Annotated in this window: 46 protein-coding genes and 1 riboswitch (1 of these 47 only partly in view); of the genes, 15 read left to right on the forward strand and 31 right to left on the reverse strand. The window is 68.2% G+C overall.

Going from position 1 to position 56,929, the window contains the following annotated elements; genetic code table 11:
• Positions 1–220: 220 nt before the first annotated feature.
• The gene (locus KGQ91_RS08695; RefSeq protein WP_224420782.1) at positions 221–1,180 is read left to right on the forward strand and encodes an ATP-dependent nuclease; all 960 of its coding nucleotides are present in this window, start codon (positions 221–223) and stop codon (positions 1,178–1,180) included.
• Positions 1,181–1,356: 176 nt separating this feature from the next.
• Here the strand turns inward: KGQ91_RS08695 and KGQ91_RS08700 are convergent, their stop codons facing one another.
• Positions 1,357–3,213, reverse strand: coding sequence for a PHA/PHB synthase family protein (locus KGQ91_RS08700; protein WP_224415456.1), 1,857 nt, complete (start codon positions 3,211–3,213; stop codon positions 1,357–1,359).
• 329 nt (positions 3,214–3,542) lie between these two features.
• Here KGQ91_RS08700 and KGQ91_RS08705 point away from each other — a divergent pair, with 329 nt between their 5' ends.
• On the forward strand, positions 3,543–3,905 hold the full coding sequence (locus KGQ91_RS08705) for a SpoIIAA family protein (RefSeq protein WP_224415455.1): 363 nt from the start codon (positions 3,543–3,545) through the stop codon (positions 3,903–3,905).
• Between the two features lie 127 nt (positions 3,906–4,032).
• On the opposite strand, the gene KGQ91_RS08710 is transcribed toward KGQ91_RS08705, so the two are convergent.
• The 12 genes from KGQ91_RS08710 to dctP form a co-directional block, all read right to left on the reverse strand.
• Positions 4,033–5,046 carry a TauD/TfdA dioxygenase family protein gene (locus KGQ91_RS08710; protein WP_224415454.1) on the reverse strand — a complete coding sequence of 338 codons (1,014 nt, stop codon included), beginning with the start codon at positions 5,044–5,046 and terminating at the stop codon, positions 4,033–4,035.
• 179 nt (positions 5,047–5,225) lie between these two features.
• Positions 5,226–7,508, reverse strand: a complete 2,283-nt coding sequence (gene recD, locus KGQ91_RS08715) for an exodeoxyribonuclease V subunit alpha (RefSeq protein ID WP_224415453.1) — start codon at positions 7,506–7,508, stop codon at positions 5,226–5,228.
• Positions 7,505–11,257 (reverse strand): exodeoxyribonuclease V subunit beta, encoded by a 3,753-nt coding sequence (gene recB / locus KGQ91_RS08720; RefSeq protein ID WP_224415452.1) that lies wholly within the window; start codon positions 11,255–11,257, stop codon positions 7,505–7,507. Before recB ends, recD begins: the two co-directional genes overlap by 4 nt.
• Positions 11,254–14,928, reverse strand: a complete 3,675-nt coding sequence (recC, locus tag KGQ91_RS08725; protein WP_224420783.1) for an exodeoxyribonuclease V subunit gamma — start codon at positions 14,926–14,928, stop codon at positions 11,254–11,256. Before recC ends, recB begins: the two co-directional genes overlap by 4 nt.
• An 85-nt stretch (positions 14,929–15,013) precedes the next feature.
• Positions 15,014–15,901, reverse strand: a complete 888-nt coding sequence (locus tag KGQ91_RS08730) for a complex I NDUFA9 subunit family protein (protein WP_224420784.1) — start codon at positions 15,899–15,901, stop codon at positions 15,014–15,016.
• 22 nt (positions 15,902–15,923) lie between these two features.
• Positions 15,924–16,145, reverse strand: coding sequence for a hypothetical protein (locus tag KGQ91_RS08735; RefSeq protein ID WP_224420785.1), 222 nt, complete (start codon positions 16,143–16,145; stop codon positions 15,924–15,926).
• Between the two features lie 30 nt (positions 16,146–16,175).
• Entirely contained in the window at positions 16,176–16,793 is a 618-nt protein-coding gene (locus KGQ91_RS08740; RefSeq protein ID WP_224420786.1) for a hypothetical protein, read from the reverse strand.
• Positions 16,794–16,884: 91 nt separating this feature from the next.
• Positions 16,885–18,402 carry a malonate--CoA ligase gene (locus KGQ91_RS08745; RefSeq protein ID WP_224420787.1) on the reverse strand — a complete coding sequence of 506 codons (1,518 nt, stop codon included), beginning with the start codon at positions 18,400–18,402 and terminating at the stop codon, positions 16,885–16,887.
• Positions 18,399–19,760 carry a malonyl-CoA decarboxylase gene (locus KGQ91_RS08750; RefSeq protein WP_224420788.1) on the reverse strand — a complete coding sequence of 454 codons (1,362 nt, stop codon included), beginning with the start codon at positions 19,758–19,760 and terminating at the stop codon, positions 18,399–18,401. Before KGQ91_RS08750 ends, KGQ91_RS08745 begins: the two co-directional genes overlap by 4 nt.
• Positions 19,761–19,785: 25 nt before the next feature.
• Positions 19,786–21,108, reverse strand: a complete 1,323-nt coding sequence (locus KGQ91_RS08755) for a TRAP transporter large permease (RefSeq protein WP_224420789.1) — start codon at positions 21,106–21,108, stop codon at positions 19,786–19,788.
• On the reverse strand, positions 21,092–21,727 hold the full coding sequence (locus KGQ91_RS08760; RefSeq protein WP_318010270.1) for a TRAP transporter small permease: 636 nt from the start codon (positions 21,725–21,727) through the stop codon (positions 21,092–21,094). The genes KGQ91_RS08755 and KGQ91_RS08760 overlap by 17 nt, the downstream gene beginning before the upstream one ends.
• Positions 21,728–21,739: 12 nt before the next feature.
• Positions 21,740–22,732, reverse strand: a complete 993-nt coding sequence (dctP, locus tag KGQ91_RS08765) for a TRAP transporter substrate-binding protein DctP (RefSeq protein WP_224420790.1) — start codon at positions 22,730–22,732, stop codon at positions 21,740–21,742.
• A gap of 154 nt (positions 22,733–22,886) precedes the next feature.
• Between dctP and KGQ91_RS08770 the strand changes: the two genes are divergently transcribed.
• The 3 genes from KGQ91_RS08770 (at position 22,887) to KGQ91_RS08780 (ending at position 28,641) form a co-directional block, all read left to right on the forward strand.
• Positions 22,887–23,561, forward strand: a complete 675-nt coding sequence (locus KGQ91_RS08770) for a GntR family transcriptional regulator (protein ID WP_224420791.1) — start codon at positions 22,887–22,889, stop codon at positions 23,559–23,561.
• 156 nt (positions 23,562–23,717) lie between these two features.
• Positions 23,718–25,217 (forward strand): CoA-acylating methylmalonate-semialdehyde dehydrogenase, encoded by a 1,500-nt coding sequence (locus KGQ91_RS08775; protein ID WP_224420792.1) that lies wholly within the window; start codon positions 23,718–23,720, stop codon positions 25,215–25,217.
• A 307-nt stretch (positions 25,218–25,524) separates the two neighbouring features.
• Complete coding sequence (locus KGQ91_RS08780; protein WP_224420793.1) at positions 25,525–28,641, forward strand: DEAD/DEAH box helicase; 3,117 nt, start codon at positions 25,525–25,527, stop codon at positions 28,639–28,641.
• Positions 28,642–28,752: 111 nt separating this feature from the next.
• On the opposite strand, the gene KGQ91_RS08785 is transcribed toward KGQ91_RS08780, so the two are convergent.
• A complete protein-coding gene (locus KGQ91_RS08785; protein ID WP_163647679.1) occupies positions 28,753–29,442 on the reverse strand; it encodes a hypothetical protein in 690 nt (229 codons plus the stop codon).
• Positions 29,443–29,596: 154 nt separating this feature from the next.
• Positions 29,597–29,710, forward strand: a riboswitch (TPP riboswitch).
• Here KGQ91_RS08785 and KGQ91_RS08790 point away from each other — a divergent pair.
• Entirely contained in the window at positions 29,700–31,097 is a 1,398-nt protein-coding gene (locus KGQ91_RS08790) for an SLC5/6 family protein (RefSeq protein ID WP_224420794.1), read from the forward strand. Its footprint overlaps the riboswitch before it by 11 nt.
• Before the next feature lie 128 nt (positions 31,098–31,225).
• Positions 31,226–32,920 (forward strand): dihydroxy-acid dehydratase, encoded by a 1,695-nt coding sequence (ilvD, locus tag KGQ91_RS08795; protein WP_224420795.1) that lies wholly within the window; start codon positions 31,226–31,228, stop codon positions 32,918–32,920.
• A gap of 87 nt (positions 32,921–33,007) precedes the next feature.
• Here ilvD and KGQ91_RS08800 read toward each other — a convergent pair whose 3' ends face one another.
• From KGQ91_RS08800 to KGQ91_RS08810, 3 genes are all read right to left on the reverse strand, one after another.
• Positions 33,008–33,235, reverse strand: a complete 228-nt coding sequence (locus KGQ91_RS08800; protein WP_240464645.1) for an XRE family transcriptional regulator — start codon at positions 33,233–33,235, stop codon at positions 33,008–33,010.
• Positions 33,236–33,435: 200 nt separating this feature from the next.
• Positions 33,436–34,122, reverse strand: a complete 687-nt coding sequence (locus KGQ91_RS08805) for an SDR family oxidoreductase (RefSeq protein WP_163647675.1) — start codon at positions 34,120–34,122, stop codon at positions 33,436–33,438.
• Positions 34,123–34,206: 84 nt separating this feature from the next.
• Positions 34,207–35,310 carry a malate dehydrogenase gene (locus KGQ91_RS08810; RefSeq protein WP_224420796.1) on the reverse strand — a complete coding sequence of 368 codons (1,104 nt, stop codon included), beginning with the start codon at positions 35,308–35,310 and terminating at the stop codon, positions 34,207–34,209.
• Between the two features lie 458 nt (positions 35,311–35,768).
• Between KGQ91_RS08810 and KGQ91_RS08815 the strand changes: the two genes are divergently transcribed.
• The 3 genes from KGQ91_RS08815 (at position 35,769) to cadR (ending at position 39,590) form a co-directional block, all read left to right on the forward strand.
• Positions 35,769–38,024, forward strand: a complete 2,256-nt coding sequence (locus tag KGQ91_RS08815) for a putative bifunctional diguanylate cyclase/phosphodiesterase (protein ID WP_224420797.1) — start codon at positions 35,769–35,771, stop codon at positions 38,022–38,024.
• Positions 38,025–38,175: 151 nt separating this feature from the next.
• The gene (locus tag KGQ91_RS08820) at positions 38,176–38,904 is read left to right on the forward strand and encodes a glutamine amidotransferase-related protein (RefSeq protein WP_224420798.1); all 729 of its coding nucleotides are present in this window, start codon (positions 38,176–38,178) and stop codon (positions 38,902–38,904) included.
• Positions 38,905–39,131: 227 nt separating this feature from the next.
• Positions 39,132–39,590, forward strand: coding sequence for a Cd(II)/Pb(II)-responsive transcriptional regulator (cadR, locus tag KGQ91_RS08825; protein WP_224420799.1), 459 nt, complete (start codon positions 39,132–39,134; stop codon positions 39,588–39,590).
• 39 nt (positions 39,591–39,629) lie between these two features.
• Here cadR and corA read toward each other — a convergent pair whose 3' ends face one another.
• From corA to KGQ91_RS08860, 7 genes are all read right to left on the reverse strand, one after another.
• Positions 39,630–40,583: a magnesium/cobalt transporter CorA gene (corA, locus tag KGQ91_RS08830; protein WP_163647667.1), complete on the reverse strand. Its 954-nt coding sequence runs from the start codon at positions 40,581–40,583 to the stop codon at positions 39,630–39,632.
• Positions 40,584–40,699: 116 nt separating this feature from the next.
• Positions 40,700–41,470 carry a transporter substrate-binding domain-containing protein gene (locus KGQ91_RS08835; RefSeq protein WP_163647666.1) on the reverse strand — a complete coding sequence of 257 codons (771 nt, stop codon included), beginning with the start codon at positions 41,468–41,470 and terminating at the stop codon, positions 40,700–40,702.
• A gap of 133 nt (positions 41,471–41,603) precedes the next feature.
• Positions 41,604–42,332, reverse strand: a complete 729-nt coding sequence (locus tag KGQ91_RS08840; RefSeq protein WP_163647665.1) for an ABC transporter permease — start codon at positions 42,330–42,332, stop codon at positions 41,604–41,606.
• Between the two features lie 2 nt (positions 42,333–42,334).
• On the reverse strand, positions 42,335–43,036 hold the full coding sequence (locus KGQ91_RS08845) for an ABC transporter permease (RefSeq protein ID WP_163647664.1): 702 nt from the start codon (positions 43,034–43,036) through the stop codon (positions 42,335–42,337).
• 19 nt (positions 43,037–43,055) lie between these two features.
• Positions 43,056–43,826 carry an ABC transporter ATP-binding protein gene (locus KGQ91_RS08850; RefSeq protein ID WP_224420800.1) on the reverse strand — a complete coding sequence of 257 codons (771 nt, stop codon included), beginning with the start codon at positions 43,824–43,826 and terminating at the stop codon, positions 43,056–43,058.
• A gap of 240 nt (positions 43,827–44,066) precedes the next feature.
• The gene (locus tag KGQ91_RS08855) at positions 44,067–45,059 is read right to left on the reverse strand and encodes a succinylglutamate desuccinylase (RefSeq protein WP_224415427.1); all 993 of its coding nucleotides are present in this window, start codon (positions 45,057–45,059) and stop codon (positions 44,067–44,069) included.
• Positions 45,049–45,876, reverse strand: a complete 828-nt coding sequence (locus tag KGQ91_RS08860; protein ID WP_224415426.1) for a DUF1338 domain-containing protein — start codon at positions 45,874–45,876, stop codon at positions 45,049–45,051. Before KGQ91_RS08860 ends, KGQ91_RS08855 begins: the two co-directional genes overlap by 11 nt.
• A gap of 285 nt (positions 45,877–46,161) precedes the next feature.
• Here KGQ91_RS08860 and wrbA point away from each other — a divergent pair, with 285 nt between their 5' ends.
• Positions 46,162–46,773 (forward strand): NAD(P)H:quinone oxidoreductase, encoded by a 612-nt coding sequence (wrbA, locus tag KGQ91_RS08865; RefSeq protein WP_163647661.1) that lies wholly within the window; start codon positions 46,162–46,164, stop codon positions 46,771–46,773.
• A gap of 46 nt (positions 46,774–46,819) precedes the next feature.
• Here wrbA and KGQ91_RS08870 read toward each other — a convergent pair whose 3' ends face one another.
• The 3 genes from KGQ91_RS08870 to KGQ91_RS08880 all read right to left on the reverse strand — a co-directional run bounded on the left by KGQ91_RS08870 (position 46,820) and on the right by KGQ91_RS08880 (position 49,220).
• A complete protein-coding gene (locus KGQ91_RS08870; protein WP_163647660.1) occupies positions 46,820–47,386 on the reverse strand; it encodes a lipocalin family protein in 567 nt (188 codons plus the stop codon).
• A gap of 207 nt (positions 47,387–47,593) precedes the next feature.
• Positions 47,594–48,034, reverse strand: coding sequence for a hemerythrin domain-containing protein (locus KGQ91_RS08875; protein WP_224420801.1), 441 nt, complete (start codon positions 48,032–48,034; stop codon positions 47,594–47,596).
• A gap of 109 nt (positions 48,035–48,143) precedes the next feature.
• Positions 48,144–49,220, reverse strand: coding sequence for a tartrate dehydrogenase (locus KGQ91_RS08880; protein ID WP_163647658.1), 1,077 nt, complete (start codon positions 49,218–49,220; stop codon positions 48,144–48,146).
• Positions 49,221–49,340: 120 nt separating this feature from the next.
• Here KGQ91_RS08880 and KGQ91_RS08885 point away from each other — a divergent pair, with 120 nt between their 5' ends.
• Together KGQ91_RS08885 and KGQ91_RS08890 are read left to right on the forward strand one after the other, a co-directional pair.
• Complete coding sequence (locus tag KGQ91_RS08885; protein ID WP_163647657.1) at positions 49,341–50,246, forward strand: LysR family transcriptional regulator; 906 nt, start codon at positions 49,341–49,343, stop codon at positions 50,244–50,246.
• An 85-nt stretch (positions 50,247–50,331) separates the two neighbouring features.
• Entirely contained in the window at positions 50,332–51,645 is a 1,314-nt protein-coding gene (locus tag KGQ91_RS08890; RefSeq protein ID WP_224415424.1) for a glycosyltransferase, read from the forward strand.
• A gap of 15 nt (positions 51,646–51,660) precedes the next feature.
• On the opposite strand, the gene KGQ91_RS08895 is transcribed toward KGQ91_RS08890, so the two are convergent.
• The 3 genes from KGQ91_RS08895 to KGQ91_RS08905 all read right to left on the reverse strand — a co-directional run bounded on the left by KGQ91_RS08895 (position 51,661) and on the right by KGQ91_RS08905 (position 54,643).
• The gene (locus KGQ91_RS08895) at positions 51,661–52,347 is read right to left on the reverse strand and encodes a TVP38/TMEM64 family protein (protein WP_224415423.1); all 687 of its coding nucleotides are present in this window, start codon (positions 52,345–52,347) and stop codon (positions 51,661–51,663) included.
• A gap of 125 nt (positions 52,348–52,472) precedes the next feature.
• Positions 52,473–53,402, reverse strand: a complete 930-nt coding sequence (locus tag KGQ91_RS08900; protein ID WP_163647655.1) for an ABC transporter substrate-binding protein — start codon at positions 53,400–53,402, stop codon at positions 52,473–52,475.
• 68 nt (positions 53,403–53,470) lie between these two features.
• Entirely contained in the window at positions 53,471–54,643 is a 1,173-nt protein-coding gene (locus KGQ91_RS08905) for a TauD/TfdA family dioxygenase (RefSeq protein ID WP_224415422.1), read from the reverse strand.
• A 117-nt stretch (positions 54,644–54,760) separates the two neighbouring features.
• Between KGQ91_RS08905 and KGQ91_RS08910 the strand changes: the two genes are divergently transcribed.
• The gene (locus tag KGQ91_RS08910) at positions 54,761–55,648 is read left to right on the forward strand and encodes a LysR family transcriptional regulator (RefSeq protein WP_224415421.1); all 888 of its coding nucleotides are present in this window, start codon (positions 54,761–54,763) and stop codon (positions 55,646–55,648) included.
• Between the two features lie 210 nt (positions 55,649–55,858).
• Complete coding sequence (locus KGQ91_RS08915; RefSeq protein WP_224415420.1) at positions 55,859–56,437, forward strand: hypothetical protein; 579 nt, start codon at positions 55,859–55,861, stop codon at positions 56,435–56,437.
• Between the two features lie 6 nt (positions 56,438–56,443).
• Here KGQ91_RS08915 and KGQ91_RS08920 read toward each other — a convergent pair whose 3' ends face one another.
• On the reverse strand, positions 56,444–56,929 hold the 3' portion of the coding sequence (locus KGQ91_RS08920; protein ID WP_224420802.1) for an ArnT family glycosyltransferase. It continues 1,245 nt past the right edge of the window; only the last 486 of its 1,731 coding nucleotides appear in the window; its start codon lies off the right edge, out of view; the stop codon is at positions 56,444–56,446.

Here is a 56,929-nt window from a genome sequence, read left to right on the forward strand (position 1 = left end):
ATGCATTCGGCGGTTGAGACGGAATCGGAGGTCAAAAAATGCTCGCTGACGGCGATAGGGAAAGTGTCGACGCCGGCATCACGGATTCAGGAGGAAGTCCAGGCCTGTAAAGTATCTTGATCTCAGGCGTATTCAGCCCATCGCTGCAAGGACCGGGTATGCCCGCCTGGCTAAGCCCGCACTCAACGAGGCTGATGCCCAGGCCTTTGAGCAAGAAGCCTTGCAACGATTCTCTTCCATCATCGGCAAAACCTACTCGTCAGCAAGACAGGCAACGACTAACTTTGATCCCAACCGTATGGTTCCGGTTGTTTCTCATGATGGAGAAGAATATTCGGGTTTTCACCAAGGAGCAGGCGAGGCGACTATCGCAGATTTGATCTCAATCAATATGCCTAGATATAGCATTGTACTCATTGATGAGATAGAAACTTCCTTGCATCCCCGGGCCCAACGAAGATTGATTAGAGATCTCGCCGAGATTGCTCGCACTAAACTTGTCCAATTTATTCTTACCACTCATTCACCCTACGTTTTGGAAGAATTACCTCCCTCCGCTCGGGTATATGTTTTTAAAGAGGGAGACCAAAAGGCGGTTGTTCCTGGCGTGAGTCCTGAGTTCGCTCTTTCAAAGATGGATGAAGACGTCCATCCAGAAGTTGATGTCTACGTCGAGGATGAGACGGCCAGAATACTTTTGGAAGAAATCATGGCAAAAAAGGCTCTCGATAAGCTTGCAAGATGCTCTATATCAGCATTTGGTGCAGCCTCTGTCGGAAAAGCTCTAGGACAGATGGTAGATGGCAATCGATTCCAGCGGCCAACCATTGTAGCACTAGACGGGGACCAAGATCCTTCGCCAGGCTGCCATATTCTTCCCGGCGGTGATGCGCCTGAACGGGTAGTTTTTGCAGATCTTGAACAGATTGGATGGCAGGGTATCGCGCCATTAATTAACCGCTCTCATGCGGATTTCGTAAGCGCAGCTAGCAACGCACTAACGTTACCGGAGCACCATGAATGGATTAAATCCGTAGCTGATAGGATGGTTATCGGTAAGGAGGAGGTTTGGCGAGCGATGAGTAGAGTTTGGCTTAATGAATGCGCGGAACCAGACGTGGCCGAGGATATTATTGAATCTTTGTCTGACTTCTTGGATCACAACGTTGAGGTGGTTTAACCAGTGAATCAAGCCGACCGTTTTTCGCTGGCGCTCCAAACGGCGGCTTATTCTGGCGTTATATTAGGATGCTCTAAACGTCCACTCTTGGCCGACTCCTGACCTTCAGTCAACCATGAAACGCATGCGCGGTCTGCGGGTAGTGCCTTGCGCTACCCTTGCGTGCCACTGGGCCTTCACCCGCCCATACTTGCGTCGTCGACCCGTACCCGAACATAGGATCCCGGCGCTTCCTCGAGGGGTGGGTAGCGGCGGCTGCCGGGGTCGCGGGCCGCCACCTGGCCGCCGGCGTGGCGCTGGAGCCAGTGGCGCCATTCCGGCCACCAGGAGCCGGGGTGGTGGGTGGCCGAGGCCAGCCAGCGCTCGGGATCTTTCGGCAGGCGGCCATAGCTCCAGTAGCCGTACTTGGAGGAGCCGGCCGGGTTGATGACTCCGGCGATATGCCCTGACCCGCCGAGCAGGAAGCGGGGCTGCTTGCCCAGCAGGTGCGCGCCGCGGTAACTGGACTGCCAGGGGGCGATGTGATCCTTCTCGGTCGCCACGAAGAACGTCGGGATGCGCACCCGACTCAGGTCGATGGCCTGCCCCGCCAGGGAGATCCCCCCGGGCTCGGCGAGGCGGTTCTCCAGGTACATGTTGCGCAGGTAGAAGCTCTGCATGCGCCGCGGCATGCGGGTGGAGTCGGAGTTCCAATAGAGCAGGTCGAAGGCCTGCGGGGTGCGACCAAGCAGGTAATTGTTGATCACGAACCCCCAGATCAGGTCGGCGGACTGCAGCAGGTTGAAGGCATTGGCCAGGTGCGTGCCCTCCAGGTAGCCGCGCTGGGCCATGTGCTGCTCGATGTGGCGGATCTGCTCCTCGTCGATGAACACCTCCAGCGGCCCCACCTCGCTGAAGTCGAGCAGGGTGGTGAAGAAGGTGGCACTGTGTACCCGCTCGTCCCCTCGAGCGGCCTGATGCGCCAGGGTGCAGGCCAGCAGGGTGCCACCGATGCAGTAGCCGATGGTGTTGAGCGTCGCCTCGCCGGTGACCTCCGCCACCACGTCCATGGCCTTGAGGGTGCCCCGGGTCAGGTAGTCGTCGAAGGCCACCTCGGCATAGCGTTCGTCCGGGTTGACCCAGGAAATCACGAAGACGGTGATGCCCTGCGCCACGGCCCAGCGGATGAAGGAGCGCTGCGGGGTCAGGTCCAGGATGTAGAACTTGTTGATCCAGGGCGGCACGATCAGCAGCGGCCGGCGATCGACCGTCTCGGTGGTCGGCGCGTACTGGATGAGCTGCATCAGCTCGTTCTGGAAGATGACCTCGCCCGGGGTCACCGCGAGGTTCCTGCCCAGTTCCAGCTCGGCCGAATCGCTCTGCCTGATGCGCAACAGGCCCTCGCCCCGGGCCAGGTCCTCCATCAGGTTGGCCAGGCCCTGCAGCAGGTTGGCGCCGCCGGTGTGCACCGTGGCCTCGATCACCTCCGGATTGGTGAGGGCATAATTGCCGGGAGCGAGGGCGTCCATCAGCTGCTGGGCATAGAACTCGACCCGCACCTGCTCGTCGTGGTCCAGTTCCTCGGTGACCTCATGCACGCCCTTCAACCATTGCTCGGCGGTCAGCTGGTAGGCCTGGCGGAGCGCGTCGAAGAACAGGTTCTCCTCCCAGCCCTTGCCCTTGAAGCGCCGGTCCCGCGGGCCGGGCGCGGCGACCGGGGAGGGCGCCTCGCCAGCCAGGCGCCGGGCGGTGTTCTGCCAGAGTGTCGTATAGCCCTGCCACAGCTGCTGCTGGAGCTCCAGGGCACGTTGCGGATGAAGCATGAACTGCTGGCTCAGGCGGGTCAGTGCCCGGGCCGCGACCGCCGGGTCGGGCAGGGAGAAGAAGTCCCCGCGCGCCTGGCGCTCGAACCAGCCCTGCCAGGCCCGGGAGGACCCGTCGGACAATCGCGCGAGGGCCTCGGCATAGCGCTGTGCCAACGCGTCGGATGGCGTCTCCCGGGGTGGTGTCGCCGGATCGCCAGGTGTCGCTGACGACGGTTTCCGGTCACTCATGGCCTGGTCCCCCTTGGTGAACACGGGTCGATGGCGGCATCGTCCGCCGCGTGCCGCAAGCAGGGCCGCTGTGCTGCCCCCTCTGCGGCAACCCACGGTTTCAGTATCGTCGGGACCGGCCGAGACGCAACTGCCTGGCGTGGCGGCGCCCGGCCGGCTGGACGCTATATTGAGAGTACTAGGCCACATCCGGCGACTCACCACGGCCAGGTTCCGGCTCGGCTGACGTTGGGCGCTCGCACAGGGTTTTGCGGGATTCACCGTCCGGCACCCGCTGAACGGGATAACCACGCCGCGGCAATCCGCATGGGGACAGGAGGAGCACTGCCATGATTGAAACATTGGCCGACTTTCCCGGTAGCGTACTGGCGTTCGTTTGCCATGGGCAGGTCACGAAGCAGGATTACGAGTCGGTCCTGACGCCTGCTGTCGAGAGGGCACTCCAGAACCATGACAAGGTGCGCCTCTACTATGAAACCGCCCCTGATTTCGCCGGCATCGATCCCGGCGCCGTCTGGGAAGACACCAAGGTGGGGCTAGGTCATCTCGCGCGTTGGGAAAAGTTCGCCGTCGTCACCGATGTCGAGTGGATCCGGCACACCATTCGGCTTTTCAGCTTCCTGATGCCCGGTGAAATGCGCATATTCTCGACGGACGAGGCAGCGCAGGCCCGGGAGTGGATCGTGCAGTAGCTGCGAAGCACCGGGTGGCTGCCGCTGCTCGGATGGCGGGCGTGGGGGATGCCGGGGTAGACCACTGCCCGCGTCAGGCTCTGTCATGCCGCCCGCTGTCAGCAGTTTCAGGCCAGTCGAGCGGCGATCAGTTCTGCATGGGCACGTGCGCATCCCACCGAAAGCCGATGCCGCCGCCTTGCCAGACCCCCTGGCCCTGGGGATTGGGGCCGTGGATATCGACATGGAGCGGCAGCCCGAAGCCGGGCGCCAGATCCTGAACACCGCGCACGGTGCTGCGGTGCAAAATGCGCAGGCCCTGCTGCTCGGCGGGCAGATGGGCTTCGGGGGCGGCACGATGCGCCACGGCGAGGTTGTCGATGAACACGCAGTCGTTTTCCCGATACTCGTAGGCGGCGGCGTAGCCGTTCTCCAGCCCGGCATTCAGGATGTCGTTGTACTCATGGCAGAGCCGCGTGAGTTCGTCGGCGTTCAACAGGCGGAAGGCCTCCGCGTCGGGCAGCTTCTCGATTATCGCGCCCGTCATGCCCAGGTGCAGCCAGATGCACCGGCGGCCGGAGATGGGGTGCTGGTGCACCACGGGATGCACGGCGCCGGAACTGGAGTTCACCGAGGCAAGGCGGCTCCAGTAGGCCTTGCGATCCTCCGGGAGGGCATCGTGCGCGGCGGCCTGATGGGCGAAGTAGGTGCCGCCGCCGTTCTCGGCGGGCCGGACGATGTGGTAGCCCGAGTGCGAGAAGGTGTCGGTGTTGAAGCTGCCGTCGTTGTGCCACTGCGGCCCGACGTCCGGGATACCGTGACGGCGGTCGTTCGAGAGGCGGAAGATATGCGGGTTGCCCTCGGGCGTGGCCGGATGCACGCCATGGGTGCTGTGCAGTTCCTTGCCACCCCACCAGCAGCTGGCACGGAGAAAGTCGTCGGCCGAGAGCGGCGCGTCGTTCTTGAAGATCAGGAACCCGCGGTTGGCCATCTCGCGCTCCAGGGCGTCGAGCACCTCGGGCGGTGGCGCCTGTTCGGAGGACAGGTCGATGCCCTGCACCTGCGCACCCAGCGGGTCCAGTGGCGTGATGGTAGCGCCGAAGGCCTCGATGGTGGCGACGCGTGACGGGTCGAGGGGCGGGAGGGTGGATTGGCGAGACATCGATGCGGGCCTCCTGTGTTTGAGCGCGATGCCAGCAAGGAGAAGGGCGCCGCTGTCATCCGCGCACAGGCTGTATGTGCCGGGCATGCTGACAGAGGCGCTGCGGTTTTCCAAACGCGGGCCAGTGGGGGCTGCTGCGCCCGTTGCAGGCCCGCAGCGCGTTCCGTCGCTCGGCCGCGTCAGCCTTTCGACACCTTCCCCAGCCCACTCACCCGGGTCACCTCCCGCAATATCGCCTCGTCCAGTATTCCGCGACCGCTTTCCACTAGCGTGAACCAGTCCCTGGCGCGTGTTATGCCCGTGTAGACCAGCTCTCGAGTCAGGATCGGGTTGGGCGCGTCAGGCAGCACCAGGGCGGTGTGGGTGAATTCCGAGCCCTGGGACTTGTGCACGGTCATGGCGTAGACGGTCTCCACCGCCTGCAGGCGGCTGGGCAGCACCCACTTGATGCGCCCGCTGCCGTCGTTGGCGGGGAAGGCCACGCGGGGCAGCCAGCGCGCGCCGGGGCGGCGGGCGTTGGGCAGGGCAAGGGTGATGCCGATGTCGCCGTTCATCAGCCCCAGCCGGTAGTCGTTGCGGGTGACCAGCACCGGGCGGCCGATGTACCAGCCGTGCTGGAGTTCGGCGTCGCCGGCCTCGATCAGCCCGGCACGGCGCAGGGCGAGGGCGATGCGCTCGTTGAGTCCGGCCACGCCCCAGGGGCCGCGGCGCAGCGCGCACAGCAACTGGAAGCGGCCGTGGGCGTCGAGCACGGCGCGTGCCCAGGCGTCGAAGGCGTCCTTGTCAGCTTCCAGCGTGGCGGACTCGGGCGGGCGCCGGTCGGCGAGCGCCTCGAGGTAATGGCGGTAGCCGGTGGGCGGCGGCAGCGGCTCGCCCCGGCGGTCGCGGCGGCCCTGTCCGTCGTTGGCGAAGCCGCCGGGGTGGCCGTCGATCGCCAGCCGCTCGAGGGCGTTGTCGTGCTCATCGCGGAGGCGCAGCCGGGCGATGTCGGTGTAGTTGGGCGGCTCTCCGGGATCGAACAGCACCTGTACCCGGCGGCGCTTGTCATGGGGCTGGTGGTCGGTGCCCAGCGGGGTATTCACCGCCTGGGCGAGCTGGCCGATGCCGCTGTGAGCGTCGAAGCGGTGGCTCACCCGCAGCATGGCGATCGCCTGATCGAGCGCATGGCCCTCGTCGTCGAGGAAGTTGCCGGGCACGGCGGCGCCGGTGACGGCGTTCAGCCACTCGGCGGTGGCCGGCGTGTAGTGGCCGCCCTCGGCACGCTGGCACAGGTCGCCGAGCACCGCGCCGGCCTCCACCGAGGCGAGCTGGTCCTTGTCGCCGAGCAGCACCAGGCGGGCGCGGCGTGGCAGGGCGGCGAGCAGCGCGGCCATCATCTCGATGTCGACCATCGAGGCCTCGTCGACCACCAGCACGTCGAGCGGCAGCGGATTGTCGGCGTGGTGGCGGAAGTGACGGGTGTCGGGTCGCGAGCCGAGCAGGCGGTGCAGCGTGGTGACTTCCGTGGGGATCGACTCGCGCAGCGTGGTCAGGTCGATGCCGCCGCCGAGCTGGCAGAGTTCGACCAGCGAGAGGCCGGCGACCTGCCTGGCGATCGATTCGTTGAGGCGTGCGGCGGCCTTGCCGGTGGGGGCGGCGAGGCGGATGCGCAGCGCGCGGGGTTGATCCGTGTCGCTATCGCCGAGTTGCAGCGCCTGAAGCAACGCCAGCAGCTTGACCACGGTGGTGGTCTTGCCGGTGCCGGGGCCGCCGGTAATCACCGCGAAGGGCGAGCGCACCGCCAGCGCACAGGCGAGCTTCTGCCAGTCGGGCGCGGCGCCCTCGCCGGGGCCGAACAGGGCATCCAGCGCCTGTCGCAGGCCGGCGGGATCGGTGTTGTCGGTCGCGTCGGCGCTCATGTGCAGGCGGGCATCCAGCGCCCGGCGGATGTCGCGCTCGTACTGCCAGTAGCGGCGCAGATAGAGCCGGGTGCGGCCGTCGCGATGTTCGATCACCAGCGGCGTGGTGCCGGAGGCGCCGCTGGCGGCGTCGGCGACCAGCGCGGGGTGGTCGAGGGCGGTCCGCCAGGTCGCGAGGTCGAGTCCGGCGAGCACCTGGCTGGGCAGCGGCGGCGGATCGCTGAGGTCATCACCCTCCGGTGGCAGCGAGAGTGCCAGGTCCGGGGCATTCAGCGTCAGGCCGAGATCGAGGCAGACGTGGCCGCGGCCCAGCTGGTGGCTGGTCAGTGCCACGCCGAGCAGCAGCAGTGGCGGGGCGTCCGGCGCCTCGCGGTGGAGAAAGCGCGCCAGCGCGCGGTCGAGGGCGCGCAGCCAGCCGCGTGCCACCCAGGCGCCGGTGAGATCGAGCACGGCGTCGGCGTCCATGGCGGTGGCGGGGGCCACCGCCGGGCCCGCCTGAGCCTGTTCCTCAGCGTCGCTGGCGGCATCGCCGGTCGGGTCGAGATCCGAGAACAGGTCCTTCATGCCGTGGCCTCCGTGGCGGCGGGGCGGGCGTCGCCCTGGAACAGCGCGTCGAGCGCCTCGATCAGTTCGCGCGGCGGGCGCTCGGCGTGCACGCCGCGGCCGGGGGCGTTGGCGCCGCGCAGGAACACGGTCAGCGAGCCGCCGATGTGGCGGTCGTAGTCGTAGTCCGGCAGGCGCGAGGTGAGCAGGCGATGCAGCGCCAGCAGGTAGAGCGCGTACTGCAGGTCGTAGCGCTTGCCGGCGATCGCCACGGCCAGCGCCTCGGGGGTGTAGGCGGCATCGTCCGGGCCCAGGTGGTTGGACTTCCAGTCGGCGACGTAATAGCGCCCGTCGCGTTCGAACACCAGGTCGATGAAGCCCTTGAGCATGCCGTTGAGCATGTCGCGGTCGGCGCGCGGGCGCGTCAGCCCGCCCAGGGTGTGGCGGCGCACGGCGTCGTCGAGGGCACGGGTGTCGACGCGGTGGGCGGCGAACCAGAACTCCAGCTCGACCTGATAGACGTTGAGCGCATCGAGGCGCAGCGTGTCGCCGTCGGGCAGCGGCAACGGCGTGGCCAGCAGCCGGGTCAGCCATTCGTGGAGGGTGGGAACCCACGCCGTCCAGCCGCGCACGTTGCAGCGCCGCGCCAGGGTGTCCTCGAGTGCGGCGGGGTTGGCGAGCACCCAGCCGAAGCCCTGCTGGCCGGCCCATTCCAGCAGGCCGTGCAAGAACGTCCCGGGGCCGGGGCCGCGCGGGAAGCGGTGCAGGCTGGGGGCGGTTTCCGTGGTGGTGGCGCTGTCGCGGGGCTCCTCGATCACCTCGATGGCGGTGGCCTCGAGCGGGGTGGCCGGCTCCGGCAGCGGCGCCTGCGGGGCGGCGATCGTGTCGTCGTTCGGGGCGGAGGCGGCCATTTCGGGGCGGGCGTCGGCGTGCGTCGAGAAGGTCAGCGCCGAGTAGCTGGCGATCCACCAGTGCTCGCGGGCCGCCCGCGCGGGAATCCTCGCCTCGCCGGGCGTACCGGCGGCATCGTCGAGGGCGATGGCGCGTTCCTCGACGGCCGGGGCCGGCTCCAGCGCGATCGCCTCGCAGTCGCCGCGCAGGGTGGCCAGCGCCTTGCCGAACGCCTCGGGAGCCAGCTCGGTGCCGCCGGTAAGCAGGTGGCCGACGGCGCTGGCTTCCAGCCCCTTGAGGGGGGCCATGCCTAGCCAGGTGGCGTGGCGGGCGCGGGTCAGGGCAACGTAAAGCTTGCGCAGGTCCTCGCCCAGGCGCTCGCGGTCGGCGGCGGCCAGGGTGGCCTCGTCGCCCTCCAGGGCGATGCGCAGTCGGCCGCGGTCATCGTGCCAGCGCAGCGGTGCGTCGTCGGGCTTGAGCGGGCGGTGGCTGCAGATGAAGGGCAGAAACACCAGCGGGTATTCCAGGCCCTTGGACTTGTGGATGGTGATCACCTGCACCAGATCGGCGTCGCTCTCCAGGCGCAGGCGGTGGGTGTCGGCGCCACCGGCGTTCGGGTCCGCACGCGACTCGGCGAGGAAGCGGATCAGCGCGTGCTCGCCGTCGAGTTCCTGGCTGGCGTGCTGAAGGACTTCACCGAGGTGCAGGAGGTCGGTGAGGGCGCGTTCCCCCTCATGGCCGTGGGCGGCGTCGAGCAGCCGGGCGGGCACGTCGAAGTCGTTCATCAGCCGGCGCAGCAGCGCCAGCACGCCCTGGTCCCGCCACTGGCGGTGGTAGTCGCGGAACTGCACGACGCGATCTTCCCAGGCCAGCTCGTCCTCGTTGAGGGCATCCAGCTCGGCGAGGCCGAGGCCCAGCGACGGTGTGGCCAGGGCAGCGCGCAGCGCGGCGTCGTCGTCCGGGTCGGCGCAGGCGCGCAGCCAGCTTTCCAGCTCACCGGCGACGGCGGCGGCGAACACCTGGTCGCGGTCCGAGAGGTAGACGCTCTTGATGCCGCGGCGGGCCAGCGCGCGGCGGATCGCCCGCGCCTCGCTCAGCCCGTTGACCAGTACCGCCATATCCCCCGGCCGCAACGGCCGAAGGTCGCCGCCGTCGCCCCCTTCCCTGAACCCGGCGCGGCCGCGCTGTCCCTGCTCGAGCAGCGCGGCCATTCGCGAGGCACAGCGCTCGGCCATGCCGAGGCGGTAGGTGGTCCTGGCCAGCGGCTCGTCGGCGTCGAGCTGCCAGAGGGTCAGCGCCGGCTGCGGTTCGCCGTCGACCACCAGTCGCTCCTTTCTGCCTTTCGCCTTCACGGGCTGGAAGGGCACCGGGTCTTCGTTTCGGCTGCGGAACAGGAAGGCGCCCGGCGGATGCTGCTCGGCGACGTCGAAGCAGCGGTTGACCGCCGCGACCATCGGCGCGCTGGAGCGGTAGTTGGTGCCCAGGGTGACGTGGCGCCCGGCGGTGTCGCGGCGCGCCTGCAGGTAGGTGTGAATGTCGGCGCCGCGGAAGGCGTAGATCGCCTGCTTGGGGTCGCCGATCAGGAACACGCCGGTCTCGGGGCGGTTCTCGGCGATGCGGTAGACGCAGTCGAAGATGCGGTACTGCACCGGGTCGGTGTCCTGGAACTCGTCGACCAGCGCGACCGGGAACTGGCGGCGGATCTGTGCGCCCAGCGCCTCGCAGTTGGCGCCGCGCAGGGCGCGGTCGAGGTGCGTCATCAGCTCGTTGGGGCCCATCTCGGCGCGGCGCTGCTGCTCGCGTTCCAGCCGCTCGCGGCACCAGTGCGCGGCGTGGGTCAGCAGGTCGGCGCGCGGCTCGGGCAGGGCGGCGAGTTCCGACGGCAGCGCTGCGATGGCGTCGAAGGCCGGATGCGCGGGCGGGGCATCCTTCCAGATCTCGGCGATGCCCTCGGGCGTCAGGCGTTGCCAGGCGGCGTCGCTGAGCCCCGGCCGGCGGGCGTCGGACTGGCTCCACTCCCTGAGCGCGGCCAGCCAGTTGCCGCGGTTGCGCGTGTTGAGCTTCTGGGCGTTGAAGGCCTTGCGCTTCTGGCCCTCGTCGAACAGCGCGGCGAGCTCGTCAGCCCAGGTCGGCCACGGGGCCTTGAGCTCGGCGAGGCGTTCGCGGATCGCGGTCTCGGTGCGGGCGATGGTCTCGGCGGGCGGGGCGATGCCCTGGGGCAGCGCCTCGGTCAGCGGCAGCAGGGCGCGCAGGTCGTCGTGCAGGTCCTCGGGCTTCTCCCAGTGGCGGTCGACGACGTCCAGCGCCGCGCCGGGCAGCGGATAGTAGAAGCTGCGCCAGTAGTCGCGCACCACCTCGAGCTCCAGCTCGGTCTGGTCGGGCTCCAGGTCGAGCGAGAACAGGCTGCCGCTGTCGAAGGCGTGCTCGCGCAGCATGCGGTAGCACCAGCTGTGGATGGTCGATACCGCGGCCTCGTCCATCCATTCGGCGGCGAGTTGCAGGCGCCGCGCGCCGGCCGGCCAGCTCGCCGGGTCGTATTCGTCGCGTAGGGTGATCAGCAGTGGATCGGCGGTGTCGTCGCTTTGGAGGAAAACCTCGGCGGCCTCGACCAGCCGGGCGCGGATGCGCTCGCGAAGCTCCTGGGTGGCGGCGTTGGTGAAGGTCACCACCAGGATCTCGGGCGGCGTCAGCGGGCGGTGAAAGGCGGCCGCATCCTCGGCGTGGCGTGCGCCGAGCACCAGGCGCACGTAGAGCAGCGCGATGGTGAAGGTCTTGCCGGTGCCGGCGCTGGCCTCGATCAGGCGGCTGCCGTGCAGGGGAAAACCCAGCGGGTCGAGCTCGGCGGGCGGTGCGGCACCATCAGTCACGGTCGTCGTCATCGGGCGTCTCCCTTCACGGCGCGGTACAGCGGCGCCAGCAGGCGCTCGGTGAGTTCGGTGAAGCGCGTTCCGGGCAGGGGCTCGGCCTCGAACAGCGCGGCGAAGCTGGGCCAGCGGTGGGCCAGGTAGGGGTTGCGGCCGGCCTCGCCGGCGTTGAAGTCGTCGCCGAGGTAGGCACGGGCGGCTGCCCTGGCGGCGTCGCTGTCGAGCGCGGCCTGCGGCGTGCCCTGCTTGCCCAGCCAGGCGAAGCCGGTGGTCACGGCGAGCGGCAGCGGCGCGCGCATGCCGGCCTGCCAGGCACGAATCAGCTCGAGCAGGTGCGTGCGGGCGGTGTCGGGATCGAGCGGTGCCAGGGTGACATGCCCGGCCTTGGAGAGAATCTGCGTGGTCAGCGGCCGGCCGTCGAGATGTCCGGCCAGGTGCGCCACCCAGGGGCGGATCAGGTGCTGCCAGCGGTACTGGCGGCCCTTGATCAGGCTGCTGCTGGTGAGCAGCAACCGGCAGCGCTCGCCGGCGGCGTCCTCGCGCAGTTCGTCCAGCCAGTCTTCCAGCAGCGGCACGCCGATCAGCTCGCGTTCGTGATGCACGCGGCGCACGGCGACCGGCTCGTCGACGGCATGGGGCCAGGTGTCGAGGGCCGCCTCATAGGCCTCGAACAGCGCCTCCATGGGCTCGACGAGGGCGTCGCGCATGCGCTCGCCGAAGGCACCCAGCGCCAGCACGCCCTGGCCAGTGAGGCGATCGAGGGTGTCGCCGAGCGCGACGACGCGGGACTCGCCGGCGTCCACCGCGCGGCGCTGGGCGCGGATCAACTGATCCTGCAGCTGCCAGTTGGCCAGGCCGTCGAGGGCGAAGGGCTCGTGGTCGAGCCGGGTGAGGTCGGGCTGCTCGAGGAACACCTTGAGCCGGGTGTGGAAGAACGCCCTGACCGGGTCGCGCAGGAAGCCGCCGAGCTGATGAAGCGTGAGCGGTAGTTCCTGCTCGAACGCCGGCAACAGGACGTCGCCGAGCGAGTCGGCGCTAACGTCCTCCGTAGCGGCTCGGGGCTGGCCATGCACCGCGCGCCACTCGTGGGCGAAGGTGAACAGTCGTTGCCGGGCCACGTCGCGCAGGGCCTGCTCGTCGTCGGCCGCGAAGTAGGCGCGGCTGAACGGCTGCAGCGGATGTTCGGTGGTCAGTTCGGCGAGCAGGCGGCGGCCGCCGGCCGGGGTGTAGGCATCGTCGCCGGGGTCGGCGTCGTGGCCGACGGCACGCCAGCCGGCGGCGAGATGGTCGCGCAGCTGGCCGACCAGCACCGAGGGTGGCTTCTCGCCGTTGTCGATCACGCTGCGCCCCACCCAGCTGATGTGCAGGCCATCGCGCGCCGAGAGCAGCGCCTCGAGGAACAGGTAGCGGTCGTCCTCGCGACGCGAGCGGTCGCCGGGACGGTAGTCGCTGCCCATCAGGTCGAAGTCGAGCGGCGGGTGGCTGCGCGGGTAGTCGCCGTCGTTCATGCCCAGCAGGCAGACCCGCTTGAAGGGGATGGCGCGCATCGGCATCAGCGTGGCGAAGTTGACCGCGCCGGCCAGGAAGCGCTGCGACAGGGCGTGCTCGTCGATCTGCCCCAGCCAGTGCTCGCGGACGATCGACAGCGGCAGCTCGCGGGTCAGCCCGGCCTCGTCGGCGCTCTCCTGCCAGGCCTCCAGCGCCAGGTCGAGCTGGGCGATCATCAGGGTGTCGCGGGTGTCCTCGGCGAGGAAGAAGGCGTCCAGCAGTTCGCGCAGCCGCGTGCCCCAGGTGGCCACCGTGGCGTCCCGCGAGAGGAGGCGCCAGTGGCGCTCCAGGGTCTCGAGCAGGTCGCTCAGCGCCCCGGCGAGCCGGGCTTCCAGGCCGCCGATGTCGTCGAACGGCTCGATGTCGCGCCACGGGCCGTCGCCGGCGCTGCCCACGCTGTAGCCGAGCAGCAGCCGGCGCAGACCGAAGCGCCAGGTGTTCTGTTCCAGGCCGTCGGGCAAATCGAGGCTGCGGCGCTGGGCGGCATGCAGCCCCCAGCGGATGCCGGCGCCCTCGATCCAGCGGCGCAGGGTGGGCAGGCCGTCGTCGTCGATGCCGAAGCGTGCACGCAGCGCCGGCACTTCCAGCAGATCGAGCAGGTCGCTCACCGACAGGCGCAGCTCGGGCAGGCGCAACAGCGTCTCCAGGGCGATCAGCAGCGGCAGGCGGTGGCGGTTGCCCTGGTCGGAGAGGGTGTAGGGGATGTGGCGCGGGTCGTCGCGCTCGAGGCGGCCGAAGACGGCCTGGATGTGCGGCGCGTAGCGATCGATATCCGGCACCATGACGATGACGTCGCGCGGGCGCAGCTCGGGGTCGGCGCTGAAGGCGGCGAGCAGCTGGTCGTGAAGGATCTCGACCTCGCGCTGCGGGCTGTGGGCGACGTGGAAGACCAGCGAGTCGTCGGCTGCTGCATTCACCGCCGGCCATCTCTCGCGGGTCTCGGCGAGCGGGCGCAGCGCGCGGATGTCGTCCTGCAGCTGGTTGAGCAGGCGCTGCCCGCCGCGCGAATCGACGCACGGCTCGAACAGGTCGATGCGCAGTGCCTCGGCGGCGAACAGCGGCGCGTAGGCCTGGGCGTCGTCATGCTCGTCGAGCAGGCGCAGGTAGTCGCGGCCCTGCTTGCCCCAGGCGGCGAGCAGCGGGTGAGCGTGCAGGTGCAGGTCGGCCTCGCCGTCGCCGTCGCCGAGCACGTCGAGGCGCTCGGGCATGCCGGGCTTGCGCGACTGGCGGTAGCGGTTGGCGCGCAACAGGTCGCGGTGTTCGATGATGTCCGCCCAGTAGTGCTCGCAGGGGTTGTGAACGCAGAGCACCACCTGGCTGACCCGGGCGATCGCCGCCAGCGCCTCCAGCGCCTGCTGGGGCAGCGAGGAGATGCCGAAGACGATGACGCGGCGCGGTAGGCCGGGCGGGCGGGCCTCGGGGTCGAGCGTGGCGGCGGCGTCGAGAAAGCGCCGGTGGATCATCGCCCGGCTGGTGTCGAGGCCGTCACCGCCCGCGTGCTCCTGACGGGCCACGTCATCTCGCAGGGCGCGCCACAGGGCCGGTTGCCAGCGCAGCGATTCGTCCAGCGGGCGCGCCTCGCCGCGGGCGGTGATCAGCACGTCCTCGCCGCGGCCCCAGGCGTCCAGCCAGTCGGCGCGATAGACCTGATACTGGTCGAACAGGTCGGCGAGGCGCTCGGCGAGCTGGTGGTGCTTGCGCAGGTCGCCGTCGCCGGCGAGGAACTGCTCGAGCGGGGCGAAGGCGGGGTCTTCCAGCAGCTCCGGCAGCAGGCGCAGTAGCCGCCAGATCAGCCGCGACTTGTCGAACGGCGAGGTCGCCGGTACCGCCCGCGGGTCGGCCTCGACGTGGGTGAGCACCGCTCGGTAGGCCTGCCACAGGAAGCGCGCCGGCAGCGTCACGTCGAGGGCGGCGGCGATGCCGCTGCCACCGCGGCCGTCGCCCTCGGGGTCGGCGGCCAGCGCCAGCTTCATCCACTGGCTGATGCCATTGCTCTGCACCAGGATCGTCTCGTTCTCCAGCGGCGACAGCGGGTGGCGCTTCATCCACTCGATGGCCACGCCGCGCAGGTCTTCCAGGCGGTTGCCGTGGATCACCATGAAACCGGGTTGCAGGGAGGAGGGCGAGTGAGCGGGCATGGCGATCCTGCGTGACTGGATAAATGAGCAGGGGGTATGGTGCCCCAGCGAGCGGCGGGAGCAAAGGGGAGGAGTACCCCGCCGGTCAACGCCGTTGCGTCAAAAAGCGCAGCAGGTCCTGCGGCTCGATGCCCAGTGTCGCGAAGGTGTTCGCCCCTTCGCCGACGATGTTGTCCGTTTCCAGCAGGATCACCTGGTCGCGGGTCAGCGGCGGGCTGGGCAGCACCGCCAGCAGTGCGCTCAGGGCGCGCCACAGGGCGAAGGGCACGGGCACCAGCGGCGGGTGCCGGCCCGCGGCGTCCAGCACGGCCTCGACCAGTTCGCGATAGCGGTGGACGCCGCGCCCGCCCAGCTCGAATATCGCGCCGGTGATGCCCCGCTCCAGGAGGCGCGCCACGGCCTCGGCGACGTCGTCGACATGCACCGGCTGCAGGCGGGTGTCGCCGCGACCGAACAGCGGCACGAGCGGCAGCCGGGCGAGCATCCGCAGGCTGCCGGCGAAGGCGTCGTCGGGGCCGAACAGCACACTGGGACGCACCACCACCGCATCGGGAAACGCCTCGCGCACCGCGCGCTCGCCGCGGGCCCGGGCGCGCACGTAGGCCGAGTCGGAGCGGGTGTCGACGCCGATGCCCGAGACGTGGACGAGGCGGAGGCCGGCGTCGGCGGCCTGGCGGGCGATCCGGACGGCGGCGTCGACGTGGATCGCCTCGAAACTCAGGCCGCCGCGTTCGACGTAGAGGCTGACGGCGTTGACCGCAGCGTCGGCGCCCGCGAGGGCCGCGGCCACGTCATCGCCGTTGCGCACGTCGGTACGGCGGAAGATGACCGTGCCCGGGGCGTCGGGCATGGCGACCTCGCCTGCATGACGGGCGGCGACGATCACGTCGCTGTCCGCGCGGGCGAGGCGTTCGACGAGACGCCGGCCGAGGAAGCCGGTACCGCCGAACACGGTGACTCGCGGGTACGTCATCGTCTGGCCTCCCTGTTGCGGATCACTCTCCCGGGTTGTGCGTCTTCCCGTAGGGTAGTCGGCAGCGGTCGAGCCACCCCGTGACCCGATCGCGGCCGAACAACTGGCTACCCAGCCGGTAGAGCAGGTAGAGGAAGCCCAGCGGGAAGAGCATCGTCTGGGTGATGAAGATCATCGTCAGGTCGATGACCTTGTCGGTGATCGCGTTGAAGCCGTCGACCACGCTCTCCACCGGATTGCCCACCAGGTTGCCGAAACTGTCCTTGAGCCGGTCTCACCAGTTCTCGGCGTCGTCCCGGCCGCTGATCTGTTCATCGGCGATGGCCGCCAGCCGGGTCTGGGTGGTTTCCAGCTGCTGCATGGTGGCGGTTCTGGGGTCGTCGAGAAAGGCCTGGCCGGCGAGGCCGCTGGCCAGTGCTACCACGAGCACGGCAAAGCGCAGGAACAGCGCCGCCATGGCCAGCTTGAGCGCAGCCGACTGGCCGATGCGCGTCTTCAGCGCCACCAGGCCGGCGGCGAGCAGGCAGGCGCCGGTGGCCAGCGCCTTGATCAGGGCGCTGCCGGAAATCGTCAGCAGCAGCTTCTGCAGTGCCAGCGAGCCGGTGGCGGCGAACATCACCCACGAGAAGCGCTCGATCATGTCGTTGGCCGGGTCGAGTGCCTCACCCGGGGCGATCTGGAACACCTGCAGGTCGACGGTGGAGGATTGCAGCACCGAGATGGTGGCATTCAGGCCCTTGGCGATGGCGAAGGCGGCGAAGGCCTGGTCCAGCGACTGGTCGAGCGTGGCCCGGGCGAACTGCTGGGGCGCCGGGAGCCAGGGCAGCAGGGCGGCGAGCAGCAGCCCGGCGACGACGACGTGGCGTGGCGTCATGGCGTTGCGTGGCGTCATGAAAAGTCCCGCGATGAACGGAGGATGCCGGCATTCTCGACGATAGCCGAGCGTCTGTCAGGTTCGGGCGTGCATCGCGGGAAACGTGCGTTTAGCGGTAGGTTTCCTTGTAGCGCTCGCGTAGTTGGTTCTTCTGCACCTTGCCCATGGTGTTGCGCGGCAGCTCGTCGATGAAGAACACCCGCTTGGGCTGCTTGTACTTGGCCAGTCGGCCGGCGAGCGAGGCCAGCACCTCGGCTTCCTCCAGCGCGGCGCCGGGCTGGCGCACCACCACCGCGGTGACGCCCTCGCCGAAGTCGGGATGCGGCACGCCGATCACCGCCGACTCGACCACGGTGTCGAGCTCGTCGATGATCTGCTCGACCTCCTTGGGGTAGACGTTGTAGCCGCCGGAGATCACCAGATCCTTGTCGCGGCCGACGATCTGCACGTAGCCGTGCTCCTCGATGCGCGCCAGGTCGCCGGTGACGAAGAAGCCGTCGTCGAGCAGTTCCTCGCGGGTCTTCTCGGGCATCCGCCAGTAGCCGATGAAGACGTTGGGGCCGCGCACCTCGAGCATGCCGATGTCGCCATCAGGCAGCGGCTGGTGGGACTCGCCGTCGGTGATGCGGATCTCCACCCCCGGCAGCGGACGCCCCACGGTGCCGGCGATGCGCTCGCCATCGTAGGGGTTGGAAGTGTTCATGTTGGTCTCGGTCATGCCGTAGCGCTCGAGGATGGCATGCCCGGTGCGCTGTTCGAACTCGCGGTGGGTCTCGGCGGTCAGCGGGGCCGAGCCGGAGGTGAACAGGCGCATGTTGGCGGTCAGCTCGCGGGTCAGGCGCTCATCCTGCAGCAGCCGGGTGTAGAAGGTCGGCACGCCCATCATGGTGGTGCCCCGGGGCAGCTCGTCGATGATCGTGTCGACATCGAAGCGTGGCAGGAACAGCAGGCTGGCGCCGGCCATCAGGCAGACGTTGCAGGCCACGAACAGGCCGTGGGTGTGGAAGATCGGCAGGGCGTGGATCAGCCGGTCCGCCTCGGTGAAGCGCCAGGCCTCGACCAGCGAGGCGGCGTTGGAGCCGAGGTTGCGGTGGGTGAGCATGGCGCCCTTGGAGCGGCCGGTGGTCCCCGAGGTGTAGAGGATCGCCGCCAGGTCATTGTCGTCGCGGGGCTCGATGGCGTCGAAGGGGGTGGCCTTCTCGAAGGTCTCCATCAGCGTGCCGTCGCGGCCGGTGCCCAGCGAGGCGACCTGCGGGCAGCCGGTCTCCCCGGCGACGCGACGCGCGTTGTCGAGATCGGAGGGGCGGCAGACGAACAGTGCCGGCTCGGCGTCGCCCAGGAAGTAGCGGATCTCCTCGGGGGTGTAGCCGGTGTTGAGCGGCAGGTAGACGCCACCCATGCGCAGGCAGGCCAGATACAGCAGCAGCGTCTCCGGGCTCTTGTCGACCTGCACGGCGACCCGGTCGCCGGGTGCGACACCCAGCTCGCGAAGGGCGCCGGCCAGCCGGGCGGTCGTGTCGAGCGCCTCGCGGTAAGTGTAGCCGTGGCCCTCGCGGGTGGTGACGAAGTCGGCGTCCCCGCGGGCCTGCATGCGCTCGGCGAAGGTGGCGAAGAGATTGTGGTTCATTTTTCGTTGTCTCCCTTGAGCAGTTTGCGGGCACGCCGGTTGAGGTCACGCACGGCGGAGGAGCAGGCGATCGTGCCGTCGGTGGTGTATTGCTCGTGATTGCGTTCGATGTCGTCGATGACGTAGAGGTAATTGACCATCAGTCCGGCGGCCTGCTGGAGCCCCTTGTTCGAGGTGTCGCCCAGCCAGTTGATGCGGTGCAGTTCGGCGCCGTTGCCGAGGTGGAAGCGGGCCACCGGGTTGAGCGGCAGGCCGTGACGGTTCTTCTCGCGGACCAGATAGTGGGCGGCCAGCGGGCGGATGACGTCGCGCAGGGCCGCGGCGCGCTCCGGGTCGGTGTGCCAGTGATCGTCGTCGAGCTGGGCCAGGGTCTCGCGAGTCTCGTCGTCGAGCGGCGAGGCCTCGCCGCGCTGGGTGCTGTCCAGCCACTGGCGAAAGCCGGGGACCGGTGAGAGCGTGACGAAGTTGCGCAGGTTGGGCAGCTCCTGCTTGAGCTCCTGCACCACCTGCTTGATCAGGAAGTTGCCGAAGGAGATGCCGCGCAGCCCGGTCTGGCAGTTGCTGATGCCGAAGAAGGCGGCGGTGTCGGCGCCTTCGGGCTCGCCGATGTCGTGGTGGTTGCTGTCGAGGATCGGCTGGATCTGGTCCGGCAGCCCCTTGTGCAGGGCGACCTCGACGAAGATCAGCGGCTCGTCGCCGATCGCCGGGTGGAAGAAGGCGAAGCAGCGCCGGTCACGGGCGTCGAGGCGCCGGCGCAGGTCGTTCCAGTCGTGGATCTCGTGGACCGCCTCGTAGCGGATGATGCGCTCGAGGATCGCCGCCGGAGTGTTCCAGTCGATGCGCCGGAGCATCAGGAAGCCGCGGTTGAACCAGGAGCTGAACAGGTGCTTGAAGTCGGCGTCCAGGGCGTTCAGCGGCGAGGCCTTGTCGAGCCGGGCGAGCAGGTCCTCGCGCATGCGCACCAGCTCGTGGGTGCCGCCGCTGGTCAGGTTGAGGCGGCGCAGCAGCTCCTGGCGGCTGGGTTCACAGGTGTCGAACAGGGCTTGCAGGTCGCGCTCGTCGCGGGATTCCCGGTAGGCGGCATAGGCCTGGTCGACGCGCTCGGGGTCGGCCGAGAAATCGTGGGTCAGACGCTCGAAGAAGCGCACCTTCTCGTCGGCGTCGAGGCGGGCGTAGAGCTCCAGGGCACGACTCGCCAGGGTGATGCTGGAGGCTTCGCCGTCGCTGTCGAGCAGGGCCCGGCAGGCGGCGAGCACATGCGAGTGGTCGACGGGCGTGGTGTTGCCGCTGCGCCGCCGGCGCAGGGCGTCGCGCCGGGTGATGGTACTGAACATGTCCTGCAGAAAGCTGGTGTTCATGGTCGCTCGTCCTCCGGGGCGGTTCTCAGCCAAGAATCAGGTCGGGAAGCCAGGTGGCGATCCCGGGGAAGAAGCACAGCAGCACGATGCCCAGCACCATGCACAGGGCGTAGGGCAGGCTGCCCAGCAGGATGTCCTTGAGGGCGATGTCCGGGGCGATGCCCTTGATGATGAACAGGTTCAATCCCACCGGCGGGGTGATCAGGCCGATCTCCAGGTTGATGGTGAGAATCACCGCGAACCAGTAGGGGTCGAAGTTGGCCGAGAGGATGATCGGCATCAGGATCGGGGCAGTCATCACGATCACCGCCACCGGCGGCAGGAAGAAGCCGGCCACCAGCAAAAACAGGTTGATCACGCCCATCAGCACCCAGCGGTTGACCTCCAGGTCGGCGATGCCGCCGGCGACGGTCTGGGTGATGTACAGCGAGGAGAGTGCATAGGCGAAGATCTCCGCCGCGGCGATGATCAGCATGATCATCACGCTCTCGCGCAGGGCGTCGCGCAGGATGACCTTCAGGGGCTTCGCCTGCCACATGCGGTAGACGACGATGGCCAGGGCCAGGCACAGGAAGGCGCCGGCGCCGGCGGCTTCGGAGGGCGTGGCCAGGCCGCCGTAGAGGGCGAACAGGATGCCCGAGACCACGATCAGGAAGGGCACCACGCGCACCAGCGCCTTGAGGTTGCCCTCGACGTTCTGCTTGACGGCGCTAGCGGCCTCGGCGACCGGATTCTGATAGCCGCCGGCCAGCTTGCAGGCGATCAGTGTCCAGGCCATGAACAGACCGGCGAGCATCAGCCCGGGCATGGCGCCGGCGATGAACAGGCGACCGATCGAGGTCTCGGTGGCGATGCCGTAGACGATCATGGTCACCGAGGGCGGAATGAGGATGCCCAGGGTGCCGCCGGCGGCGATGCAGCCGGCGGCGACGCCGTCCGGGTAGCCGCGCTTGCGCATCTCGGGGATCCCCAGCTTGCCGATGGCCGCGCTGGTGGCCGGCGAGGAGCCGGAGAGTGCGGCGAAGATCGAGCAGGCGCCGATGTTGGAGATCGCCAAGCCGCCGGGCACGCGCCCCAGCCACAGGTCCAGCGAGCGGTACAGGTCGCGGCCGGTGGGGGAGGAGGCGACCGCCGCGCCCATGAGGATGAACATGGGAATGGCCACGAAGCCGAACGAGGCGATGCTGCTGTAGAAAGTCTCGCCGAAGTAGGTGAGCTCGCTCATGCCGCTGCCCAGCACCAGGGCGGCCAGCGAGACGCCGCCGAGCGCGAAGGCGATGGGGGTGCCGATGGCCATCAGGGCGAACAGGGCAACGATCACCAGAATGCCGCTAGTCACTGGATCCATTGTCGGAATCTCCACGCAGAATGTTCGCCACGTATTGCAGCGCAAGCAGGGTGCTGCCGATGGCAAGGGGCAGCAGTGAAGGCCATACCGGCGGGTTCCAGACCGTGCCGGTGGTCCAGCCCATCGAATAGGCCTCGATGAAGTAGTGCCAGGCGCCGTAGGTCAGCGCCGTGCAGAAGGCCAGGCCGATCAGCGAGGCGATGAACTGCATGATCTTGCGGGCGCGGCCGCCCAGGGCGTCGGGCAGCACCGTCACCGCGACGTGGCCGCCGGTCATCAGCACGTAGGGTGCGCCCAGCAGCATGGCGCCGGTGATGGCGAAGATGGTGAATTCGGTCTGCCAGGTGGTGTTGTGGCCGAGTACCGCGCGCACGAAGATCATGTGGCAGACCACCAGCACGCCGGTGACCAGCAGGGCGCCGGCCAGCACGGCGGTGACCGACGAGAGGGTGTCCATCAGCCGAATGTAGCCGCCGACGAGCCCGCGATGCGGCCGAGCCGCACGGGTGTGTTCCGTTTCCATAGCGCACCCCGGCGTGGATGAGGAGGCTGCCTCGGGCGAGGCAGCCGGGTCGGTGATGGCGCGGCCGGGGGCCGCGCGCTGGATCGAGACGGTCATGGCGCGATCGCCTCAGTCGACGGCCAGGGCGGCGTCGATCAGGGCCTGACCATTGGGCACCTTCTCGGCGAAGGTCTTGTAGGAACTCTTCTTGGCGACGTCCAGCCAGGCCTGGTAGTCCTCGGGCGACATGGTCACGACCTTGACGCCGTTTTCCTTGTAGACATCGACCAGTTTCTTATCCAGCTCGGCGGCCTGGTCGGCGAAGTAGGATTCCGCCTTGTTGCCGGCCTCGGTCAGGGCCTTCTGCTGGGCGTCGGTGAGCTTCTCCCAGCTCTGCTCGGAGACCAGGATCGGCTCGTACATGAACCACAGGGCGTTCTTGCCCGGTGCGGTCAGGCAGGTCGACTGCTCGTAGATGCGGTAGGACACCAGCGACCCCGAGGAGGTGTTGGCGCCGTCGAGCACGCCGGTCTGCATCGCGGTGTAGATTTCCGAGGAGGGCATCGAGGTGATCGAGGCGCCGGCGGTGGCCAGCATCTCGTCGAAGGCCGGCCCGGCGGCGCGCATCGCCTGGCCCTTGACGCTGTCCGGCGAGGTGATGCAGCGCATGTCGGACACGAAGCCGCCGGCCAGCCAGGCATCCGAGATTACCCGGGCGCCGGCGTCGTTGATGACCTTCTTGATCATGTCCATGAACTTGGAGTCGTTGAGCCGCTGGGCGCGCTCGTGACTGCGCACCAGGCCGGGCATCAGCGTGGCGGAAAATTCCGGGTGGCGGCCGCTGGCGTAGTCGAGCGGCAGGGCGGTCATGTCCAGGCGGCCGCGAACCAGGGCCGGCCACTGCTCCTTGGCGCCGAACAGCGATTCGGCCGGGTAGACCTGAACCTTGAGGTCGACGTCGGCCTTGGCCACCTCGTCGGCGATCATCTGCACCATCTTGTCGCGGACGTCCCCCTTGGGAAACTGGTGCGAGGCACGCAGCACGGTCTCCGCCGAGGCGACGCCGCTCATGGCGACACTGAGGCCGAGGGAGGCGAGGGCTAGCTTGAGGGAGGTTTTCATGGCGTCTCCGTTGCGTTTGTTTTTGTGTAATATTTATCAGCGAGGCTGATGTATACTTTAATAGGTCTTGAGGATACTCGGTGTCAAACCGGGGTCATTAGACCTTGGTGGCAATGCTCGGCGGACCCGGCATGCGTGGCAGAAGGGGGCGAACGTGAACGGCGACAAGCGATCGAATGCCCAGCGGCTGAAGGAGTCGCTGGAGAACGACATCATCAACGGGCGTCTGGCGCCGGGGGAGCGGCTCGACCCCGAGGCGCTGGGCAAGCTCTATCAGGTCTCGCGCACGCCGGTGCGCGAGGCGATCCAGCAGCTGGTGGCCAGCGGCCTGGTCACGGTGTCGCCCAAGAAGGGCACCTTCGTCGCCAAGGTGGGCATCGAGCAGCTGATCGAGATGTTCGAGGTGATGGCCGAACTGGAAGGGATGTGCGGTCGTCTGGCGGCGCGGCGCATCACCCCGGCCGAGCTCGCGGTGCTGCACGCGGCGATCGAGCGCTGCGAGGCGGCCGCCCGCACCGGCAATTCCGACGAGTACTACTACGAGAACGAGGCCTTTCATCACGGCATCTACGCGGCCAGCCACAACGGCTTCCTGGCCCGCGAGGCGCATCAGCTCAAGCAGCGCCTCAAGCCCTACCGGCGCCTGCAGCTGCAGGTGCGCCACCGGCTGGCGACCTCGCTGGCCGAGCATCGCGAGATCGTCGCCGCGATCGAGGCCGGGGACGCCGAACGGGCCGAGCAGACGCTGCGCAAGCACGTGCTGATCCAGGGCGAGCGCTTCAGCGACTTCGTGGCCAGCGTCAAGGCGCTGCAGACGGGCACCGGCTGAAGACCGCCGACGGGGGACTCGACTTTGGGCGAGGGGCCGTTGCCGTAGGAATCCGCCGCTGGCTAAGCTGGAATGCACGCCGGCCCCGTCGGCTCATCATAACGACAATTCGCCGTCTCGCCGCTGCGCCGGCGACGGCACTCAGGAGCCCCCTTCATGCCCGTTCGTGACATTGCCCTGTATATCGATGGTCAGTCCGTGCCCTCGCAGTCCGGCGAGTGGCGCGAGGTGCTCAATCCGGCGACCCAGGAAGTGGTTGCCCGGGTACCGTTCGCCACGCTCGAGGAAGTCGATCGCGCGGTGGCCAGCGCACGGGATGCCTTCACCACCTGGCGCAAGGTGCCGCTGGCCCGGCGCATGCGCATCATGCTCGCCTTCCAGGCGCTGATTCGCGAGCATACCGCGGAACTCGCCGCACTGATCACCGAGGAGCACGGCAAGACGTTGCCCGATGCCAAGGGCGAGGTGGGGCGCGGGCTGGAGGTGGTCGAGCATGCCTGCTCGATCACCAGCCTGCAGCTCGGCGAGATCGCCGAGAACGTCGCCAGCGACGTCAATGTCTATTCGCTGCACCAGCCGCTGGGCGTCGGGGCCGGCATCACGGCGTTCAACTTCCCGATCATGCTGCCGTGCTTCATGTTCCCGTTGGCCATCGCTACCGGCAACACCTTCGTGCTCAAGCCCTCCGAGCAGGATCCGTCGTCGACCATGCGCCTGGTCGAGCTGGCCCACGAGGCCGGGGTGCCGCCCGGGGTGCTCAACGTGGTCCACGGCGGGCCCGAGGTCGCCAACCGGCTGTGTGACCACCCGGACATCAAGGCGCTGTCGTTCATCGGCTCGACCCGGGTCGGCACGCACATCTACGAGCGCGCCGGGGCCGCCGGCAAGCGCGTGCAGTCGATGATGGGTGCCAAGAACCATTGCGTGGTGATGCCCGACGCCAACCGCAGCCAGGCGATCAACAACGTGCTGGGCTCGGCCTTCGGCGCCGCCGGCCAGCGCTGCATGGCCAATTCGGTGCTGGTGCTGGTCGGCGAGGCCCGCGACTGGCTCGACGAGATCGTCGAGCGCGCCGGGCAGCTCAAGGTCGGGCCCGGTACCCAGGAGGACGCCGATCTGGGGCCGCTGGTCTCGCCGGCGGCGCGGGAGCGGGTGCTCGGCCTGATCGGCCAGGGCGAGGCCGAGGGCGCGACGCTGCGTCTCGACGGCCGAGGCCTGACGGTCGACGGCTATCCCGACGGCAACTTCGTCGGCCCGACGATCTTCAGCGACGTCTCCGCCGGGATGACCATCTATCGCGAGGAGGTCTTCGGCCCGGTGCTGTGCGTGGTGAGCGTCGAGACCCTCGATGACGCCATCGCCTTCATCAACGCCAACCCCAACGGCAACGGCACGGCGATCTTCACCAATTCCGGCTGGGTGGCGCGGCGCTTCGAGGCCGACATCGACGTGGGGCAGGTGGGTATCAACGTGCCGATCCCGGTGCCGGTGGCCTACTTCAGCTTTACCGGCTCGCGGGCCTCGAAGCTCGGCGACCTGGGGCCCAACGGCAAGCAGGCGATCCAGTTCTGGACCCAGACCAAGACCGTCACCGCACGCTGGTTCGAGCCGGAGAACATCTCCAGCGGCGTCAACAGCACGATCTCGATGGGTTGATCACCCCCGCTCGGTGACACTACGGCCCCGCTTCGAGAGAAGCGGGGCCGTGTGTATTTCGGGTGCCTATTTCTGTAACGACTGGCTCCCCCGTGATTCGTCTCGATGTGATCTCTCGGCAGTTGGTTCATCCGGAGCCTGGCCGTGGGAGCGACTTCAGTCGCGATGAACCCACCGTCAGGCCGCCGCTGTCGAGGATGAATCCTCTCCCACAAGCCCCTTCAGTAACCGCACTGTTTCCGCAGGCCTCCCGCGGTGGCCCTTTGCTGTTACCCTGGGGACATCGACAGGGCGGGGAAGTGATACCATGGAACGGTTGCCGGAAGGGCTCTATGAACGGCTGCTCGATGAAGAGCTCAAGGAACAGCTGGGAGCTCATCCCGAGCTCAAGCCGGTACTGCGCAAGCTCGATGATGAGACGGCTCCCCATGCCTACGCCCAGTTCCTCGGTCAGCTGCTGCATCAGGCCCTGCGAATCGTCGATACCGATCGTCGCCTTCCGCTTCTCAATCGCCTTATCGAGCTGATCTCGGCCACCGATGGCCTCGACTATCTGGCGCGCAAGAAACTGCTGGAGACGGATAAGCCGGTACTCAGCGAGCTGGGGAAAGGGAGCCCGCCGCTACCACGACCGTCGACGCCTCTGGCTACCAGCGCGTTGCTAACGGGGTTGGGACATGATCCGCCCCTCGAGCATGAGTTACGCGCTGAGATGGCCACGGCCGATAGCGTTGATATCCTGGTGTCGTTTATCAAGTGGTCGGGACTTCGGCTGCTGATGCCTGCCTTCGAACGCCTGGCCGAGCGTGATATCCCGGTTCGCCTGATTTCGACCAGTTATATGGGGGCCAGCGACCCGACCGCATTGGAGTGGCTGTCCCGACAGCCCAATGTCACCGTGCGCGTCTCCTACGACACCGGCGGCACGCGCCTGCACGCCAAGGCCTACCATTTTCGCCGCGAGAGTGGATATGCCACGGCCTACATCGGTTCGGCGAACATGTCCCACTCGGCGATGACCCAAGGACTCGAGTGGACCGTCAAGGTTACCGCCCAGGATATGGGGCATATCCTCGAGCGCTTCGAGGCGGAGTTTGCGGCGTACTGGGAGAGCGATGAATTCGAGCCCTATACCTCAGAGGATTTTCCGCGCTTTCGTCGGGCGATCGCCGCGCATCAGGAGCGCGCCAGAAGTGGAGCAATCTTCTTTGCCGAGATCACACCGCGACCCTTCCAGCTGAGGATCCTGGAAGCCATCGATGCCGCGCGGCAACGTGGCTCGTTTCGCAATCTGGTGGTGGCCGCCACCGGCACTGGCAAGACCGTGATCTCGGCGCTTGACTATCGACGGCTCTGCGAGCGTGAAGGGCGCCAGGTGCCCCTGCTCTTCGTCGCGCATCGCAAGGAGATCCTGGAGCAGGCTCAGGCCTGCTACCGTACCGTGCTGCGCGACCAGAACTTCGGTGAGCTCTGGATAGGGGGCCATGTACCGACCGAGCGCCGTCACCTGTTTGCCTCGGTGCAGACCCTGAATCGCCACCGCCCTTGGGAGACCTCGGGCAGCGAGTACTTCCAGTATGTGGTCATCGATGAGGCCCATCATGAGGCTGCCAGCAGCTATCGGCCGCTCCTTGAAGAGCTCAACCCTGCCGTGTTGCTCGGGCTGACAGCAACGCCCGAGAGGATGGACGGTAGCAGCATCCTGCCGGACTTCGATGGTGACTTCGCCGCGGAGATTCGCCTGCCTGAGGCGTTGGAGGAGAAGCTGCTCTGTCCCTTCCATTACTTCGGGGTCAGCGATAGCGTCGATCTCAGTGACGATGCGCTATGGCGCAACGGCCGCTATGATGCCCGCCAGCTGGAGAACCTGCTGACCGGTGATGACTTGCGTGCCAAGCAGCGAGTGGACACCGTGCTGCAGGCGCTGGAACGCTATCAGCCCGACCTGCGTGGCGTTCGCGGGGTGGGGTTCTGTGCCGGCGTAGGCCATGCGCAGTATATGGCCAAGTGTTTCAACCGGTTGGGCAGCGAGTATCGAGCGGCCGTTCTTGTCGGTGACACGCCGGCGGAGGTCCGCGCCGAGCGGTTGCGTGAGTTCCGCCAGGGAACGCTGCCCTTCCTGTTTACCGTGGATGTGCTCAGCGAAGGGGTCGATGTTCCCGATATCAACCTGGTGATGTTCCTGCGGCCGACCGAGAGCCTGACGGTTTTCCTCCAGCAGCTGGGGCGGGGATTGCGGCATGCCCCCGGGAAGGAGTGCCTCACCGTGCTGGACTTCGTAGGGCAGACGCACCGGCGCTACCGCCTGGACACCAAGTTCACGGCGCTGCTCTCCGGACGGCGCCAGCGGCTGGACCGTGAGGTCGAGGCCGACTTCCCCAGCCTGCCACCCGGCTGCAGCATCCAGCTCGAACGGGTCGCTCGGGATCGCGTGCTGGGCAAGATCCGCTCGGTGCTGGCCGACCTCAATCAGTTTATCCCCGAGACGCTGCGTACATGGTCGGAAGAAGTGGGGCGCCCGCTCACCTTCGGGCGTTTCATCGAGGTGACCGGGCTGACGCCGGTCCAGGTGCTGTCACGTCGCAGCTGGACGGAATGGAAAGCCTTGGCCGACCGCCACGAGCCACCCGAGGATCCCGATTTCGACCAGGCACGCAAGGCACTGTCGCGGATCGCGCTGCGTAGCGATCCCCAGCTGCTCTCGGCCGTCGAAATCCTGGGCCAGCCTGAAGGGGTCGAGGAAGTCCTGGGGCGCTATGACACTGCGCGGCAGACGGCGCTGCACTATCTGCTGTGGGGCCAGAAGGGCGGCCTGGTTGGCGTCGACAGCTTCGAGGAATCGCTACGGAAGTGGTGCGCCAACCCGAGTGTCGCGGCCGATGCCGCCGAAGTCGCCGCCTGGCGGCGAACTCATCAGCCGGTGCCGCTGCAACGGCTGAGCGAGCTGCCTTTCGACTGCGAGCTACTCCTTCACGGTGCCTATGGCATGCCAGAGATTAAAGCAGCGCTCGGGCTGGCGAGCCTGGAAAAGTCGGGTGCCACCGGCGTGGGGGTGATCCATGCAAAAGAGCTGCGTGCTTATATTCACTTGGTGACTTTCCAAAAAGATGAGAGCGACTTCTCTCCCACGACACGCTATCGCGACTACCCCATCAGCCGCACCCTGCTGCATTGGGAAAGTCAGTCGAACACCAGTCAAGCCAGCGCAACGGGGCAGAACTACCTTCACTTCGAGGCGCGAGGCTACACCATCCTCTTCTTCGCCCGGCTGACCAAACGCACCGACGGCGAGACGGCGCCCTTTACCTTCTTGGGGCAGGCCAAGGCGCTTAAGAGTTACGAGGGAGATCGGCCCATCGCCATGACCTGGGCGTTGGCCCACCCCATGCCAGCGGAGCTCTTCGAGGAGGCGAGGCCGGCATAGCGAAAGCGCCAAGCTGGCTTCGGATGCCGAGTGCGACTTTGGCGGACATTTTGACGTTACCGCAAGGGGCTATTCGGGCCCGCCGCGCGATGCGGCGGGCCCGATGCCGGATCAGCGGCGCGTGGTGGCGATCCCGCAGCGCTCGAGCAGCTGGATCATCGGCTCCAGCTGGCTTTCGTGCAGGACCAGCAGGGTGGCGACGTCCGGGTCCGCGTCCCGCGGCAGGATCACCGCGAACTCCCCCTCCTCGAGATGGAACTCGTGAATCTCGCGTTCGCCCTGCGGGGTGAGGCAGTACGTCGAACGGTAGTCATCGTCCTCGCCGTAGGTCAGGCGGTTGTAGACCTTGAACAGGGTGTACAGGTAAAGGCCCTGCGTGAAGGCCGGCCAGCGGGCGGGGCTGTGCCGCGTGGCGTCGTCGATCGGCTGGCCGGCGGCCTCGGCGCGGCGAATGGCGTCTTCCAGGGGCTCGGCCAGCAGCGAGGCGCTGTCGCAGGGTGACGGTCGGCCTTCGGCCCGGGCCGAGGTGTAGGCGGCGAGCACCTGGCGCATGTCGTCCAGGCAGGTCAGGGCGTGGTCGCTGTGCTGCAGGTGGCGCGGGTCGAAGTCGCCGTTTTCCCAGCCGTGCACGACGCGAAGCCGCAGGCTGTCCGTCTCCAGGGCGGGGGCCAGCAGGGCCTGCAGGGCACGCGGCAGGTGGCTCCAGCGGTCCGGAATGTCGTTGCCGAAGGCCTGGTAGGGATCATCGAAGAGTCGGTGCAGGCGGCCCGGCACGTGTTCCTGGGCTTCGTGGTATGGCATGGGGATCTCGGATCTGATCGTTGTCTGGTGTTCTGGTAGAGTGAGATCGCTTCACGACCCTGAGACGGCGGGTTGCCGTCGGCAGGGATCGAATGCAGGACGGATACTCGTGTCTATCGACCGATATCCGCAAAACTTTAATCATCCCGACATTCAACGTCGCCAGGGGAGCCCCGTCCGCTCGGGGCTGAGAGTGTGCCGGCCGCGGCGCAGACCCTGGAACCTGATCCGGTCAATACCGGCGGAGGAAGCGCGACATGTATCTTGCCACCCTGGCCGTGCTGGGCGCGGCCCTGTTGCTGTTTGCCATTCTGGGACTGCGCGCCGGTCGCGCCGATTCGCCCCTCGACGATTACGTGACGGCGCGCAATTCCCAGCGCGGCACCACGCTGGGCCTGTCCTTCCTGGCGTCCGGCATGGGCGCCTGGATTCTCTTCGCGCCACCGGAAGTCGGGGCCTTCGTCGGCCCGGTGGCCCTGGCCGGCTATGCCATCGGCTCGGCATTGCCGTTTATCGTGCTGGCGCTGTGCGGGCCGGCGATCCGCCGGCGGCTGCCGGCGGGACGCAGCATCGGCGAGTTTGCCGCCGAGCGTTTCGGCACCGGCATGCGCCGCTATGTGGCGTTGCTGTCGGTGCTCTACATGGCCTGCTTCCTGGCCGCCGAACTGAGTGCCATCGGCGGCATCACCGCGCTGCTCTCGCCGCTGGCGGGCAGCGTGGCGATCGTGGCCGTGGCGCTGACCACGCTGGCCTACACCGCCTGGGGCGGCCTGCGGGCCAGCCTGGTCACCGACCGCTGGCAGGCGTTGCTGCTGGGCGTGCTGCTGGTGCTGGTGGCGGGCGCGGTGCTGGGTGATCTGCCCGCGCTGCCGGCCGGCGCCGCCATGCCGAGCGTGCCGGCCGGCGAGGCGCTGAACGTGGCCGTGACCCTGGTCATCGCGGTGACGGCGGCCAACCTCTTCCACCAGGGCTACTGGCAGCGGGTCTGGGCGGCCCGCGACGGTGCCGCGCTGGGGCGTGGCGCGGTGCTGGGCGGCGTCACCACCGTGCTGGTCGTGGCGGTCGTCGGCGGGCTGGGCATCCTGGCGGCGATGAGCGGCGCCGACCTCGGCGAGCCGCCGATGCCCTTCTTTGCGCTGCTTGGTGCGGCGCCGGCCTGGCTGACCCTGCTGGTGCTGGTGCTGGCGGTGACGCTGGTGGCCTCGAGCGTCGACACCCTGCAGAACGGCATCGCCTCGCTGCTGGTCGGCGAGGGAGAGGCCCTGAGTCGCCACGGTGTCTCGCTGGCCGCGGCGCGCTGGCTTACCCTGGCGCTGATGGTGCCGGCGGTGCTGGTGGCCCTGCAGGGCTATTCGGTGCTGCGACTGTTCCTGATCGCCGATCTGCTGTGTGCCACGGCAGTGGTGCCGGTGCTGATGGGGCTGTGGGCGCGGATGAGTGCCCCGGCCGCCGCCGCCGGCGCAGTGGCCGGCCTGGTCGGCGCCATCCTGCCGGACTGGATCGCCCGGGGCAGCCTGGGTGACGCGTTGCTGGCGGCGAGCTTCCCGGGCGGCGAAACCACGCTCGCGCCGTTCGCCGGGGCTCTGGTCGCTTCCAGCGCGGTGGCGCTGCTGGTGGCGCTGGCGCGCCCGCACCCGGCCTGGCAGGCGGGATAGCCCCGAGTCCGGACAGCCGGGGAACTCCGCGACAACATAGCCATCGTCGCGGATTTGCGTCCTCTCCGGTCCGCTTCCAGACTGAGGCGCTATGTTGAAATGACATCGAGCAGCCGTGGAGAGGACCGATGAGCGATCAGAACACCACCCCGGACCCGCGTCGCCGTTACTCCGGCCCGGTCGTCGACGGGCCGGGAAAGGCCGCCAGCCGCGCCATGCTGCGGGCGGTGGGCTTTTCCGACGAGGACTTCACCCGCCCGCAGGTGGGCATCGCCTCGACCTGGAGCCAGGTGACGCCGTGCAACAGCCACATCGGCGGCCTGGCCGACGAGGCGCGGGCCGGTGCCGACGCGGCGGGCGGCAAGGGGGTGATCTTCAACACCATCACCATCTCGGACGGCATCGCCAACGGCACCGAGGGCATGAAGTACTCGCTGGTCTCGCGCGAGATCATCGCCGACTCGATCGAGGCGGTGGCGGGTTGCGAGGGCTTCGACGGCGTGGTGGCGATCGGTGGCTGCGACAAGAACATGCCGGGCTGCCTGATCGGCCTGGCGCGCCTCGACCGGCCCGGGGTGTTCGTCTACGGCGGCACCATCCTGCCGGGCGAGAACCACACCGACATCGTCTCGGTGTTCGAGGCGATGGGCGCGCATTCCCGCGGTGACATCGACCGCATCGAACTCAAGCAGATCGAGGAGACGGCGATTCCCGGGCCGGGGTCCTGCGGCGGCATGTACACCGCCAACACCATGGCCTCGGCGATCGAGGCGCTGGGCATGAGTCTGCCGGGCAGTTCGGCGCAGAACGCCGTCTCGCAGACCAAGCGCGACGACAGCCGCGCCGCCGGCGCCGCGGTGCTCGAGCTGCTCGAGCGCGACATCAAGCCCAGCGACATCATGACCCGCGAGGCCTTCGAGAACGCCATCACCCTGGTCATCGCCCTGGGCGGCTCGACCAACGCGGTACTGCACCTGGTCGCCATGGCCAGCGCGATCGGCGCCGAGGTGACGCTCGACGACTTCACGCGCCTCGGTCGGCGCGTCCCGGTGCTCGCCGACCTGCGGCCGAGCGGCCACTACATGATGAGCGAGCTGGTGGCGATCGGCGGCATCCAGCCGCTGATGAAGACCCTGCTTGACGCCGGCCTGCTGCATGGCGACTGCCTGACCGTGACCGGTCGCACGCTGGCCGAGAACCTGGCCGACGTCGCGCCCTACCCGAGCGATCAGCGGATCATCCAGTCGCTCGATGCCCCGCTCAAGGCGCAGAGCCACCTGCGCATCCTGCACGGCAACCTGGCACCCGAAGGCGCGGTGGCCAAGATCACCGGCAAGGAGGGCACGCGCTTTACCGGCCGCGCCCGGGTGTTCGGTTCCGAGGAGGAAGCCCAGGCGCGCATCAACGACGGCACCGTGGTGGCCGGCGACGTGGTGGTGATCCGCTACGAGGGGCCGCGCGGCGGGCCGGGCATGCGCGAGATGCTCACCCCGACCTCGGCGATCATGGGGCGCGGCCTGGGCGATGCGGTGGCGCTGATCACCGACGGGCGCTTCTCCGGCGGCAGCCACGGGTTCGTGGTCGGCCACGTCACGCCCGAGGCGTACAACGGCGGGCCGATTGCGCTGGTCGAGGACGGCGACGAGATCACCATCGACGCCGAGGCCGACACCATCGATGTCGCCCTGAGCTCCGAGGAGCTCGAGCGGCGTCGCGCCGCCTGGCACCAGCCGGCACCGCGCTATCGCCGCGGCGTGCTGGCCAAGTACGCGCGCACGGTGAGTTCGGCCTCGCTGGGGGCGGTGACCGACCTGCCCGAGTGACGTGTGCCCGGCTCGGCCGTCGTGAGGGATACACACGGGCGACCGGGCCGGCGAGGAGCTGGCTGCTACACGAGAGGCGTTTGACGTCTAGGGTGGCGTGGGCTGCAGGGGGTCGTCGATGTCCTCGGCGACGGCCGGCATGCTGTCGCGGATGGCCTTGAGCTCCTCGGCGGAGAAGTGCTCCAGGCGACCGGCCAGCAGGTCGCTGATGCGCTGGCTGGGAACACCGGCGCGTCGGGCGATTTCCCGATTGCCGAGTTCGGAGAGGGCGATGCGGCGGGTGACGACACGCATCAGTCGGGTGCGACGTTCCATGTCTCTGACATCGAAGTCGCGCTGTCGAGTGGCTGACTGTGCCGGTCTGACACAGTCGCTACGTCTTCGTACCGCGTCCATGGGGCTCCGTTATCTGACGATTGGACGCCATCAGGATGCGCAATTTTTTCGCGTTAGGCCAGAGGGACGAGAGACTTTTCCTTGACCGTCGTCAACGCGGAATCGACGCTGCACATCGCTCATTCCGGCGCCGGGGTCGGGCGGACCAGGATCTCGTTGACATCGACATGCTCCGGCTGGCTCACCGCGTACATCACGGCATTGGCGATGTCGCGATCCTTCAGGGCCGTCTCGGGCGGCTGGTCGAAGAACGGCGTGTCGACCATGCCGGGCTCGATCAGCGTGACGCGGATGCCGCTGCCGCGCAGTTCCTCGCGCAGGTTGTAGCCGATGCCGGTCACGGCCCACTTGCTGGCGCTGTACATCGAGCCGGGGATGGTGGTCCGGCCGGCGGCGGAGCCGGTGAGCAGGATATGCCCCTGGCTGCGTCGAAGGGCCGGCAGGGCGGCCTGGATCGTCAGCCCCACCCCGTAGACGTTGGTCATCAGCATGTCGCGCCACACGTGGTGGTCGGCGCTGCTGAAGCCGCCGGGAGAGCCGCCCATGCCGGCGTTGGCGAAGACCACGTCGATGCGCCCGAAGCGCTCGAGGGTCTGGTCGATCATGGCCTGCTGCGCGTCCATGTCGGTGACGTCGCAGGTCAGGGCCAGGGCCTTTTCCGGGCCGAACTCCTGGACCAGGGACTCGAGCCTGTCCGTCGAGCGGGCGGCCAGCGCCAGCTGGTAGCCCTGGTGATGGGCGGCTCGGGCGGTGGCGGCGCCGATGCCGCTGGAGGCGCCGGTGATCAGGAATACGCGATCGTTCATCGTCATCTCCTCGCTCCGGTGATTGCCTGCTGTCGGTGAGCGGCGCGCGGGCACGTCCTTGCGTGCCCGCGCGACAGAGGCCGGTTACAGCACGCGATCGGTGCGCAGCACGCTGGCCTCGCTGTCGTCGAGGGTGTCCTCCTCGCCGTAGCGCGAGGCGCCGGAGCGCAGCGTGGTGCGCAGGTTGAGGTGGGCGGCCTCGGTCTCGGCGGGCAGCAGGTGCTCGACACCGGCCTTCTCGTCGATCAGCTCCTTCTCGGTGGTCTCGATGCGCTTGCGGGCGGCCTCGTCGATCGGCAGGCCCTGGACGATCTCGTGGCGCCCGTAGCGGCAGCGCACCGGGAAGGAGAAGACGATGCCCTTGGTCACGCCGTAGCTGCCGTCGGACACCACGCACATGCTGACGAAGTCGTCATCGGGGGTGCCGAAGTACCAGTCGCGCATGTGATCGATGGCCCCCTGGGCGGCCGAGGCGGCGCTCGACTGGCCGCGGGCGGCGATGATCTCGGCGCCGCGCTTCTGGACCCGCGGGATGTACTCTTCGTCCACCCACTTGGGGTCCAGCTCCGGCCACACGGGCTCACCCATGGCCGTGGCGTGATGCAGGTCCGGGTACTGGGTGGCGCTGTGGTTGCCCCAGATGGCGACCTTGCGGATGTCGCTGGCGTTGCAGCCGAAGCGGTTGGCGATCATCCCCTTGGCGCGGTTGTGGTCGAGCCGGCTCATCGCCGTGAACTGGGAGGGCGACAGGTCCGGGGCGTTGCGGCTGGCGATCAGGGCGTTGGTGTTGGCCGGGTTGCCGACCACCAGCACCTTGACGTCGGGGTTGGCGTAGTCGTTGAGTGCGCGCCCCTGCGCACTGAAGATCTCCGCGTTGGCGGACAGCAGGTCGGCGCGTTCCATGCCGGGCCCGCGCGGCTTGGCCCCCACCAGGAAGGCGAAATGCACGTTGCTGAAACCGTCCTGAATGTTGTCGTGCAGGCGCACGTTGTGCAGCAGCGGGAAGGCGCAGTCCTCGAGCTCCATCGCCATGCCACGCAGTGCTTCCATGGCCTCGGGACGCTCGATCAGCTGCAGGATGAGCGGCTGGTCGGGGCCGAAGACCTCGCCCGCGGCAAGACGAAAAAGCAGGGAGTTGCTGATGCTACCGGCGGCACCGGTAACGGCAATGCGAAACGGACGCTTCATGTCGGACTTCCCTAGGCTCGTTTAACGGTAATGAATGCCGGCCGTGATGCCCCTCCTGTCGATGCCGGAAAAGCCCCGGCCGGGTGATGAACACAGGTTTTCATCGGTTGTCGTGACGACCGATTCCTCCGCAAGCATAGCAGGACTGACGAAAATTCCGCTTCGACCTTGATCGAGGGTCCGGGCGCCTCGCTTCCGGCCGGCTTCGCCCTTCGATGACTTGCGTATCGTGACGAGACAGTATTTTCTTGATGAAAAAGTTTCATGCCATGACATGAAGCGCGGGCATGAAGACTGAGGGCGCGAACGCCCGGTGTCGCGCCCGAGGCTCGTTCGTGACGACGTTCGTGAAAAAGTAGCAGGGAAACAGGAGCCGGAATGTGACGGGCTGGCTGAGCGGGTCGGGTGGCAAACGCGGGGATCCGGCGGAACAGTGGATACGCGATGAGCAGGTCGCGATGCTGTATCAGGGGCTCTGGCAGCCCTGCCTGTTCAGCGCCATAGGGGCGGCCCTCCTGGTGGGCATTCTCTGGCCGGTGGTCGCCCACGGGGCCCTGCTGGCCTGGCTGCTGGTCATGCTGCTGGTGTCGATGGTGCGCTGTGGAATCGGCGTGTACTTCCGCCGTCTGGACCATGCCGCCCGGCGGCATCCGCGCTGGCGCTGCCTGGCCCTGGGCGGGGCGCTGCTGACCGGCAGTGTCTGGGGCGCGGCGGTCATCTGGCTGTTCCCGCATGAGCCGGCGTATCAGCCGGCGCTGGTGCTGACCGTCGCCGGGGTGAGCGCGGGGGCCGTGACGACCCTGTCACCGCTGTGGACGGCGGCGATCGTCTGCCTGGTACCGGTGGCGCTGCCGATGGCGTTCCAGTATGCCCGGATGGACACGCCGCTGGCCTCGAAGCTGGCCCTGATGGTCGGGGTCTTCCTGGTGTTCGTGATCGGCGCCAGCCAGCGCTGGAGCAGCGTGCTGCGCGAGAAACTGCGGCTCGAGGCGGATCGCCAGCGCCGCGAGCAGGACCTGCGGGAAAGCGAGGCCCGCTACCGGGCGATCTTCCGGGCTTCGCCCCTGGGGGTCTTTCATTTCGATACCCGAGGGCGGATTCTCGACTGCAACGACCGCTTCGTGGACCTCATCGGCACGTCCCGCGCCGGGCTGATCGGACTCGACCTGCCCGCCACCCTGCATGACACGCGGGTGCAGCGTGCGCTGACCCAGGCGCTGACCGAGGGCCAGGGGCACTTCGAGGGCGACTACACGGCGGTGCTCTCCGGCCAGACCCGGCCCATGCGGGCCCTGTTCAGCGGCATCCGCGACGGGCAGGGGGCCATCGTCGGCGGCATGGCGATCATCGAGGATCTCACCGAGCACCGGCAGGCCGAGGCCACCATTCACCGGCAGGCCTTCTACGACCCGTTGACGAACCTGCCGAACCGGCGGCTGCTGCTGGATCGACTGGCCCGGGTGCAGGCGCACTGCCGGCGTCACGGCGAGCATGGCGCGGTGCTGTTCATCGACCTGGATCACTTCAAGAAGGTCAACGAGTCGCTGGGTCATGCCGCCGGCGACCGGCTGCTGATGCTGGTCGCCGAGCGGCTGGGCGCGCTGCAGGAGGGGGAGGGCCTGACGGCCCGCGTCAGCGGCGACGGCTTCGTGATCGTGCTGGCCTCGCTGGGCGAGACGCTGGTTCGGGCCAAGGCCGGGGCGCAGCAGATGGCCGAGCGGGTCGTCGCCGAGCTGTCCGCGTCCTATCCCGTGGCCGAGCGAACGCTCACCATCACGCCGAGCCTGGGCGTCGCGCTGTTTGGTGCGGTGCCGGCCAGCTCGATGGAGCTGATCAAGCAGGCCGAGACGGCGATGTACCAGGCCAAGGCGGGAGGGCGAGCCTGCGTGCGTCATTATCTGCCGAGCATGCGCACCGCCGCGCTGCATCACCTGGCGCTGGAGCAGGGGCTGCGCCAGGCGCTCGCTTCGGGAGAACAGCTCATGCTGTATTTCCAGCCACAGGTGGACCGCCAGGCCCGAGTCATCGGCGCCGAGGCCCTGCTGCGCTGGCAGCACCCCTCGCTGGGCATGGTCTCGCCCGCCGAGTTCATCCCCGTGGCGGAGGAGACCGGACTGATCCTCGAGCTGGGTGACTGGGTGCTGCGCGAGGCCTGCGAGGCGCTGCGGTGTCTGCCGGCATCCCGGCTGCCGCGATTGTCGGTCAACATCAGTCCGCACCAGTTCGCGCGCCGGGATTTCGTCGAACGGGTCGCGGCGCGTGTCGAGGCGGCGGGAATCGATCCCGCCCGGCTGCTGCTGGAGATCACCGAAGGGGTGCTGATCGACGACCTGTACGCCGCCATCGAGACGCTCAACGGCCTCAAGCGCATCGGCGTGGCCCTGGCGATCGACGACTTCGGCGTGGGGTACTCGTCGCTGTCCTATCTCAAGCGCCTGCCGCTCGACGAGCTGAAGATCGATCGCAGCTTCATCCAGGAGCTCGAGGACGCCAACGACGCGGCCATCGTCCAGACCATCATCGCCATCGCGCGGCATCTGGCGCTGGCCGTGGTCGCCGAAGGGGTCGAGACACATGAGCAGCAGGCGTTTCTCGAGGCCAACGGCTGCCATGCCTTCCAGGGCTTTCTCTTCCACCGGCCGATGCCGTATGCGGCGCTGGCGTCGTCCCTGAAGGCGGTGACCGGTGCGACGGACTCCATGCCTCAGGGATAGTCCGAGCGCTGTTCGTTACCCGCCGTTCCGGGGCAGCATGCCATGCCGGATGCGTTGGCGAGAGGGGCGCGTTATCGTCAGGATATCGACGGTCGACCGGGTTTTCCCCGGAGCCCGAGGCCTTTCATCGATGATCAAGGAGTCACCGCCCATGCGAATCGGTCTGCTGCAGTGTGATGACGTCGACGAGGCCCTTCAGCCTCGTCACGGCAACTACCCGGCGATGTTCGAACGGTTGTTTACCAGCGTCGACCCCACGGTCGAGTTTCGGGTCTGGCGCTGCCTCGACGGCGAGCTGCCCGACGATGTCGATGCGGTGGACGCCTGGATGACCACCGGTTCCAAGCATGGGGTCAAAGACGGCGATGCCTGGATCGAGGCCCTGTGCGGCTTCGTGCGCGAGCTGTGGGCCGCCGGCAAGCCGCTGGTGGGGATCTGCTTCGGCCACCAGCTGATCGCCCGGGCGCTGGGCGGCGAGGTGGTCAAGAGCGAGCGCGGCTGGGGCGTGGGCATGTCGTTCAACCGCCTTACCCGCCATGCCGCCTGGATGGAGCCCTGGCAGGAGAGCCTCGATCTGGTGGTCAGCCATCAGGATCAGGTCGTGCGCATGCCGGAGGGCTCGACGCTGCTCGCCGAGAGCGACTTCTGCCCGATCTATGTCATGCAGGTCGGCGAGACCTTTCTGGGCGTGCAGGGCCACCCGGAGTTCGCCAAGGCCTACTCGGCGGACCTGATGACGCGGCGCCGGGATGTGGTGCCGGTCAACCGGGTGCGCGAAGGCCTGGCATCGCTCAATGCGCCGGTGGACGACCAGGTGATGGCGCGCTGGATCCTCAATTTCCTGCGTCAGGCGAACGAGCGTCGTGGCTCTCGCGGTTGAAGGGGCTGCCAAAAAGCGGCGGCGATACCCCGCGGGGTACCGCCGCCCAGGCGATGCGCCCGATTCCTAGCAGGTTCCGTGCCAGCCTTTCCCGGGCGCGCGGCATGGCGTGCCGGGCATGTCGCGATCCGCGTGCAGCCTCGCTTCGCTGGCCAGCGCTGGCGTGGCGCGCTAGGGTCATCCACGACAGGTCGGAAATCGCGCCGGGACGCGGCAGGAGGGCACTCATGAAGATCGGGGAACTGGCACGCCGCACCGGCTGCCAGGTGGAAACCATCCGCTACTACGAGCGTGAGGGGCTGCTGCCCGAACCCGCGCGCAGCCGTGGCAACTATCGCCTGTATGGCAGCGCGCACGTGGAACGGCTGACGTTCATTCGCCATTGTCGTGCACTGGACATGACCCTCGGCGAGATTCGCACCCTGCTGATGCACCGCGATCATCCCGAGCGCGACTGCGCGGAGGTGGATGCCCTGATCGACGCGCATATCGGTCATGTCGAGAACCGGCTGGCCCAGCTCGAGAGCCTGCGCGGGGCGCTGCTGGAGCTGCGGGCGCGCTGCCGGGGCGACGGCGGGACCCAGGACTGCGGCATCCTGCGCGAGCTGGCGCAGCCCGCCGACGAGGAGGGCGGCGATGCACCGCCCTCGGCGGTGGAGCATATCGGCGGGACCCATTCTCACTGACCCGCCGGGCCTCGCCCGCTGCCGTCTGTCCTACAGCTCCTACAGCCAGTTCTTGTGCTTGAAGTACAGGTAGGGTGACACCCCGGCCACGACCATCAGTCCCAGGGCGAACGGGTAGCCGTAGGGCCAGGAGAGCTCGGGCATGTGAGTGAAGTTCATGCCGTAGATGCTGGCGACCAGCGTCGGCGGCAGGAAGACCACGGCGGCGATCGAGAAGATCTTGATGATCTGGTTCTGCTGGATGTTGATGAAACCCTGCGTCGAGTCCATCAGGAAGTTGATCTTGTCGAACAGGAAGGCGGTGTGGCTCATCAGCGTCTCGACGTCGCGCATCACTTCCCGGGCGGTTTCCTGCAGCTCGCCGTGGCCGCGCAGGTGGCGCATCAGGAAGGACACCGAACGCTGGGTGTCCATCAGGCACAGGCGGATCTTGCCGTTGCTGTCCTCGAGCTTGGCCAGCTGGTCGATGGCATCCTCGAGGTCCGAGTCCTCCTCCTCCAGCACCAGATAACTGACGTCCTCGAGCTTGCGATGGATGTCCTCCAGGGTGTCCGCGAGGTTTTCCACCTTCTGCTCGAAGATGGTCATCATCAGTGTCTGCGCCGAGTCGGCCTCGACCTGGCCGCTGCGCGCGCGCAGGCGCAGCAGGCGGAAGTCGGCGAGCTCGCAGTCGCGGAAGGTGATCAGCCGCTCCGGCTGGAGGATGAACGCCACCGTGGTGTTGCCGTGGCGGCCCTCGCTCTGCGACAGGAACAGCGAGTGGACGTGGATGCCGTCGGCGTCGACGAAGTAACGGGCCGAGGACTCGATCTCCTCGACGTCGTCGGTGGCGGGCAGCTCGTCGGCGAGGAAGGCGTTGAGCCGTTCGCGCTCGGTGTCATCGGGTTCGTGCGCGTCGATCCAGGTCGCCTGGGCCAGGCGCGTGGCAAGCGGCAGGGCGTCCTCGGAAACTTCCTTGATGGTCTGGCGCTGGAGTTGAAAGGTGCGAATCATCGACGGCCTTGAGTGCAGCGGGTAAGTGCGACCAGATTAGGGGGTCGGACGCATCAAGCCAACCGTTGCCGTGATTCGGCGGTAGAACGCCCCGGCATGACGCCGGGGCGGCGGGGTCACTGCTTGGTTTCGAAGTACTTCTTGTAGAGCTTGTCGTAGGTGCCGTTTTCCTTGAGCGTGTCGAGGGCGGCGTCGAATTTCTCGGCCAGCTCCTTGTCGCGCTTGCGGAAGGCGATGCCGAAGCCGTCGCCGAAGTACTTCTTGGGCTCGCTGATCATCTTGCCGACGATCTTGTAGTCGCCGTCGTTGCTGTCGAGCAGCGTGGACTTGCCCACCGGGAAGTCGAGGAAGACGATGTCCAGGCGACCCGCGTCCATGTCCAGCACCATGTCGTCGGCGGTGGAATAGCGGTTGATGTCGGCGACGTCACCGAACATGTCGGTGGCGTAGTTGTCCTGCAGGGTGCCGCGCTGCACGCCGATGGTCTTGCCCTCGAGAGTCTGCTTGGAGGGCACGGTGATCTGGCTGTCGGCCGGGGCGAACCAGGCGGACGGCGGCGTGAAGTACGGGTCCGAGAACAGCACCTGCTTGCGACGCTGATCGTTGATGGTCATCGACGACATGATGGCGTCGTACTTGCGGGCCAGCAGGCCCGGGATGATGCCGTCCCAGCCCTGGACGGTCCAGGTGCAGTCGATGCCGATCTCGTCGCACAGCGCGTTGCCCAGCTCGATGTCGAAGCCGGTCAGGTCGCCGTTGGGCAGGCGGTATTCCATCGGCTCGTAGGGCACGTCGACGCCGAAGCGCACGGTGTCGTAGTCGCGGGCCTGAGCGGTGCCGGCGAGCACCGCGGCACTCAACAGCGAGATGGTCAGCAGTTTTTTCATGAAACGAATCCCCAGTTTCTTGTATTGATCGACGGTGGTCGATGACCCGGACACGGTAGCGCACCCGGGCATCGGCCGGAAGTCGGAAAAGCGGCGTGGGCCGACAGTTTTCCAACGCTCGTTTGACGCCGGCTCAGGTCTGCGGCTTGAGGTGGGCCAGCAGTCGTTTCTCCAGGTAGCGGAACAGGTAGAGGATGCCGAAGGTCAGGCACAGGTAGATCGCCGCGACGAACAGGAAGGCATCGAAGGGCGCGTAGAAACGCGCATAGACGAAGCGGGCCGCGCCGGTGAGGTCCATGATCGTCACCACGCTGGCGATCGCGCTGGCGTGCAGCATGAAGATCACCTCGTTGCCGTAGGCCGGCAGCGCGCGACGGAAGGCGCTGGGCAGCACGATCCGCCGCAGCATCTTGGCCTGAGACATGCCGTAGGCCCGGGCCGCCTCGATCTCGCCCCTGGGCGTGGCCTTGATCGCGCCGCGGAAGATCTCGGTGGTGTAGGCGGCGGTATTCAGCGTGAAGGCGATCAGCGCCGGGTAGAAGGGTTTCTCGAGAATCAGCCACAGCCAGGTGTCCTGAATGCCGTCCACGAACACCACGCCGTAGTAGATGATGTACAGCTGGATCAGCAGCGGCGTGCCGCGGAACACGTAGGTGTAGAGGAAGATCGGCCACTTCACCCACGGGCGGGAGGAGCTGCGGCCGATGGCCAGCGGCACGGCGAGCATCAGTCCGATCAGCAGCGACAGCAGCACCAGTTGCGCGGTGTTGGCCAGGCCGTGCGCGTAGTAGCCGATGGTCTGCGCGGTGAAGATCTCGTTGTCGGCCAGCAGCTGGGTGAACCAGGTGTTGAGCTGTTCCATGTTCACGACTCCCCGAAGCCGACGTTGTAGCGTTTCTGCAGTCGCGCGAAGCCCCACTCCGAGACACTGGCGATCAGCAGGTAGATCACCGCCACCGGAATCAGGAAGGTGAAGGGCTCATGGGTGGCCTTGGTGGCCTCCTCGGCGACGCGGACCATGTCGGTCAGGCCGATCACCGAGACCAGGGCGGTGGTCTTGAGCAGCACCATCCAGTTGTTGGACAGCCCCGGCAGGGCGTGGCGCATCATCTGCGGGAAGCGGATGCGCCGGAACATCAGCGACTCGGACATGCCGTAGGCCCGGGCCGCCTCGATCTGGCCGCTGTCCACGGCCAGGAAGGCACCGCGGAAGGTCTCGCCCATGTAGGCGCCGAAGATCAGGCCGATGGTCACCACGCCGGCGACGAACTCGTTGATGTTGATGAAGATGTCGATGTCGAACTGGTAGTAGAGCCAGTCGGTGATCATGTTGACGCCGATCTGGCCGCCGAAGAACAGCAGCATCATCAGCACCAGGTCCGGTACCCCGCGGATCAGCGTGGTGTAGAGCGTACCCAGTCGATGCGCAATCCAGCTGCGCGACATCTTGGCGGTGGCCGTGAGCAGGCCCAGGATGATGGAGAGCAGCAGCGACAGAAGGCCCAGCTCGATGGTCACCCAGGCACCCTGAAGCAGGCGGGGGCCGTAACCCTGCAGGTCGATCATGTAGTTTCCTCCTGCCGGCTCAGAACTTGGGAGCCAGGAACTGCTTGAGCCGTTCCGAGCGTGGGTTGCCGAGCACCTGGTCGGGCGGGCCGGCTTCCTCGACCTGCCCCTGGTGGAGGTAGATCACCTGGCTCGAGACGTCGCGGGCGAAGGCCATCTCGTGGGTCACCACGATCATCGTGCGCCCCTCGTCGGCCAGGTCGCGCATGACCTTGAGCACGTCGCCGACCAGCTCCGGGTCGAGTGCCGAGGTGGGCTCGTCGAACAGCATCACCTCCGGCTCCATGGCCAGGGCCCGGGCGATGGCGCCGCGCTGCTGCTGGCCGCCGGAAAGCTGGGCCGGATAGTAGTCGGCGCGCTCGGCCAGCCCGACCCGCTCGAGCAGGGCGCGGGCATGGTCGACGGCTTCCTTCTTCGGCTTGCCGAGCACGTGGACCGGCGCCTCGATGACGTTCTCGAGCAGCGTCATGTGCGCCCAGAGATTGAAGCTCTGGAAGACCATCGACAGCTTGGCGCGGATCCGCTCGACCTGCTTCCAGTCGGCCGGTTCGCGGCCACGGCGGGTCTGCTTGAAGCGGATCGACTCGCCGTGGACGATCAGGTCGCCTTCATCGGGCAGCTCGAGCAGGTTCATGCAGCGCAGGAAGGTACTCTTGCCGGACCCGGATGCGCCGATCAGGGAAATCACGTCGCCCTGGCGGGCTTCGAGGGACAGGCCCTTGAGGACCTCGTTGTCGCCGAAGCGCTTCTTGAGGTTGCGCACTTCGAGAGGGAGGGGTGTTTCGGCCATGGTCGGGCTCCAGTGACGGGTCTCGCCGCGCGGGGCGGCATGCGAACGTGGTTGGCGTGCTGGCGCGAAAAAAGCAGCGATTTTAACAGGCGCCGAGGCACGAACGAGAACCCTTTTTATCCCGGAGTGTTCGACTTTGGTCGACAGATGAAAGGCAGTGCATCGAAAGAAACCTCTGACTTGTTGTTGTCGCGTGTCATATCTTTTGGCTCACCGGGCGCCGGCTGGCGAAATCGCGGGTCATGCTTCCGGCGGCGGGGCCGAGCGTACCAGCAGCGCGGCCCGGGCGCCGAGCTCGACATCGGCGTTGGGAAACACCACCGCCAGGGGCGAGTCCTCGACCACGCAGTCGCCGGCCGCGGCGTCCTCGGCGAGTTTCGTGCCCACCGCGAACTCGGTGAAATTGGGCGTGTCGTCGGGAAAGCACAGCCGGAAATCCTCGCTCTCGCGCATCAGCTCGCGGGCGACGCGGAAGAAGGCGAGGCGCTGTGGCGGCACGCCGGGGGGCTCGCGGCCCTCGACGAGCGCCTCGAGCAGGGCCTGCATGGGGCGCAGGAGGCTCAGGTCGTTGGCGCCGAAGGGCTGGGCCTTGCCGAGCTCCAGGGTGAACGCCTGGGCGCCATGATAGTGCCGGGAATAGTGCGAGAAGGTCCAGCTGTGCCGATGCTGGTGCAGCACCGCCTGGATGCCCGCCGCGGCCAGCCAGCGCCATTGGTCGGCATCGGTCGTGGCCGACTCGTCGAACGGCTCGACGGCGAAGCGCGGATAGCGGCTGTCGCGGATCGCGGTGTGCAGGTCGTAATGCAGGGGCGGCCGGTCATGACGGGCGAAGAAGGCGTCGACCGCCGCCATCAGCGTGGCGGCGCGGCGGCCCTCGTCATGCTCGGGCAGGGGCGCGTCGCGCCGGAACAGCCGGTTGAGGTTGGTGTGGCGGAAGCGCAGTCCGGCGCGGATCGCCGGCAGGTTGCCGAGCAGGATCAGGGTCGGTGCCCCCAGGCGCAGCAGGCCGCTCTCGAGCCGGGCCAGCAGCTCGCCGATCAGCTCGATGGGGGCGGTCTCGTTGCCGTGAATGCCGGCGGAGAGCACCACGCCACGGGCATTGTCCTGGCAGGCGGCGGGGCGCAGCTCGAGGATGCCCGGGCCGTGCATTATATAGCGGCCGAAGGGCAGACGACCCTCCCGCTCGCCGGGCACGTCGCCGTCGAGGGTCAGGCTCAGCCAGTCACCCAGCATGGTGCTCGCCCCGGGTGCGGATGTCGGTGGACTCGAAGATCTTGTCGGCGCTGGCGGCGACGAAGCCCTGGTAGAGCTTGCCGTCGGCGTCGTGGTAGCGCCTGGCGAACTCGTAGTAGCAGGTGGGGATCTCCTCCACCTGGCCGCCGGCGAAGGTGAACGCGGCGCGGTCGGCCAGCGTCGAGCCCTGCTCCAGCAGCACCTCGGGCGAGCCCTTCACGCGCCCACCGGACTCGTTGATGCCCAGCCCCAGCGACTCGACCTTGGCGAGCACCTTCTCGACGCTGTCGAAGGTCCGGAAGTGATTGATGCTGATGGTGAAGTGATTGGCGCGCAGGCCGATGATCGACAGCCAGGCGGCGTATTCGCTCTCCGCCATCAGGGTCTGGTACTCCTCGAAGCTGGGCGCCTCCCACAGGCGACCGGCCCACAGCACTTCGGGGGTGGCGACCCGGGCGGGGTCGATCTGCGCGACCAAGCCGTCGATGATCCGCTGCGCGGTGGTCGAGAGTTCGTCGCACTTGAGCTCGGAGAGGAACACCCGCGGCTGGTTCTCGTCCGGGGGCAGGTAGCCGTAGGCGCGCAGCTTCTTGGCCGGGAAGTCGTAGGGCTCGAGGCGGGTGTAGCCCAGCGCGAGCAGGTGGGGTTCCAGGTCGGCCAGGGTGATCGGCCCGCGATCGAAGGTACGGAAGGCGACGTGGTCGTTGACGATGGTCTCGCCCGCGTCGATGAAGGCGTCGTGGATGCGCTGCGCCTGCGGGGTCATGGCGGTGTAGTCGTCCCACAGCCGGGCGAAGAAGGAATCGAGGGTCATCATGAAGGCGCCTGCCTGTTGTTGTGATCGGTACGGGGTTGCCACGACGCGTGCCGGTCGGCCCTGTTGCCGGCCGGCACGCTGAAGATACCTTCCCGAGCCGGCCCGCGACCGGCAAGAGCGCACGTCGAGCTGATGAAAAACGCCGGTGCGAGGATGAAAACCGTCCCACGGGCGTGATCGATGTCATCGAATGACGGCGTCGAAAACCTTGGCCGTGGTCGATGGCCCGGCCATCTACACTGGGTGAGGCCCGTTTCGGCAATCACAGACCTGAGGAGGATGCTCATGAGTACGGCAACACCGACCCGAGTCCTGGTGCTCTACTACTCCATGTATGGCCACATCGCCACTCTGGCCCGGGCCGTCGCCGAGGGGGCCGGCGAGGTGGCGGGCAGCGAGGTGACCGTCATGCGGGTGCCGGAAACCATGGACCCCCAGGCCTTCGCCCAGGCCGGCGGCAAGGAGGACGACACGCCGGTGGCGAGCCCGTCCGACCTTGCCGACTACGATGCCGTGCTGTTCGGCACGCCGACCCGCTTCGGCAACATGGCCGGCCAGATGCGCACCTTCCTCGACCAGACCGGTGGCCTGTGGGCCAAGGGGGCGCTGCGCGGCAAAGCGGCCAGCGTGTTCACCTCGACCGGGACCGGCGGCGGCAACGAGACGACCATCCTCACCGCCTGGACCACCCTGGCCCACCACGGCATGGTGATCGTGCCGATCGGCTATGGCCTGGAGGCCCAGTTCGACATCTCCGAGGTCAAGGGCGGTTCGCCCTACGGCGCGGCGACCATCGCCGGCGGCGACGGCTCGCGTCAGCCCAGCGACACCGAGCTGGCCCTGGCGCGCTTCCAGGGCGAGCACGTGGCCCGAATCGCCGCCAGGCTGGCCGGTTGACCTGCCCTGTGGTGTGACGTCCCGCTCCGCCTTCGGGGCGGGGTGCTCACGCCTCGCCCGTCGATGACGGCCGGTCCTGCCCCGGCTGGGCGACCCTGACCAGGTCATCGACCGGGAAGCCCAGTTCGCCGGCGCGCCCGACCAGGGCCCGGTAGGTCGTCTCGTCGAGCTGCGGCTGCCGGGCCAGGATCCACAGGTAGTCCCGGTCGGGGCCGGCGACGAGCGCATGACGGTAGTCGTCGTCGAGTTCGAGCACGTTGTAGCCGCCGTAGAAGGGACCGAAGAAGCTCACCTTGAGACGCCCGACGTTGGCCTGGTCGATGAAGTAGGCCCGGCCCTCGGCCTCGTCCCACTTGCCGCTCAGCCGGTCGTAGCCGCGGTTGATCACGCGGATCCCCCCATCCTCGCGACGCTCGTAGGTCGCCGTGACATAGTCCAGCCCCTCCTCGAAGCGGTGGGGCAGGCGGGCGATCTCGTACCACTGGCCGAGGTAGGTCGTGAGTTCGAAGTCGCGCACCGGCTCGGTGCCGTCGGGAAGGCCGGTACAGCCGGCCAGCAGCGAGAACGGGGCCAGCCAGGTCAGGCGCGGGAACTGGGGAAGTCGAGTCGACATTGGGCATCGTCCTGATCGGTGCAAGGGGCGCTCGTCCCCTGATGTGACGCTGCCGCGGGCAAAAAGTTGCGGGGCGAGCCGCCGAGGCGGCTCGCGGAACCGGTGGGTCGCTGGAGTAGCGGACGTGTCAGTCGCGCTGCTAGGGAAACACTGCATAAATGGCTGCGCGGGCAAATCACGTCGTTGTGCTTTACGTCGCTCGCCGATTTATTCAGCGCTTCCCTTGGTCATGGCCTCGCGGTAGGTCTCGGCCAGCCGGCGTTTCTGGTCGTCGGGCAGGGCGCGCCCCGCCAGCTGGAAGACTTCCTGTTCCTCCTCGTCGAGGTGGTGGATGACCTGCTCCTGGAGCCTGCGGGCGTGGGCGAGCCAGCCCGGCGAGCTGTAGCTGGTCTCTTCCAGCGTCTCGAGCAGCTCGTCGATCGCGTGATGTTCGGCCACGCTGTGGCGCGCCTTCTCCTGGGTCAGGTCGTGCTCCATCATCGGAATGTAGAGGGCGCGCTCCTCGGCGGCGGCATGCTGCTGCAGCGCGGCCTTGAGCCGGTGGAACAGCTCGTCGCGGCCGTCGCTGGCGCCCTCGGTCTTGATCAGAAGGTCGAGCAGGGTGCGCTGGGTCCGGTGGTCCTCGCGCAGGGCGTCGAACAGGGTCACGGTAATCTCCTTGTGAAAGCATGTCCTTGTGCGGCGCCTCGGCAGCGCCGCCCCTGAAGCGTAGCGGGTTGCGCGGCCGACGTCGTGCCGGCCGCGCAGGGGCATCATCCTAGCCGGCCGCCACGTGCTCGGCGATCGCCCGGCCGAGGTCCCCGGTGGTGCCACGGCCCTGCAGGTCCGGTGTGAGGATCGTCTCGTCGCCGCGGGCGAGCACCGCCTCGATGGCGTCGACGATCGCCTTGCCGGCGTCCTCGTGGCCCAGGTGATCGAGCATCATCGCCCCGCTCCAGATCTGGCCGATGGGGTTGGCGATGCCCTTGCCGGCGATGTCCGGGGCGCTGCCGTGAACCGGCTCGAACAGGCTCGGGAAGCGCCCCTCCGGGTTGATGTTGGCCGAGGGCGCCACCCCGATGGTGCCGGTGCAGGCCGGACCCAGGTCGGAGAGGATATCGCCGAACAGGTTGCTGCCGACGACCACGTCGAACCAGTCGGGATGGAGCACGAAGTTGGCGGTCAGGATGTCGATGTGGAACTTGTCCACGGTGACGTCGGGATAGCCTTCGGCCATGGCCTGCACGCGCTCGTCCCAGTAGGGCATGGTGATCGAGATGCCGTTGGACTTGGTGGCCGAGGTCAGCTTGCGGCGCGGACGCTTCGCGGCCAGCTCGAAGGCGTACTTGAGCACCCGGTCGACGCCGGTGCGGGTCATCACGGTCTCCTGGACGACCACCTCGCGGTCGGTGCCCTCGAACATCTTGCCGCCGATGCTCGAGTACTCGCCTTCGGTGTTCTCGCGGACCACGTAGAAGTCGATGTCGCCCGGTGCACGGCCGGCGAGCGGGCTCCGGATGCCGGGCATCGAGCGGCAGGGGCGCAGGTTTATGTACTGGTCGAAGACCCGGCGGAACTGCAGCAGCGATCCCCACAGCGAGATGTGATCGGGCACCTTCTCGGGCCAGCCGACCGCGCCGTAGAACAGCGCGTCGAAGGGCTCGAGGGTCTCGCGCCAGTCTTCTGGCAGCATCCGGCCGTGCTCGAGGTAGTAGTCGCAGCTGGCGAAGTCGAAGTGGGTGAAGTCCAGGGCGATGCCGAAGCGTTCGGCGGTGGCCTCGAGGACACGAATGCCCTCGGGCATGACTTCGGTGCCGATGCCGTCGCCGGCCATGACGGCGATCTTGTGACTCATGCGATGCTCCTCTTGACGGGGACTGGTGATAGGGGCGTGCTGGCAGTGTAGCGTTTCGCGCTCGCCGGATAATCAGGGTATCGTGCAAGGCATTCTTGCGCCGTGGTGGAGAATCGTGCCGTGGACACCCTCAACGATCTGGCGTTCTTCCAGCGCCTGGCCCAATGCGGCAGCCTCACCGCGACCGCCCGGGAGCTGGGCCTGTCACTGTCGGCGGTCAGCCGGCGGCTGATGCAGCTCGAGGCGCGCCTCGGCGTGCCGCTGGCTCACCGCACCACCCGGCGGCTGACCCTGACGGCCGAGGGTGAGTTGTACTGCCGGCGCGGGGCGGCGATCCTCGAGGAATGGCAGGCGCTGGAGAGCGATCTGCACGATCGCCGCAGCGCCCTGACCGGGCGGCTGCGGATCAACGCCACCTTCGGCTTCGGCCGTCGCCACATCGCGCCGCTGGTGTCGCGCTTCACCGCCGAGCATCCGCGCCTCGAGATGCTGCTCGAGCTGACCAACTTCCCGCTCAACCTGGCCGATCACGGCTTCGATGTGGGGATTCGCGTGGGCCGGCCGCCGGACTCGCGACTGGTGGCGCGTCGGGTGCTGGCCAACCGGCGCATCCTCTGCGCCTCGCCGGCGTACATCGCGAGCATGCCGCCGCTGCGCACCCCGCAGGACCTGGCCGGCCACGCCTGCCTGGTGATCCGCGAGAACGACAGCGACTATGCCCTGTGGCGCTTCGATCGCGACGGCGAGACGCTGGCGGTGAAGGTGGGCGGTCGGCTGGCCAGCAACGACGGCGAGGTCATCACCCGGCTGGCGCTGGACGGGCACGGCATCATGCTGCGCTCCTGGTGGGACATCCATCCGGCGCTGGAAGCCGGCCGGCTGCAGGCACTGCTGCCCGAGTGGCAGGGTGTCGATGCCGATTTCTACGCCGTCTACGAATCACGGCGTCATCTCCCCGCGCGGCTGCACGCCTTTATCGCCTACCTTGAAGACACGCTGCCGGGACGCGTGCCGCCCCCGCCGTGAGGGTGAACGGGCACATGCGCCGCCGCTTCCTGCTATCATGGCGCCCCCTGCGGGTGGGTACCCAGTTGCCAAGGGAGTCGATGGCTTGAATATCCTCATGTTTACCAATACCTACCGACCCATCGTCGGGGGTGTCAGCGAGTCCGTCCAGCGCCTCAAGGGGCGGCTGCAGGCCGAGGGGCATCGCGTGTTGGTGGTGGCCCCCAAGCTGGAAGGGCAGCCGAAGCATGAGCCCGACGTCATCCGGGTCGCGGCCGTGCAGCACTTCAACGGCAGCGACTTCTCCCTGCCGGTGCCCATCCCCGGCCAGCTCTACGAGGCGATCGAGGCCTTCGAGCCGGACATCGTCCACTCCCACCATCCCTTCCTGCTCGGCGATACGGCCGCGCGTTCCGCCGAGACCTACGGCCTGCCGCTGGTCTTCACCCACCACACCCTCTACGAGCACTACACCCACTATGTGCCCGGCGATTCGCCGCGCATGCAGCGCTTCGCCGTGGCGCTGGCCACCGAGTACACGCATTTGTGCGACGCGGTGATCGCACCCAGCGAGAGCATTCGTGACATGCTGCTGCTGCGCGGTGCCAACCGGGCGGTGAGCGTGGTGCCCAGCGGCGTGGACACCCAGCGCTTCGCCCGCGGCGACGGGGCGGCGCTGCGCCGCCGGCACGGCATCGCCGAGGCGGCCTATGTGGTCGGCCACGTGGGGCGGCTGGCCCACGAGAAGAACCTGCCGTTCCTGGCCCGCTCGGTGACGCGCTGGCTGGCGAGCCGGCCCGGGGCCCACTTCCTGGTGGTCGGCGATGGCGACGCGCGGGTGGTCATGCACGACATCGCGGTGCAGGCCGGCGTGGCGGATCGCGTGCACTTCACCGGCAAGCTGCACGACCAGACGCTGATCGACGCCTACCACGCCATGGACGTCTTCACCTTCGCCTCGCACAGCGAGACCCAGGGGATGGTGCTGGTCGAGGCGATGGCGGCGGGGCTGCCGGTGGTGGCGGTCAACGCCACCGGCGTGCGCGAGGTGGTCAGGCCCGGCGAGAACGGCCTGCTGCTGGCCGGCGACGACCCGGCCGCTTTTGCCGCCGCGCTGGTCCGGCTCGACGATGCCGAACGCCGCGCGACCCTGCGTGCCGGCGCCCTGGAAACGGCCGAACGCTTCGACGAGGGGTGCTGTGCCGAGCGCTGTCTGGCGCTGTATCGCAAGGTCATCGCCGCCGGCGGACCGGTCAGCCATGCCGATGACGGGGCCTGGGAGCGGGTGCGCGGGCGGCTCGAGGCGGAGTGGCAGCTGCTGCGCCATCGCGGCCGGGTGCTGCGTTCGGTGCTGCAGGATGAACCCATGTTCGGCCTGCCGCTGGTCAAGCCGGGCGAGTCCGAAGCCTCGCAGAAGTGACCCGACGCGCTCGCGTCAGGAGCGCCGGCGGCGCTGGCGACGATCCGCGTAGCGCTTGAGGCCGACCAGCACCACGATGGCGACCGTGATCCCCACCAGCGACCACAGCAGCTCGCCCCGGTTGCTGGCGGTCATCAGCTGTCCCAGCTGGCTGCCCAGCAACGCCACGCCCGCCAGCCCGGGCACGATGCCCAGCAGGGACCCCAGCATGTAGTCGCGAAAGCGCAGGTGGAAGGCACCGGCCATCATGTTGGTCAGCGTGAAGGGGGCCAGCGGCAGCAGGTTGACCAGCGTCATGGTGCGCACGCCGCGGCCGGCCAGGTGCTTGGCCAGGCCGTTGAGCCGCTTGCCGCCGTGGCGCAGCAGCGCGTCGCGCCCCAGGCGCCGCCCCACCCAGTAGGTCACCGCCGAGGCCAGCAGGGTCCCCGCCAGCGAGTAGCCGAAGCCCCACACCGGCCCGAACATCAGCCCGGTGACGGCGACCAGCACGCTGAGCGGGAACATCAGCAGCGAGGCGCCGATGTAGACGCCGATCACGATCGGCGCCGCCCAGGGAGAATCGCGCCAGCCGAAGGCGTGGCGGGCCATGGACAGCAGCCGCTCCGGGGCGAGGGCATCCTGCATGGCCAGCCATTGCCAGAGCAGGCCGAGCCCGGCCAGAACGGTCAGCAGGACGATGACGAGTCCGAGGGATCGGCTCATGGAGCGACGTCCGTGGTGGTGGATTCGCGGGCTAGGATACTGGCATCGGCCGCGCCGGCCAACGCCCGGGCGCCACAAAAAGCCCCGGTCGCGCAGGACGGCCGGGGCTTTGATGGAGGAGGACGTTACAGCGAGAGGGCCTGCTTCACGGCCGGCCAGGCGGGCTGGCCGTCGGCGGTGGCGACGCCGTCGAGCATGGCCTTGACGCGTTCGGGGTGCTCGTCGATCCACTGGCCGGCGACGTCGTCGGCGCTCTTCTCCTCGAGGCCGAAGCCGCGAATCATCCAGCTCTGTTCCTCGGCGCTGAAGGTGAACTGGTTGAAGAAGGTCTTCAGGTTGGGGTGGCTCTCGGCGAAGCCGCTGCGCATCAGGGTCAGCACCTGGCTCTTGCCGTTGTCGGGGCCGAACAGGTCCTTGCTGTCGGCCAGGTAGCGCATCGGCAGCTCAAGGTTCATCCAGTGCGGTGTCCAGCCCACCCAGACGATCGGCTCGTGGTTCTGGATGGCGTCCCTGGCGGCGCTGAGCATGCCCACGGTGCTGGTGTCGACGACCTGCCAGTCGCCCAGCCCCCAGGTGTCGTTGTCGATGGCCTTGTGCAGGATCTCGCTGGCCGCCGAGCCGGCGCCGAAGCCGTAGATCTTGCCCTCGAACTCGCCGCGATGGGCGTCGAGATCGGCGAAGCTCTGGATGCCGTCCGCGTAGACATAATCGGGCACCGCAAGCGTCATCTGAGCGCCGTCGACGTTGTTGGCCAGACGCACGATGTCGCCGCTTTCCTCGCGCGGCTTCAGCATGTCCTGCTGGGCCGGCAGCCAGCCGCCGAGGAAAACGTCGAGGTCGCCGGTGCTCATGGCCTGGTAGATGACCTGCAGGCCCAGTTCCTGGCTTTGCGTGGAATAGCCCAGCGGCGCCAGCAGCTGTTCGGCGATCCGGGTCTTGACGGTGATGCCCGGCCAGGCGGGAACACCGAAGTCGAGGGTGGCGTCATCGGCCTGAGCGGCCAGGTTGATGCTCAGGGCCAGCGGCAGGGCGGCCAGCAGCGTGCGATGGATCATGCGATCTCCTTGTCGTCAGGGTGTCCGGGGCGTCATGACGATGACCGCCATGACGCGGATATGGCTGTTCAGCGGCTCAGGACCCGCAGCCGCGACTCGAGCAGGTCCAGGTCCAGGTAGGTACCCTGCAGGTGCCGCTGGCCGGTGCTCGGGTCGAAGGCCTTGCGGCCGTGCAGGACCCGGCGGTTGTCGAAGGCCACCATCTCGCCCGGCTGCAGGGCGAACTCGAGCTGGTGGCGGGGGTCGTGCAGCCGCTGCCAGAAGCGGCGGTAGGCGCCGTACCAGGCGTCGATGCGTTCCAGCGGCAGGTGCAGGGTGTCGCGGATCCAGTTGTTGAAGCGGATCTCCAGCGGGCGGCCCGCGGCGTCGAGCTGGATGACCGGCGCCCGGATGGCGATGTCGTGCTCCTCGTCCTGGAAGCGGAAGTCGATCGGCGTCTCGGCGAGCAGGCGGAAGGCCTCGGGGTCGCTCTCGCGCAGCACCTCGGCCACCGCAAAGCCGTCGGCGAAGGTGGATTCGCCGCCCTCGGCCTCGTTCTGCAGGCAGTAGAGCAGCTGAATGTCCGGCGGCTGACGCCAGTTGGGCAGATCGGTGTGCAGGGCCAGCCCGATCGCCGTATAGGCGGCGTTGTTGGGGTTGGGCTTGGAGCGCACGTCGAAGCGGGCGCCGAAGTTGGTGGCGCGCAGCGGGCCGATGCGCCCGGCCAGGCGGCTGACCTCCTCGTCGGCGATCGGGCCGTCGTCGAGCAGCACCAGGCCATCACGCAGCAGGGCCTCGAGCCAGGCATGCTCGCCGTGGGTCTGCAGGAAGTCGCGGTGGGCGATACGCACCGGCCGAAAGCCGGCGGCCCAGGGGCGGCGGGCCGGCAGCGGATCGATGGAGGAGTCGCGGCTTTCTTCCAGACGGCGCTGGAACAGCCAGACCGGATCGAAGCGGCTCTCGTGGCCATCGTTCCAGACGAGCCGCAGCACGCCGTCGTCCACCGTGACCGTCGGCGCCTCGTCGATGTCGCTTAGCGGTACGAACAGACGTTCGCGGGTCAGCGGGTGGCGGCAGGCACTGCAGGCGCAGTGGTCGCGCAGCCACAGCAGGGGAAAGTGGCCGCGGGAGCCGTCCGCCCAGTCCACGGTGACGCGAGCGCCGGTCGCCACGGCATCGACGATGGCCGGGCCATCGACATGGGGGGCGAGCTCGCCCATGGCCTGTCGGGCGTGTGGCGACGAAAGGGTGGCGCTCATCATGACCTCCTGTGAAGCGATCGGTAGCGAGTAAGGTGAGCAGGGTGCCCGCTGGCCGCAGCGGCGACAAACGATTAATCTAGGGGCAATGCCCAAGCTCTGCTAATACTTGGCTTTTTCATGACCACCCTGCCTCCGCTTCTCTGGCTGCAGGCCTTCGAGGCCGCCGCCCGTACCCTGAGCTTCACCCAGGCCGGCCAGGCGCTGGGCGTGACCCAGTCGGCGGTCAGCCAGCGCATCCGTCTGCTCGAGGATCGCTTGGGCCAGAAGCTGTTCGTCCGCCATCCCCGCAGCCTGACCCTGACCCCGGCCGGGCAGGCCTGGCTGCCCAGTGTCCAGGAGGCCTTCTCGCGGTTGAGCGAGGGTACGGCGGAGGTCTTCGGGCCGCGCAGCGAGGCGCCGGTGACGCTGCGCGCCACGCCGGTCATGCAGCAGACCTGGCTGGCGCCGCGGCTGCTGGCCTTTCATCGGGCGCACCCGGAGGTGGTGGTGCGGCTGGTGAGCGCAATCTGGCCCGAGGACTTCGGCCCCGAGGGCGCCGACATCGAGATCCGCTACGGGCGCGGCGACTGGGACGCGGTCACGGCGGTGTCGCTGGGCGGCGAGCACATGCTGCCGGCCTGCGCCCCGAGTGTCGCCGAACGGCTGGCCGAGCCGGCGGACCTGGCCGGGGAGACGCTGCTCCACGCAGTGGGCTTTGCGGTGGGCTGGCCGGCCTGGCTGGAGCGTGCCGGCATGCCGGACCTGGATCGTCGCTGCGGATCGCTGCTGTGCGACAGCCAGGTCATGACGCTGTCGCTGGCGGCCCGGGGCGGCGGTGTGGCGCTGACCCATCGGCGCCTGCTGGCGGCCAGGGACGACCTGGTGGCGCCGTTCGCGCTCGACGTGCCCAGCGATGAAGGATTCTGGCTGGTACGGCCGACCCGGCGCATCGTGCGCCCCGAGGCGCTGCTGTTGTGGGAATGGCTGGTCGCCGATGGGAGTCCCGGCGATGAGGCGCTACGCTGAGAGCAAGACAGGGCTATCCAGTTAGAGCATTGTCGCCAGGGGCTGATCCGTCGACAGGCCTGCGAGGGGGCGCTGTGAACCCTTCCATGGGCGCTACCTACGCCATCCATGGCGTAGGCCCCCTCTTTGACCTGTCCCCGGCGCCCCGCCGGAGCCAACTGTGATTGCCGTGAAATGCAGAGCCTTGCTGGCAAGCCGGGAGGTGCGGTGATGACGATGTGGAAGACAGCCCTGCGGGGCGCGCCGCTGCTGGCGGTGCTGCTGTGGCTGGCGAGCCCGGCACAGGCCGCCGATGCCGGCGGCTACCTGCTGGGGGACGGCAACGGCGGCTGGACGGTGCATCGCTTCGAGGATCGTCAGGGCCAGGGGGAGTGGCGTTCCGGGGATGGGCGACGCTATCTCCAGCGCGACCCGCAGGGTCGGCAGCGAGAGGGCTGGCATGATCGGCAGCGAGGCCATGATCGTGACCGGACCCCGTACCGTCGCCATGAGGACTACCGGCGTGACCGGGGCGAGTGGCGGCATCACGACGACCGGCGCTACCGCCATGACGAGCGGCGTCGGCGCGATCGCGCGGTCATCCTGCGCCCGGAGGTCGACATCCGCCTCGACGGGCGCCCGGACCTGTCGCCCCGGCGCCGGACGGGCGGACCCGATGCCTGTCATCAGGCGCGTCGCGATACCTGGTCGACCGGAGCGGTCGACTGCCCCGATCCCCGGCCGCCGGAAGGCCGGCCCCCGGAGCGCCGGCCCCCGGAGCGCCGCCAGCACTGGTCGAGTTCGCCCTGACGACGCTCAGAGGGCCGGACCGCCCGCTCTGGCGGCCTTCAGGGTGGTGGGGGCCTGATACAGCGGGGCGGCGTCGGCATCGCCCTGACAGTCGGCGAAGGCGGTGCCGGGAATCAGCCACCACAGTTCGCCGTTCTGCTGGCCCAGGTCGCGGGCGCTGGACAGGTCGGCGCAGCTCAGTTCCTCCTGCTTGCCCTGGTCGACGAACAGCCAGCGGTGCGTCGGGTCGGACTTCAGCCAGGCATAGGCCCGCTTGAGCTGTGCCTGTTTCGGGGTCTTGAAGCCGAAATGCACGGTGGGCTGGCGGCTCTGCAGCAGGAATTCCTCGTCGAAGGTGGGCATCGCCAGCCAGGCATCGGGGCCGGTGATGCCGACCACCTGCTGCATCATGTCGCGCGGCGAGCGGGTGCCGTCGAGGATCTGGTAGCCCCAGGTCGACCACAGCACCCAGAACACCGCCATCCAGCCGGCGAACACCAGCATGCCGCGACG

It is taken from the genome of Modicisalibacter tunisiensis, from assembly GCF_020148005.1.
Taxonomy (GTDB): Bacteria; Pseudomonadota; Gammaproteobacteria; order Pseudomonadales; family Halomonadaceae; genus Modicisalibacter; species Modicisalibacter tunisiensis.

Excerpts from the sequence above, each read along its gene's own strand:
- KGQ91_RS08700 (WP_224415456.1), bottom strand. The coding sequence starts at position 3,213 with ATGAGTGACCGGAAACCGTCGTCAGCGACACCTGGCGATCCGGCGACA.
- KGQ91_RS08705 (WP_224415455.1), top strand. The coding sequence starts at position 3,543 with ATGATTGAAACATTGGCCGACTTTCCCGGTAGCGTACTGGCGTTCGTT.
- KGQ91_RS08710 (WP_224415454.1), bottom strand. The coding sequence starts at position 5,046 with ATGTCTCGCCAATCCACCCTCCCGCCCCTCGACCCGTCACGCGTCGCC.
- recD (WP_224415453.1), bottom strand. The coding sequence starts at position 7,508 with ATGAAGGACCTGTTCTCGGATCTCGACCCGACCGGCGATGCCGCCAGC.
- recB (WP_224415452.1), bottom strand. The coding sequence starts at position 11,257 with ATGACGACGACCGTGACTGATGGTGCCGCACCGCCCGCCGAGCTCGAC.
- recC (WP_224420783.1), bottom strand. The coding sequence starts at position 14,928 with ATGCCCGCTCACTCGCCCTCCTCCCTGCAACCCGGTTTCATGGTGATC.
- KGQ91_RS08730 (WP_224420784.1), bottom strand. The coding sequence starts at position 15,901 with ATGACGTACCCGCGAGTCACCGTGTTCGGCGGTACCGGCTTCCTCGGC.
- KGQ91_RS08740 (WP_224420786.1), bottom strand. The coding sequence starts at position 16,793 with ATGACGCCACGCAACGCCATGACGCCACGCCACGTCGTCGTCGCCGGG.
- KGQ91_RS08745 (WP_224420787.1), bottom strand. The coding sequence starts at position 18,402 with ATGAACCACAATCTCTTCGCCACCTTCGCCGAGCGCATGCAGGCCCGC.
- KGQ91_RS08750 (WP_224420788.1), bottom strand. The coding sequence starts at position 19,760 with ATGAACACCAGCTTTCTGCAGGACATGTTCAGTACCATCACCCGGCGC.
- KGQ91_RS08755 (WP_224420789.1), bottom strand. The coding sequence starts at position 21,108 with ATGGATCCAGTGACTAGCGGCATTCTGGTGATCGTTGCCCTGTTCGCC.
- KGQ91_RS08760 (WP_318010270.1), bottom strand. The coding sequence starts at position 21,727 with ATGACCGTCTCGATCCAGCGCGCGGCCCCCGGCCGCGCCATCACCGAC.
- dctP (WP_224420790.1), bottom strand. The coding sequence starts at position 22,732 with ATGAAAACCTCCCTCAAGCTAGCCCTCGCCTCCCTCGGCCTCAGTGTC.
- KGQ91_RS08775 (WP_224420792.1), top strand. The coding sequence starts at position 23,718 with ATGCCCGTTCGTGACATTGCCCTGTATATCGATGGTCAGTCCGTGCCC.
- KGQ91_RS08780 (WP_224420793.1), top strand. The coding sequence starts at position 25,525 with ATGGAACGGTTGCCGGAAGGGCTCTATGAACGGCTGCTCGATGAAGAG.
- KGQ91_RS08785 (WP_163647679.1), bottom strand. The coding sequence starts at position 29,442 with ATGCCATACCACGAAGCCCAGGAACACGTGCCGGGCCGCCTGCACCGA.
- KGQ91_RS08790 (WP_224420794.1), top strand. The coding sequence starts at position 29,700 with ATGTATCTTGCCACCCTGGCCGTGCTGGGCGCGGCCCTGTTGCTGTTT.
- ilvD (WP_224420795.1), top strand. The coding sequence starts at position 31,226 with ATGAGCGATCAGAACACCACCCCGGACCCGCGTCGCCGTTACTCCGGC.
- KGQ91_RS08800 (WP_240464645.1), bottom strand. The coding sequence starts at position 33,235 with ATGGAACGTCGCACCCGACTGATGCGTGTCGTCACCCGCCGCATCGCC.
- KGQ91_RS08805 (WP_163647675.1), bottom strand. The coding sequence starts at position 34,122 with ATGAACGATCGCGTATTCCTGATCACCGGCGCCTCCAGCGGCATCGGC.
- KGQ91_RS08810 (WP_224420796.1), bottom strand. The coding sequence starts at position 35,310 with ATGAAGCGTCCGTTTCGCATTGCCGTTACCGGTGCCGCCGGTAGCATC.
- KGQ91_RS08815 (WP_224420797.1), top strand. The coding sequence starts at position 35,769 with ATGCTGTATCAGGGGCTCTGGCAGCCCTGCCTGTTCAGCGCCATAGGG.
- KGQ91_RS08820 (WP_224420798.1), top strand. The coding sequence starts at position 38,176 with ATGCGAATCGGTCTGCTGCAGTGTGATGACGTCGACGAGGCCCTTCAG.
- cadR (WP_224420799.1), top strand. The coding sequence starts at position 39,132 with ATGAAGATCGGGGAACTGGCACGCCGCACCGGCTGCCAGGTGGAAACC.
- corA (WP_163647667.1), bottom strand. The coding sequence starts at position 40,583 with ATGATTCGCACCTTTCAACTCCAGCGCCAGACCATCAAGGAAGTTTCC.
- KGQ91_RS08835 (WP_163647666.1), bottom strand. The coding sequence starts at position 41,470 with ATGAAAAAACTGCTGACCATCTCGCTGTTGAGTGCCGCGGTGCTCGCC.
- KGQ91_RS08840 (WP_163647665.1), bottom strand. The coding sequence starts at position 42,332 with ATGGAACAGCTCAACACCTGGTTCACCCAGCTGCTGGCCGACAACGAG.
- KGQ91_RS08845 (WP_163647664.1), bottom strand. The coding sequence starts at position 43,036 with ATGATCGACCTGCAGGGTTACGGCCCCCGCCTGCTTCAGGGTGCCTGG.
- KGQ91_RS08850 (WP_224420800.1), bottom strand. The coding sequence starts at position 43,826 with ATGGCCGAAACACCCCTCCCTCTCGAAGTGCGCAACCTCAAGAAGCGC.
- KGQ91_RS08855 (WP_224415427.1), bottom strand. The coding sequence starts at position 45,059 with ATGCTGGGTGACTGGCTGAGCCTGACCCTCGACGGCGACGTGCCCGGC.
- KGQ91_RS08860 (WP_224415426.1), bottom strand. The coding sequence starts at position 45,876 with ATGATGACCCTCGATTCCTTCTTCGCCCGGCTGTGGGACGACTACACC.
- wrbA (WP_163647661.1), top strand. The coding sequence starts at position 46,162 with ATGAGTACGGCAACACCGACCCGAGTCCTGGTGCTCTACTACTCCATG.
- KGQ91_RS08870 (WP_163647660.1), bottom strand. The coding sequence starts at position 47,386 with ATGTCGACTCGACTTCCCCAGTTCCCGCGCCTGACCTGGCTGGCCCCG.
- KGQ91_RS08880 (WP_163647658.1), bottom strand. The coding sequence starts at position 49,220 with ATGAGTCACAAGATCGCCGTCATGGCCGGCGACGGCATCGGCACCGAA.
- KGQ91_RS08895 (WP_224415423.1), bottom strand. The coding sequence starts at position 52,347 with ATGAGCCGATCCCTCGGACTCGTCATCGTCCTGCTGACCGTTCTGGCC.
- KGQ91_RS08900 (WP_163647655.1), bottom strand. The coding sequence starts at position 53,402 with ATGATCCATCGCACGCTGCTGGCCGCCCTGCCGCTGGCCCTGAGCATC.
- KGQ91_RS08905 (WP_224415422.1), bottom strand. The coding sequence starts at position 54,643 with ATGATGAGCGCCACCCTTTCGTCGCCACACGCCCGACAGGCCATGGGC.
- KGQ91_RS08910 (WP_224415421.1), top strand. The coding sequence starts at position 54,761 with ATGACCACCCTGCCTCCGCTTCTCTGGCTGCAGGCCTTCGAGGCCGCC.
- KGQ91_RS08915 (WP_224415420.1), top strand. The coding sequence starts at position 55,859 with ATGACGATGTGGAAGACAGCCCTGCGGGGCGCGCCGCTGCTGGCGGTG.